Annotated in this window: 56 protein-coding genes and 1 riboswitch (2 of these 57 cut by a window edge); of the genes, 32 read left to right on the top strand and 24 right to left on the bottom strand. The window is 73.7% G+C overall.

Features of this window, described 5'->3' with window-relative positions:
• The 3 genes from eccCa to GA0070622_RS30605 all read left to right on the top strand — a co-directional run.
• A protein-coding gene (eccCa, locus tag GA0070622_RS30615) for a type VII secretion protein EccCa (RefSeq protein WP_091583111.1) crosses the window boundary here: on the top strand, positions 1 to 552 show its final stretch. The gene continues 3,414 nt to the left of window position 1, outside the view; only the last 552 of its 3,966 coding nucleotides appear in the window; its start codon lies off the left edge, out of view; the stop codon is at positions 550 to 552.
• A gap of 200 nt (positions 553 to 752) precedes the next feature.
• Entirely contained in the window at positions 753 to 1,061 is a 309-nt protein-coding gene (locus tag GA0070622_RS30610) for a WXG100 family type VII secretion target (RefSeq protein WP_091583107.1), read from the top strand.
• A gap of 28 nt (positions 1,062 to 1,089) precedes the next feature.
• Positions 1,090 to 1,371 carry a WXG100 family type VII secretion target gene (locus tag GA0070622_RS30605; protein ID WP_091583103.1) on the top strand — a complete coding sequence of 94 codons (282 nt, stop codon included), beginning with the start codon at positions 1,090 to 1,092 and terminating at the stop codon, positions 1,369 to 1,371.
• A gap of 105 nt (positions 1,372 to 1,476) precedes the next feature.
• Here the strand turns inward: GA0070622_RS30605 and mycP are convergent, their stop codons facing one another.
• On the bottom strand, positions 1,477 to 2,631 hold the full coding sequence (mycP, locus tag GA0070622_RS30600; RefSeq protein ID WP_091583098.1) for a type VII secretion-associated serine protease mycosin: 1,155 nt from the start codon (positions 2,629 to 2,631) through the stop codon (positions 1,477 to 1,479).
• A gap of 143 nt (positions 2,632 to 2,774) precedes the next feature.
• Positions 2,775 to 3,113 carry a helix-turn-helix transcriptional regulator gene (locus GA0070622_RS30595; protein WP_091583095.1) on the bottom strand — a complete coding sequence of 113 codons (339 nt, stop codon included), beginning with the start codon at positions 3,111 to 3,113 and terminating at the stop codon, positions 2,775 to 2,777.
• Between the two features lie 170 nt (positions 3,114 to 3,283).
• Here GA0070622_RS30595 and GA0070622_RS30590 point away from each other — a divergent pair, with 170 nt between their 5' ends.
• Complete coding sequence (locus GA0070622_RS30590; RefSeq protein ID WP_091583092.1) at positions 3,284 to 3,937, top strand: carbonic anhydrase; 654 nt, start codon at positions 3,284 to 3,286, stop codon at positions 3,935 to 3,937.
• A gap of 58 nt (positions 3,938 to 3,995) precedes the next feature.
• Here the strand turns inward: GA0070622_RS30590 and GA0070622_RS30585 are convergent, their stop codons facing one another.
• The 4 genes from GA0070622_RS30585 to GA0070622_RS30570 all read right to left on the bottom strand — a co-directional run bounded on the left by GA0070622_RS30585 (position 3,996) and on the right by GA0070622_RS30570 (position 7,379).
• The gene (locus GA0070622_RS30585; RefSeq protein ID WP_091583088.1) at positions 3,996 to 5,021 is read right to left on the bottom strand and encodes a coiled-coil domain-containing protein; all 1,026 of its coding nucleotides are present in this window, start codon (positions 5,019 to 5,021) and stop codon (positions 3,996 to 3,998) included.
• Between the two features lie 4 nt (positions 5,022 to 5,025).
• Positions 5,026 to 5,156: riboswitch (cyclic di-AMP (ydaO/yuaA leader) on the bottom strand.
• Between the two features lie 154 nt (positions 5,157 to 5,310).
• Positions 5,311 to 6,600, bottom strand: coding sequence for a YibE/F family protein (locus GA0070622_RS30580; protein WP_091583084.1), 1,290 nt, complete (start codon positions 6,598 to 6,600; stop codon positions 5,311 to 5,313).
• A gap of 143 nt (positions 6,601 to 6,743) precedes the next feature.
• Complete coding sequence (locus tag GA0070622_RS30575; RefSeq protein ID WP_245666918.1) at positions 6,744 to 6,923, bottom strand: SHOCT domain-containing protein; 180 nt, start codon at positions 6,921 to 6,923, stop codon at positions 6,744 to 6,746.
• 156 nt (positions 6,924 to 7,079) lie between these two features.
• Entirely contained in the window at positions 7,080 to 7,379 is a 300-nt protein-coding gene (locus tag GA0070622_RS30570; protein WP_091583077.1) for a metal-sensitive transcriptional regulator, read from the bottom strand.
• An 81-nt stretch (positions 7,380 to 7,460) separates the two neighbouring features.
• Here GA0070622_RS30570 and GA0070622_RS30565 point away from each other — a divergent pair, with 81 nt between their 5' ends.
• The 4 genes from GA0070622_RS30565 to GA0070622_RS30550 all read left to right on the top strand — a co-directional run bounded on the left by GA0070622_RS30565 (position 7,461) and on the right by GA0070622_RS30550 (position 11,176).
• Complete coding sequence (locus tag GA0070622_RS30565) at positions 7,461 to 7,667, top strand: heavy-metal-associated domain-containing protein (protein ID WP_091583071.1); 207 nt, start codon at positions 7,461 to 7,463, stop codon at positions 7,665 to 7,667.
• 34 nt (positions 7,668 to 7,701) lie between these two features.
• Positions 7,702 to 8,661, top strand: coding sequence for a hypothetical protein (locus GA0070622_RS30560; RefSeq protein WP_091583067.1), 960 nt, complete (start codon positions 7,702 to 7,704; stop codon positions 8,659 to 8,661).
• Between the two features lie 16 nt (positions 8,662 to 8,677).
• On the top strand, positions 8,678 to 10,933 hold the full coding sequence (locus GA0070622_RS30555; protein WP_091583063.1) for a heavy metal translocating P-type ATPase: 2,256 nt from the start codon (positions 8,678 to 8,680) through the stop codon (positions 10,931 to 10,933).
• 69 nt (positions 10,934 to 11,002) lie between these two features.
• Positions 11,003 to 11,176: a CsbD family protein gene (locus GA0070622_RS30550; protein ID WP_013283784.1), complete on the top strand. Its 174-nt coding sequence runs from the start codon at positions 11,003 to 11,005 to the stop codon at positions 11,174 to 11,176.
• Positions 11,177 to 11,234: 58 nt separating this feature from the next.
• On the opposite strand, the gene GA0070622_RS30545 is transcribed toward GA0070622_RS30550, so the two are convergent.
• From GA0070622_RS30545 to GA0070622_RS30530, 4 genes are all read right to left on the bottom strand, one after another.
• Positions 11,235 to 11,870 (bottom strand): dihydrofolate reductase family protein, encoded by a 636-nt coding sequence (locus tag GA0070622_RS30545; RefSeq protein ID WP_091583060.1) that lies wholly within the window; start codon positions 11,868 to 11,870, stop codon positions 11,235 to 11,237.
• A 29-nt stretch (positions 11,871 to 11,899) separates the two neighbouring features.
• The gene (locus GA0070622_RS30540; RefSeq protein ID WP_091583056.1) at positions 11,900 to 13,144 is read right to left on the bottom strand and encodes an RNA polymerase sigma factor; all 1,245 of its coding nucleotides are present in this window, start codon (positions 13,142 to 13,144) and stop codon (positions 11,900 to 11,902) included.
• The gene (locus GA0070622_RS30535; RefSeq protein WP_245667010.1) at positions 13,141 to 13,500 is read right to left on the bottom strand and encodes a YciI family protein; all 360 of its coding nucleotides are present in this window, start codon (positions 13,498 to 13,500) and stop codon (positions 13,141 to 13,143) included. Before GA0070622_RS30535 ends, GA0070622_RS30540 begins: the two co-directional genes overlap by 4 nt.
• 99 nt (positions 13,501 to 13,599) lie before the next feature.
• Complete coding sequence (locus tag GA0070622_RS30530; RefSeq protein ID WP_091583047.1) at positions 13,600 to 14,790, bottom strand: DUF2786 domain-containing protein; 1,191 nt, start codon at positions 14,788 to 14,790, stop codon at positions 13,600 to 13,602.
• A gap of 139 nt (positions 14,791 to 14,929) precedes the next feature.
• Here GA0070622_RS30530 and GA0070622_RS30525 point away from each other — a divergent pair, with 139 nt between their 5' ends.
• Together GA0070622_RS30525 and GA0070622_RS30520 are read left to right on the top strand one after the other, a co-directional pair.
• Positions 14,930 to 15,775 (top strand): DUF3152 domain-containing protein, encoded by an 846-nt coding sequence (locus GA0070622_RS30525; protein ID WP_091583043.1) that lies wholly within the window; start codon positions 14,930 to 14,932, stop codon positions 15,773 to 15,775.
• 46 nt (positions 15,776 to 15,821) lie between these two features.
• Positions 15,822 to 16,799 carry an aldo/keto reductase gene (locus tag GA0070622_RS30520; protein ID WP_091584263.1) on the top strand — a complete coding sequence of 326 codons (978 nt, stop codon included), beginning with the start codon at positions 15,822 to 15,824 and terminating at the stop codon, positions 16,797 to 16,799.
• 82 nt (positions 16,800 to 16,881) lie between these two features.
• Here the strand turns inward: GA0070622_RS30520 and GA0070622_RS30515 are convergent, their stop codons facing one another.
• Together GA0070622_RS30515 and GA0070622_RS30510 are read right to left on the bottom strand one after the other, a co-directional pair.
• Positions 16,882 to 17,307: an ATP-binding protein gene (locus GA0070622_RS30515; protein WP_091583038.1), complete on the bottom strand. Its 426-nt coding sequence runs from the start codon at positions 17,305 to 17,307 to the stop codon at positions 16,882 to 16,884.
• 78 nt (positions 17,308 to 17,385) lie between these two features.
• Positions 17,386 to 18,132: an SAM-dependent methyltransferase gene (locus tag GA0070622_RS30510; protein WP_091583034.1), complete on the bottom strand. Its 747-nt coding sequence runs from the start codon at positions 18,130 to 18,132 to the stop codon at positions 17,386 to 17,388.
• Positions 18,133 to 18,406: 274 nt separating this feature from the next.
• On the opposite strand from GA0070622_RS30510, the gene GA0070622_RS30505 reads away from it, so the two are divergent.
• Together GA0070622_RS30505 and GA0070622_RS30500 are read left to right on the top strand one after the other, a co-directional pair.
• Positions 18,407 to 19,441: an extracellular catalytic domain type 2 short-chain-length polyhydroxyalkanoate depolymerase gene (locus tag GA0070622_RS30505; protein WP_091584258.1), complete on the top strand. Its 1,035-nt coding sequence runs from the start codon at positions 18,407 to 18,409 to the stop codon at positions 19,439 to 19,441.
• A gap of 67 nt (positions 19,442 to 19,508) precedes the next feature.
• Positions 19,509 to 19,727 (top strand): hypothetical protein, encoded by a 219-nt coding sequence (locus GA0070622_RS30500; RefSeq protein ID WP_091584256.1) that lies wholly within the window; start codon positions 19,509 to 19,511, stop codon positions 19,725 to 19,727.
• Positions 19,728 to 19,741: 14 nt separating this feature from the next.
• Here GA0070622_RS30500 and GA0070622_RS30495 read toward each other — a convergent pair whose 3' ends face one another.
• Both GA0070622_RS30495 and GA0070622_RS30490 read right to left on the bottom strand, forming a co-directional pair.
• The gene (locus GA0070622_RS30495) at positions 19,742 to 20,452 is read right to left on the bottom strand and encodes a GAF and ANTAR domain-containing protein (RefSeq protein WP_091583030.1); all 711 of its coding nucleotides are present in this window, start codon (positions 20,450 to 20,452) and stop codon (positions 19,742 to 19,744) included.
• A gap of 159 nt (positions 20,453 to 20,611) precedes the next feature.
• Complete coding sequence (locus tag GA0070622_RS30490; RefSeq protein ID WP_255292513.1) at positions 20,612 to 21,001, bottom strand: STAS domain-containing protein; 390 nt, start codon at positions 20,999 to 21,001, stop codon at positions 20,612 to 20,614.
• A 275-nt stretch (positions 21,002 to 21,276) separates the two neighbouring features.
• Here GA0070622_RS30490 and GA0070622_RS30485 point away from each other — a divergent pair, with 275 nt between their 5' ends.
• From GA0070622_RS30485 to GA0070622_RS30445, 9 genes are all read left to right on the top strand, one after another.
• Positions 21,277 to 21,978: an ANTAR domain-containing protein gene (locus GA0070622_RS30485; protein ID WP_091583022.1), complete on the top strand. Its 702-nt coding sequence runs from the start codon at positions 21,277 to 21,279 to the stop codon at positions 21,976 to 21,978.
• A gap of 97 nt (positions 21,979 to 22,075) precedes the next feature.
• A complete protein-coding gene (locus tag GA0070622_RS30480; protein ID WP_218012371.1) occupies positions 22,076 to 23,245 on the top strand; it encodes an FUSC family protein in 1,170 nt (389 codons plus the stop codon).
• Positions 23,246 to 23,494: 249 nt separating this feature from the next.
• Complete coding sequence (gene kdpF / locus GA0070622_RS30475) at positions 23,495 to 23,584, top strand: K(+)-transporting ATPase subunit F (RefSeq protein WP_036343797.1); 90 nt, start codon at positions 23,495 to 23,497, stop codon at positions 23,582 to 23,584.
• Positions 23,584 to 25,239, top strand: coding sequence for a potassium-transporting ATPase subunit KdpA (gene kdpA / locus GA0070622_RS30470; RefSeq protein ID WP_091583016.1), 1,656 nt, complete (start codon positions 23,584 to 23,586; stop codon positions 25,237 to 25,239). Before kdpF ends, kdpA begins: the two co-directional genes overlap by 1 nt.
• Positions 25,240 to 25,259: 20 nt before the next feature.
• Positions 25,260 to 27,440, top strand: a complete 2,181-nt coding sequence (kdpB, locus tag GA0070622_RS30465) for a potassium-transporting ATPase subunit KdpB (RefSeq protein ID WP_091583013.1) — start codon at positions 25,260 to 25,262, stop codon at positions 27,438 to 27,440.
• Positions 27,440 to 28,321, top strand: coding sequence for a potassium-transporting ATPase subunit C (locus GA0070622_RS30460; RefSeq protein ID WP_091583009.1), 882 nt, complete (start codon positions 27,440 to 27,442; stop codon positions 28,319 to 28,321). The genes kdpB and GA0070622_RS30460 overlap by 1 nt, the downstream gene beginning before the upstream one ends.
• A gap of 84 nt (positions 28,322 to 28,405) precedes the next feature.
• Positions 28,406 to 30,952 (top strand): sensor histidine kinase, encoded by a 2,547-nt coding sequence (locus GA0070622_RS30455; protein WP_091583006.1) that lies wholly within the window; start codon positions 28,406 to 28,408, stop codon positions 30,950 to 30,952.
• The gene (locus tag GA0070622_RS30450) at positions 30,949 to 31,629 is read left to right on the top strand and encodes a response regulator (protein WP_091583003.1); all 681 of its coding nucleotides are present in this window, start codon (positions 30,949 to 30,951) and stop codon (positions 31,627 to 31,629) included. The genes GA0070622_RS30455 and GA0070622_RS30450 overlap by 4 nt, the downstream gene beginning before the upstream one ends.
• 58 nt (positions 31,630 to 31,687) lie before the next feature.
• A complete protein-coding gene (locus tag GA0070622_RS30445) occupies positions 31,688 to 32,794 on the top strand; it encodes a magnesium and cobalt transport protein CorA (protein WP_091583000.1) in 1,107 nt (368 codons plus the stop codon).
• Here the strand turns inward: GA0070622_RS30445 and GA0070622_RS30440 are convergent.
• Positions 32,772 to 33,956 (bottom strand): MFS transporter, encoded by a 1,185-nt coding sequence (locus tag GA0070622_RS30440; RefSeq protein ID WP_091582997.1) that lies wholly within the window; start codon positions 33,954 to 33,956, stop codon positions 32,772 to 32,774. The genes GA0070622_RS30445 and GA0070622_RS30440 overlap by 23 nt on opposite strands.
• A 179-nt stretch (positions 33,957 to 34,135) precedes the next feature.
• Between GA0070622_RS30440 and GA0070622_RS30435 the strand changes: the two genes are divergently transcribed.
• From GA0070622_RS30435 to GA0070622_RS30420, 4 genes are all read left to right on the top strand, one after another.
• Positions 34,136 to 35,083: an ion transporter gene (locus GA0070622_RS30435; protein ID WP_245666914.1), complete on the top strand. Its 948-nt coding sequence runs from the start codon at positions 34,136 to 34,138 to the stop codon at positions 35,081 to 35,083.
• 31 nt (positions 35,084 to 35,114) lie between these two features.
• Positions 35,115 to 35,738, top strand: coding sequence for a heme ABC exporter ATP-binding protein CcmA (gene ccmA, locus GA0070622_RS30430; RefSeq protein ID WP_091582994.1), 624 nt, complete (start codon positions 35,115 to 35,117; stop codon positions 35,736 to 35,738).
• The gene (locus GA0070622_RS30425) at positions 35,735 to 37,153 is read left to right on the top strand and encodes a DUF6297 family protein (protein ID WP_091582991.1); all 1,419 of its coding nucleotides are present in this window, start codon (positions 35,735 to 35,737) and stop codon (positions 37,151 to 37,153) included. The genes ccmA and GA0070622_RS30425 overlap by 4 nt, the downstream gene beginning before the upstream one ends.
• Positions 37,154 to 37,274: 121 nt before the next feature.
• Complete coding sequence (locus GA0070622_RS30420; RefSeq protein ID WP_091582988.1) at positions 37,275 to 37,544, top strand: GlsB/YeaQ/YmgE family stress response membrane protein; 270 nt, start codon at positions 37,275 to 37,277, stop codon at positions 37,542 to 37,544.
• A gap of 59 nt (positions 37,545 to 37,603) precedes the next feature.
• Here the strand turns inward: GA0070622_RS30420 and GA0070622_RS30415 are convergent, their stop codons facing one another.
• Positions 37,604 to 39,190 carry a mucoidy inhibitor MuiA family protein gene (locus GA0070622_RS30415; protein WP_091582985.1) on the bottom strand — a complete coding sequence of 529 codons (1,587 nt, stop codon included), beginning with the start codon at positions 39,188 to 39,190 and terminating at the stop codon, positions 37,604 to 37,606.
• 99 nt (positions 39,191 to 39,289) lie between these two features.
• Here GA0070622_RS30415 and GA0070622_RS30410 point away from each other — a divergent pair, with 99 nt between their 5' ends.
• A complete protein-coding gene (locus GA0070622_RS30410; protein ID WP_091582981.1) occupies positions 39,290 to 40,357 on the top strand; it encodes a DUF2855 family protein in 1,068 nt (355 codons plus the stop codon).
• Between the two features lie 135 nt (positions 40,358 to 40,492).
• Positions 40,493 to 41,884 (top strand): glycoside hydrolase family 6 protein, encoded by a 1,392-nt coding sequence (locus GA0070622_RS30405; protein WP_091582977.1) that lies wholly within the window; start codon positions 40,493 to 40,495, stop codon positions 41,882 to 41,884.
• Positions 41,885 to 41,950: 66 nt separating this feature from the next.
• Here GA0070622_RS30405 and GA0070622_RS30400 read toward each other — a convergent pair whose 3' ends face one another.
• Complete coding sequence (locus GA0070622_RS30400; protein ID WP_091582974.1) at positions 41,951 to 42,715, bottom strand: L,D-transpeptidase family protein; 765 nt, start codon at positions 42,713 to 42,715, stop codon at positions 41,951 to 41,953.
• 224 nt (positions 42,716 to 42,939) lie between these two features.
• Between GA0070622_RS30400 and GA0070622_RS30395 the strand changes: the two genes are divergently transcribed.
• Positions 42,940 to 43,290, top strand: coding sequence for an STAS domain-containing protein (locus GA0070622_RS30395; protein WP_091582970.1), 351 nt, complete (start codon positions 42,940 to 42,942; stop codon positions 43,288 to 43,290).
• Between the two features lie 5 nt (positions 43,291 to 43,295).
• On the opposite strand, the gene GA0070622_RS30390 is transcribed toward GA0070622_RS30395, so the two are convergent.
• Positions 43,296 to 44,543 (bottom strand): PP2C family protein-serine/threonine phosphatase, encoded by a 1,248-nt coding sequence (locus GA0070622_RS30390; protein WP_091582965.1) that lies wholly within the window; start codon positions 44,541 to 44,543, stop codon positions 43,296 to 43,298.
• A 172-nt stretch (positions 44,544 to 44,715) separates the two neighbouring features.
• Here GA0070622_RS30390 and GA0070622_RS30385 point away from each other — a divergent pair, with 172 nt between their 5' ends.
• From GA0070622_RS30385 to GA0070622_RS30375, 3 genes are all read left to right on the top strand, one after another.
• Entirely contained in the window at positions 44,716 to 45,444 is a 729-nt protein-coding gene (locus tag GA0070622_RS30385; RefSeq protein ID WP_091582960.1) for an alpha/beta fold hydrolase, read from the top strand.
• A gap of 164 nt (positions 45,445 to 45,608) precedes the next feature.
• The gene (locus GA0070622_RS30380) at positions 45,609 to 46,418 is read left to right on the top strand and encodes an ABC transporter ATP-binding protein (RefSeq protein WP_091582957.1); all 810 of its coding nucleotides are present in this window, start codon (positions 45,609 to 45,611) and stop codon (positions 46,416 to 46,418) included.
• Entirely contained in the window at positions 46,403 to 48,268 is a 1,866-nt protein-coding gene (locus tag GA0070622_RS30375) for a hypothetical protein (protein ID WP_091582954.1), read from the top strand. The genes GA0070622_RS30380 and GA0070622_RS30375 overlap by 16 nt, the downstream gene beginning before the upstream one ends.
• Before the next feature lie 18 nt (positions 48,269 to 48,286).
• Here the strand turns inward: GA0070622_RS30375 and GA0070622_RS30370 are convergent, their stop codons facing one another.
• From GA0070622_RS30370 to GA0070622_RS30345, 6 genes are all read right to left on the bottom strand, one after another.
• Positions 48,287 to 48,829, bottom strand: coding sequence for an NUDIX hydrolase (locus GA0070622_RS30370; protein ID WP_091582950.1), 543 nt, complete (start codon positions 48,827 to 48,829; stop codon positions 48,287 to 48,289).
• Between the two features lie 28 nt (positions 48,830 to 48,857).
• The gene (locus tag GA0070622_RS30365; RefSeq protein ID WP_091582947.1) at positions 48,858 to 50,282 is read right to left on the bottom strand and encodes a hypothetical protein; all 1,425 of its coding nucleotides are present in this window, start codon (positions 50,280 to 50,282) and stop codon (positions 48,858 to 48,860) included.
• Positions 50,279 to 51,178, bottom strand: a complete 900-nt coding sequence (locus tag GA0070622_RS30360; protein ID WP_091582944.1) for a hypothetical protein — start codon at positions 51,176 to 51,178, stop codon at positions 50,279 to 50,281. The genes GA0070622_RS30365 and GA0070622_RS30360 overlap by 4 nt, the downstream gene beginning before the upstream one ends.
• Positions 51,175 to 52,485, bottom strand: a complete 1,311-nt coding sequence (locus GA0070622_RS30355; RefSeq protein ID WP_091582940.1) for an HAD domain-containing protein — start codon at positions 52,483 to 52,485, stop codon at positions 51,175 to 51,177. The genes GA0070622_RS30360 and GA0070622_RS30355 overlap by 4 nt, the downstream gene beginning before the upstream one ends.
• A complete protein-coding gene (locus GA0070622_RS30350; protein ID WP_091582937.1) occupies positions 52,482 to 53,798 on the bottom strand; it encodes a glycosyltransferase family 4 protein in 1,317 nt (438 codons plus the stop codon). The genes GA0070622_RS30355 and GA0070622_RS30350 overlap by 4 nt, the downstream gene beginning before the upstream one ends.
• 93 nt (positions 53,799 to 53,891) lie before the next feature.
• Complete coding sequence (locus tag GA0070622_RS30345) at positions 53,892 to 54,242, bottom strand: hypothetical protein (protein ID WP_141684649.1); 351 nt, start codon at positions 54,240 to 54,242, stop codon at positions 53,892 to 53,894.
• 368 nt (positions 54,243 to 54,610) lie between these two features.
• Between GA0070622_RS30345 and GA0070622_RS30340 the strand changes: the two genes are divergently transcribed.
• Positions 54,611 to 55,099: the 5' portion of an outer membrane protein assembly factor BamB family protein gene (locus GA0070622_RS30340; RefSeq protein ID WP_141684648.1), read on the top strand. 744 nt of this gene lie beyond the right edge of the window; only the first 489 of its 1,233 coding nucleotides appear in the window; it begins with the start codon at positions 54,611 to 54,613; its stop codon lies off the right edge, out of view.

Here is a 55,099-nt window from a genome sequence, read left to right as displayed (position 1 = left end):
GAGCGCTACACCCCGGCCCAGGCGCGGCTGGTCATCGCCGACTACCGGCGGGGCCTGCTGGGGGCGGTCGAGGGCGACCACCTGCTCGACTACGCGCCGTCCAACCAGGTGTTCAGCCAGGGCCTCGGCTCCATCCGCAGCGCGTTGCAGAACCGGCTGCCCGGCCCGGACGTGACCACCGCCCAGCTGCGCGACCGCAGCTGGTGGAAGGGGCCGGAGCTCTACATCCTGGTGGACGACTACGACCTGGTCGCCTCCGGCGGCAACAACCCGCTCAGCGCGCTGCACGAGCTGCTGCCGCAGGCGCGGGACATCGGCCTGCACCTGATCATCACGCGGCGGGTGGGCGGCGTGGCCCGGGCCCTCTACGAGCCGGTGCTGCAACGCCTGCGCGAACTGGACTCGCCGGGCCTGCTGATGTCGGGCAGCCGGGAGGAGGGTGCGGTGTTCGGCAACCTGCGGCCGACCCCGCAGCCGCCGGGCCGGGGTACCCTGGTCCGCCGCCGCGACGGCCAGCAGCTGATCCAGACCGCCTGGACGGAGCCGGCCTGACCGGGCACCGTCCAACTCGTACGGTCCACGCCGGATCGCGGTGTCCTGTCGGAATTCGACGATGGGAAGGGAGGGCTGCGCGGGTTGGACGTCGTCCGCTACGGTTCGGATGAAGTGTCCGTCGGTGGGGTGTGTTCGCCTTGCCGCGGGGGAGGGGCGCGGCGGAACCGCCGCCACTAGATGACGGAAGGGTGTGAAGCATGGCGTTCGAGGTCAGTGCAGCGACTCTGCACACCGCCGCGAGTGACGTGCGGTCCACGCGCAGCGACGTCGACGGCGAGCTCAAGAAGCTGTGGAACGTGGTCGACGACCTGGCCATGGCCTGGAAGGGCCAGGCTTCCACGGGCTTCCAGGGCCTGATGAACCGCTGGACCGAGGACACGGCGAAGCTGCTCACGGCGATGGACAACATCGCGGACCTGCTCGACAAGTCCGGCACCACGCACCAGGTCAACGACGAAGAGCAGCAGCAGATGCTGGACAAGTTCCACGCTGCGCTCAACCCGTGATCCGCGAAGACAGGCAGAGGAGGAATCGATGAGCATCAAGGTTGACTACGCTGTCCTCGAGAGCAGCAACCAGCAGATGCAGGCCATCTCGCGGACCATCGACGAGAAGCTGGACACGCTGCGGGCGATGCTGAGCAAGCTCGAGTGGGAGGGCCAGGACCGGGCCGCCTACGAGCAGCACCAGGCCCAGTGGGACGCCGCCGTGCGGGACATCAACAAGGTCCTCAACGAGATCGGCGGCGCGGTGGGCATCGCGCGCGAGAACTACATGACCACGGAGATGAGCAACTCCAAGGTCTGGGGCAACTGACCCGACCGGTCCACGACGGCTCCGCTCCGGCTCGCGCCGGGCGGAGCCGCTGCGTTTCCCCGTGCGGCGGGGAGGCGGAGCGCTCCGGGAGGTGACGGGGCCGGGTCAGGCGCCGCGGGGGAGGTCGCGACGGCCGGGGCGCCAGCCGCGTCGTCGCCCGCGTACCAGGATCGGGCGCAGCGTGAGCAGGACGCCGGCCAGCAGCCCGCCGACGACGGCGACCCAGATCGCTACCGTGCGCTGCCAGGCCAGTGGGTCGGCGGCCGGCGCCGGCGGCGGCATCGCGCCCAGCGGGGGGTCGTCGCGGGTGCCCAGCAGGTTCGTCACCGCCCGGTAGGGATTGACCATCCCGTAGCCCACCTCGGCGTTGTGCCCGTCGGGCGGGTTGTCCGCCGTGCGGGTCAACCGGTAGGCCACCTCCTCGGGGCTGATCTCGGGGTGCGCGGCCCGCACCAGCGCGGCCACCCCCGAGACGTACGCGGTGGCGAAGCTCGTCCCGCCCTGCGGCTCGGCGCGGTAGCCCGCACCCTGCGGGGCGGGGCCGACGATGTTCAGGCCCGGGCCGGCGATGTCCACATAGTCCGCGCTGACCGAGCTGCCCACGTGGCCGCCCTGCTCGTCGATGCCGGCCACGGCGATGACCCCCGGGTACGCCGCGGGATAGGCCGGCCGGTCCTCCCGGTTCTCCTGCCGGTTGCCGGCGGAGGCCACCACGATCACGCCCTTGCCCAGGGCGTAGTCCACGGCCGACCGGAGGGCCGGGTCGTCGAGCGTGACCAGGGACAGATTGACCACGTCGGCGTCGTGGTCGACCGCCCAGCGGATCGCCCGGCCGATCTCGCCCGGCACGTCCGGGTCGAAGTTCTCCTTGTTCTCGGCCAGCACGCGCAGCGGCAGGATGCGGGCCTCGGGCGCGACGCCCGTGTACGGCGAGCCGGTGCCCTCCCGGCCGGCGATGATGCCCGCCACCATGGTGCCGTGACCGACCAGGTCGCACTGCCCGCGCAGGTGGACCAACTGGTTGAAGTCCTCGCCGGGCAGCACCCGGCCGCGCAGCAACGGGTGGCTCGGTGAGACGCCGGAGTCGACCACCGCGACCGTGACGCCCTGCCCCTTGCCGACCCGCCAGGCGGCCGCCGGGTCGAGCCGGCTCAACGCCCAGGGCATCTCGGTGGGGGCCGGGCCGCCGGTGGGCCCGCACGCGGGGGCCCCGACCGCCGGCGTCGGCACCGCCAGCGCGCCACCGACCAGGGCGGCCACCGCCGCTCCGGACAGGACGGACCTGATCCGGTGTCCGGCACGGACGCGCCCCGTCGTCCCGTTCGGCCGCAAGCTGTCGCGCACGCGGTGAGATTACCGTCGCGGCCGCGGGCGCGTGGGAACGGGCGGTCGCGCGCGGACGGTCAGCGGTCGGCGGTGTCGCCGGTCGGCTCGGCGCCGAACAGGTCGAGCAGCGCACCCACCTGCTGGTCGGCCTCCGCCGGGTGCCGGAAGCGCCCGTTCGGGTTGACCGTGTATTCGTTGCGCCGGCCCACCCGGGTGCGGCGGAGGTAACCACCGGCCTCCAGATCGGCGACGATGGCCTGGGCCGCCCGCTCGGTGACACCCACCTCGTCGGCCACGTCCCGCAGGCGCGCTGTGGGGTTGCGCGCGATGGCCAGCAGGACGTGCCCGTGATTGGTGAGGAAGGTCCAGTTCTTGCGGCTCCCGTCCTCGGCCGGTGTGGTCGCCATGGTGGTCATCGTAGGACTCCTTCCGTCGGCGCCCCGACCCGGCGCGGTCCGCGACGGTGACGTATGAAATGCGTATCACGAAATCTTGACGTGCCATGGGTCGCGTGTGACGGTGGGTCGCGGGGCCGACACCGCCGCCGGCCGGCCTGACGGCTCCGCGCGAGGACGAGGTGAGCAGCATGATCCCGACCACCCCCGACGAGGCACTCGCCGAACTGCGTGCCGGTAACCACCGGTTCGTCACCGGTGTGCCGCAGCACCCGAACCAGGACGCCGGGCACCGGGCGGCGGTCGCCGACGGTCAGCACCCGTTCGCGGTGATCGTCGGGTGCTCCGACTCGCGACTCGCCGCCGAGATCATCTTCGACCGCGGCCTCGGTGACCTCTTCGTGGTGCGCACCGCCGGCCACACCGCCGGCCCGGAGGTGCTGGGCAGCGTGGAGTACGCGGTCACCGTGCTCGGCACGCCGCTCGTGGTGGTGCTCGGCCACGACTCGTGCGGCGCGGTCCAGGCGGCCCGCGAGGCGGTCCGCACCGGCTCCGCCCCGGCCGGACACCTGGGCGCGGTGGTGGACGCCGTCTCACCCAGCCTGCTCCGGGCCGGCCGCCAGGGCGTCGAGGACCTCGACGGCATCATCGACGTGCACATCGCCCAGACGGTGGAGGCACTGCTGGCCCGCTCCTCGGTGCTCGCCGCGAAGGTGGCCGGCGGGGCCTGCGCGGTGGTCGGCATGTCGTACCGGCTCAGTGGCGGCGAGGTCCGGACGGTGGCGCAGTCCCCGGCCCCGCTGCCGGCACCGGCCGCGTCGGCGGACGCGGCGCTCGCCGGCTGACCGGGAACCGATACGCGAAAGGGGCCGCCCACGGGCGGCCCCTTGTCGTACGCGCGCGTCAGAGCAGCGACATGTGCACGTGGTCGGTGTGGTTGGAGGGCCCGCTGTAGGAACTCCAGCCGGTCGCCGGGAACCAGATCTGCCGGTTCCAGATCACGTAGTAGATGCCCAGCCGGTCGGCGTTGCGGATGAGGAAGGCGGCCACCTCGTTGCCGTACCGGCGGGTGTCGTTGTTGTGCCACGGTGCGAAGCCGCTGTTCTGCAACGACCAGTCGCACGCCTTGCCCTTGGGGTGCTCCCACGGCCCGCCGGGGCGGTAGCAGCCCACGAAGCGGTTGAAGCCGGCGCGCTTGACCTCCTTGTACGCGTGCAGCGTGCGCGGCGTGACGCAGCCCGAGGTGGTCGGGTCGTTCTCGCTGCACGACTCGGACTTCCACCCGCCGTCGGCGGTGCGGCCGGGGCCGATCTTGGCAACCGGCGAGGTGGCCGAGACCAGGCCACCGGTGAAGTCCAGCCCGCCGACCAGCTTCAGCGCCTTCTGCGCCTCGACCTTCTCGCGGGCCATCGCGTTCGCCTGCTTCTCCTGCTCCCGCACCTCGGCGTCGAGCGCGATCTTGGCCCGCTCGGCGCGGCCCTTCACCTCGTTGATGGCGGCGAGGCGCTGCGCGTTGAACAGGTTCAGCTCGTCGAGCGCGCTGGCCCGCTGGACGAACGAGTCGGGGGAGTCGCTCTCCAGCAGCATCGCCATGGCGCCGACGCGACCGGTCCGGTAGGACTGTGCCGCGATCTCGCTCACCTGCGGGCTGAGCGCGTCGAGCTGGCTCTGCGCCGCCTTCACCTCCAGCGCGAGCTGGAGCTGCCGCTTGCGCGACGTGTCCAACTTCGACTTGGCCTGGAGGTAGGCGCGGTTGGCGGCGGTGACGGCCTCGCTGATCAGCGGTGGGTCGTCGTCCTCCGAGTGGCCCGAGGGGTTCGGGGCGGCGGTGCCGGGGGCCGCCGAGGCCGGCGTCGGCCCGGCCAGCACGGCGAGAGCGGCGAGCACGGCCACCACGGGTGTCAGCCAGCGGCGCAGGGGTGCCGTCACAGTGTTCCCTTCCGTCGACCGCCGACCGGGTTAGCTGACGGGTTCGGGACGGAAGCGGCCCCTTCCGCTGGCGCGGATTCACCCCATGTACCTGGTTCCCCGGCTCGCCCGGAGGCGATTGGGCGGCGGCACCGCAGGCGCCGGTGCGCGCCTTCGGCGGTGACCGGCAGCGAGGTTACCCGAGACCACTCCCGGGGATCTACGTCCGGAAGCCGACCAATCGCGAGAATTCGCCACCGCCCAGCGTGACCAGCATCGCGTTTGGAATCGGCCGTTACGCTGCGGAGTGTCACCATGCGGCCTCCGTGCTCCTGCCCCCGCCGGACCGGCCCTCGCCGAGCGCCTCCCACGCGTCCTCCCGGGGCGACGGCGGCCGGGGCGTCGCGGGTCCGGCGGCCCGCCCGGCGCGACCGGCGGTGGTCACGACCGCGGCCAGCGCGGTGGTCAGCGGTACGGCGGCGATCAGGCCGAGCGTGGCCACCGCGCTACGGACGATCTCCTGGGCGAGGAACTCGCTGGTGAGCAGCTGACCCACCGGGCGGGAGTCGGCGACCAGCAGGAGCAGCAGCGGCAGCGAGGCGCCCGCGTAGGCCAGCACGATGGTGTTGACGGTGGACGCGATGTGCGCCCGACCCACCCGGGTGGCCGCCCGGTAGAGCTGCCGTCGGGACAGCCCCGGGTTGGCGTGCGCCAGCTCGGTGACGGTGGCCGCCTGGGTGACGGTGACGTCGTCCAGCACGCCGAGCGAACCGATGATGATGCCGGCCAGCAACAGTCCGTGCAGGTCCACGTCACCCTGGAACATCGACAGCGTGGTGGCGTCCTCGCTGCCGAAGCCGGTCAGGTGGGTGGCGGCGGTGGCCAGCGTGCCCAGCACTCCGGTGATCACCAGGCTGCCGAGCGTGCCCAGCACCGCCACCGACGTCTGCGCGGTGATCCCGTGGGTCAGGTAGAGCACCACGAACATGATCAGTGCGGCGCCGACGATCGCCACCAGCAGCGGCGACTGCCCGGCGCCGATGCCGGGGAGCACGAAGCCGAGCAGGATGGCGAAGCTGGCCACCAGTCCGCCGAGCGCGGCCAGCCCGCGCCAGCGGCCGAACGCCACGATCGCGGCAGCGAAGAGGGCCACCAGCCAGATCAGCGGCGTACCGCGCTGGTGCTCGGCGATGTTGTAGGTCTTCACCGACGGGTCGCCCGGGTCGACCAGCTCGACCAGGACCACCTCGTCGCCGACCGCGACCCGGGGCGCGCCGGGTCCGGTGGGGACCGGCGTCTCGACCTGCCGGCCCGCGTCCGGCCCCTGCTCGGCGGCGACGGTCACGGTGCCGCAGGGGCCGCCGGTGTCGCCCTCGGGCGACTCGGGCGTCGGCGGGCAGGGCTCGGTCACCACCCGGGTCACCGTGCCGTGGTAGCGCGGCACGTCCGCGCCGCCGTCCACCGGGTCGCGGTCCGCCTGGGGCCAGAGCACCAGCGCCGCGATCACGGTGAGCACGAAGAGCGGCACCACGGTGGCGATCAGGAGCCGGCGTACGCCCGGCGGCGCGGCGGCTGCGGGACGGGTGTGATCGGCGCCCACGGCGTCTCTCCCAACGGTCGCGGCGGAACCGGGTCACCGGACCGGTCGGGTCACCGGGGCCGGCGCGGACGCGTGGGGATCACGCCCGGGTCGTCGCCCGGCCATGGTAGCCAGGCCGGCCCGCGCCGCCGGTGGACGCCGGGTCAGGCCAGGCCGGCGCGTCGCCGTCGGTAGTCGTCCTCGTCGATCTCGCCGCGGGCGTACCGCTCGTCGAGAATGCGCCGGGCCGTGCCGGGCGGCGCGCGGTCCGGACCGGGCATCCGCACCACGAACCAGACGAGCCCCGCCAGCACCGCCAGCACCAGCAAAGACCAGATCCACATCCAGCCCATCATCGGGCCCGACCACATCATCCGGCCGCCCTCCGTCCGTCGGCTCCGGGTCGGCGCGGTCGCCGGGCCCGGCCACCTCGACGGTACGTCTCCCGGCCGGTCGCCGGACCGGGTCGGGCGGCCCGTCCCGGGGGACGGAGGTCCCGGTCAGCCGCGCTTCATCAGGCGGCCGACGGCGGCCATCATCTCGGACGCCATCTCGTCGGCCCGGCCCTCGGCGGCCCCCTCGTGCATGCAGTGCCGGGCGTGCCCGTCCAGCAGGCCCAGGCCGACCTTGTCCAGCGCGGCCTGGATGGCCGAGATCTGGGTCAGCACGTCGATGCAGTAGCGGTCGTCCTCGACCATCTTCTCGATCCCCCGGACCTGACCCTCGATGCGGCGGAGCCGGGCGAGGAGCTGGTCCTTGCTGGCGGTGTAGCCCCGGGTCGGGGTGGGCGGCGTGGTCATGAGATCGAGGATAGCGTACCCCTCGGGGGTATGCTAACGTGCGATGAGTACCCCAGGGGGGTATGAGATCGGAGGGACGCGATGGAGACCACCTACCAGGTGCGGGGCATGACCTGCGGGCACTGCGTCACCGCGGTGAGCACCGAGCTGAGCGCGCTGCCGGACGTCACCGACGTCCAGATCGACCTGGCCACCGGCCGGGTCACCGTCACCAGCCGGAGCCCGCTGGACGCGGACGCCGTACGCGCCGCCGTGGACGAGGCCGGTTACGACCTCGTCGGGGCGTGACGGGTTCACGGACCCGACGACACGAGGAGACACCATGAACACGGCGACGAAGCTGAGCGGCTTCGCCCTCGGCCTCGTGGCGGTGTTCGGCGCGGCGTACGGGATCGGTCACGTGGCCGGTCCCGACGCCCCGGCCGCCGACACCCGCCACGACGACACCGACGCCGGCCACGGCGACCAGGGTCACGCCGGGGAGGCGGCCGCCCGCCTGCCCGGCGGGCTGCTCGTCTCCGAGCGCGGCTACACGTTCCAGCCGACGGCCGCGCCCGAGGGGCAGTTCGCGTTCCGGATCACCGGGCCGGACGGCCGGCCGGTCACCCGCTACGACGTGGCCCACGACAAGCGCATGCACCTGATCGTCGCCCGCCGCGACCTCTCCGGCTTCCGGCACGTGCACCCGGAGCTGGCCGACGACGGCACCTGGCGGGTCGCCTCACCGCTCGCCGGGCCGGGCGTGTGGCGGGCGTTCGCCGACTTCACCCCGACCGGCGGCGAGCCGTTGACGCTCGGCGTCGACGTCACCGTCCCCGGCACGCTGGCCGCGCGACCGTTGCCGCCACCGGCCACCAGCACCACGGTCGACGGCTACACCGTCACGCTCACCGGCGCGCCGGAGCCCGGCCGCACCAGCCGGCTCACGCTCTCGGTCAGCCGGGACGGCCGGCCGGTCACCGACCTCCAGCCCTACCTCGGGGCGTACGGCCACCTGGTGGCGCTGCGCCAGGGTGACCTGGCCTACCTGCACGTGCACCCGGAGGGCACGCCCGGCGACGGGCGCACGCCGGCCGGGCCGGCGGTCACGTTCGCGGCGGAGGTGCCGTCGGCCGGCGCGTACCGTCTCTACCTGGACTTCCGGCACGGCGACGCGGTGCACACCGCCGAGTTCACCGTCGTGGCCGGCGACCAGGCCCCGCCGGCGCCCACCGGGCCGGCGACCACCACCGCACCGACCCCGGACGCCGGACACGGCACCCCGGGGCACGGGCACAGTTGACCGGGGAGGTGCCGCGATGACCACCACGGGAAAGACGCTCCCGACCGCGCCGAACCTGATCGAACTCGCGATCGGCGGCATGACCTGCGCGTCGTGCGCCGCCCGGATCGAGAAGAAGCTCAACCGGATGGACGGCGTCGAGGCCACGGTGAACTACGCCACCGAGAAGGCCACCGTCCGGTACGCCGACGAGGTCACGCCGGACGACCTGATCGCCACCGTGGAGAAGACCGGCTACACGGCCGCGGTGCCACCGCCGCCCGCCCGGGCCGACGCGACCATGAGCGCCGAGCCGGTGGACGAGCTGCGCGGGGCGCGTACCCGGTTGTGGGTCTCGGCGGTGCTGACCCTGCCGGTGATCGTGCTGGCCATGGTGCCGGCCTGGCAGTTCGACCACTGGCAGTGGGCCTCGCTCACGCTGGCCGCTCCGGTGGTGGTGTGGGGCGGGCTGCCGTTCCACCGGGCCGCGCTGGTCAACCTGCGCCACGGCGCGGCGACCATGGACACCCTGGTCTCGCTCGGCACGCTGGCCGCGTTCGGCTGGTCGCTCTGGGCGCTCTTCCTCGGCGACGCCGGCATGCCCGGGATGACGCACCCGTTCCGGTTCGACATCACCCGGGGCGACGGCGCCGGCAACATCTACCTGGAGGCCGCCGCCGGGGTGACCGTCTTCATCCTGGCCGGGCGTTACTTCGAGGCCCGTGCCAAGCGCACCGCCGGCTCCGCCCTGCGTGCCCTGCTCGAACTGGGCGCGAAGGACGTGGCGGTGCTGCGCGGCGGGCAGGAGACCCGGGTCCCGGTCGACCAGCTCGCGGTCTCCGACCGGTTCGTGGTCCGGCCCGGGGAGAAGATCGCCACCGACGGGGTGGTCGAGGAGGGCACCTCCGCGGTCGACGCCAGCATGCTCACCGGCGAATCCGTGCCGGTCGAGGTCGGGCCGGGCGACGCCGTGGTGGGCGCGACCGTCAACGCCGGTGGTCGGCTGGTGGTCCGCGCCACCCGGATCGGCGGGGACACCCAGCTCGCCCAGATGGCCCGGCTGGTGGAGCAGGCACAGACCGGCAAGGCGGCCGTGCAGCGGCTGGCCGACCGGATCTCCGGGGTCTTCGTGCCGATCGTGATCGCCCTGGCCGCCGGCACGCTGGGCTGGTGGCTCGGCACCGGCGCCGGTCCGACCGCCGCGTTCACCGCCGCCGTGGCCGTGCTCATCATCGCCTGCCCCTGCGCGCTCGGCCTGGCCACCCCGACCGCGCTGCTGGTCGGCACCGGGCGCGGCGCGCAGCTCGGCGTGCTGATCAAGGGGCCGGAGGTGCTGGAGTCCACCCGACAGGTCGACACCGTGGTGCTGGACAAGACCGGCACCGTCACCACCGGGCGGATGGCGCTGGCCGAGGTGCTGCCCGCCGACGGCGAGGACGCCGGGGAACTGCTCCGGCTGGCCGGCGCGCTGGAGGCGGCCTCCGAGCATCCGATCGCCCGGGCGGTGGCCGAGGCGGCGGTCGACGCCGGGCCGCTGCCGGCGGTCACCGACTTCGCCAACGCCGAAGGGCTCGGCGTGACCGGCACGGTCGACGGCCGCGGCGTGGTGGTCGGTCGGGCACGGCTGCTGGGGGAGCGTGGTCTCGACGTACCCGAGGAGGTCGCGCGGGCGGCGACCGGCGCGGAGGCCGCCGGCCGCACGGCGGTCCTGGCCGGCTGGGACGGCCGGGCCCGGGGGGTGCTCGCGGTGGCCGACGCGGTGAAGCCGACCAGCCGGGCGGCGGTCGACCGGCTGCGCGACCTGGGGCTCACCCCGGTGCTGCTCACCGGCGACAACGCCACCGTGGCGAACGCGGTGGCCGCCGAGGTGGGCATCGACGAGGTGATCGCGGAGGTGCTGCCCGCCGACAAGGTGGCCGTGGTCGAGCGGCTCCAGGGCGAGGGCCGGGTGGTCGCCATGGTCGGCGACGGGGTCAACGACGCCGCCGCGCTGGCCCGGGCCGACCTCGGGCTGGCCATGGGCACCGGCACCGACGTGGCCATCGAGGCCGCCGACCTGACTCTGGTCCGGGGCGACCTGCGGGCCGCGGCGGACGCCATCCGGCTCTCCCGCCGCACCCTGGCGATCATCAAGGGCAACCTGTTCTGGGCGTTCGCCTACAACGTGGCGGCGCTGCCGCTGGCCGCAGCCGGGCTGCTCAACCCGATGCTCGCCGGCGCGGCGATGGCCTTCTCGTCGGTGTTCGTGGTGGCGAACAGCCTGCGTCTGCGGCGGTTCCGCCCGATCGGGTGACAGGTGATTGGGCCGGCGGCCGGCGGGGTAACCAGTTGTCGTCACGCAACTGCTGAGTGGAGGTTCACCATGGGTCTCGACGACAAGATCGACAACGCGTCCCAGGACACCGCGGGCAAGGTCAAGGAGGGCGTCGGCCGGGCGACCGACAACGAGCGCCTCGAGGCCGAGGGCCGCAACGACCAGGCCGGCGCCAAGCTCAAGCAGGCCGGCGAGAAGATCAAGGACGCCTTCAAGAGCTGACGTACGACTCGCACACCCCACCGGGCCGGCCTTCGGGCCGGCCCGGCGTGCGTCCGGGTCAGCGGCGCACCCGGTAGCGGATGTGCGTGACGGTGGGTGCGGCGACCACCCGATCCTGCTCCAGGGCGACGTCCAGCGGCCCGTCGAACAACGGCGTGCCGCCGCCCAGCACGATCGGCACCACGTGCAGCCAGAGCGAGTCGAGCAGGCCCGCCGCCAGGTAGCCGCGTACCGTGCCGCCGCCTCCCGCCACGCAGACGGACCGGTCACCGGCCGCCGCCCGGGCCCGCTCCAGCGCCGCCTCGATCCCGTCGGTGACGAAGTGGAACTCCGTACCGCCCGCCATCGGCAGCGGTTCCCTCCGGTGGTGGGTCAGCACGAAGACCGGGACCCGGAACGGTGGGTCGTCCCCCCACCATCCGGTCCACCCGAGGTCCCACCGGCCCTCGCCGCCGCCGAACATGCGCCGGCCCATCACGTACGCGCCGACGCCCTCGATCATCTCCTCGACCAACTCGGCGTCGACGTCGCGCTCGCCGCCGTTCAGGCCGTGCTCCGCGCGCCAGCTCTCGGTGGCGAAGAGCCACTCGTGCAGCCGCAGGCCGCCACGCCCGAGCGGGTCCTGCAGGCTCTGCCCCGGGGCCGCCACATAGCCGTCCAACGACATCGACAGTTGACTGAAGACCTCTCCCATGACGGGTGGACCTCCCGGGACGCCGGAACTCATCGGTCGGCGGCCAGGCGGGCGGCGCGTACCTCCAGGTAGCGGCGCTCGGGCAGGCTGGTGGTGGCCCGCGCGGCGGCCAGGTAGGCGGCCCGGGCGGCGACGCGGTCGCCGGCCAGCTCGAACAGGTGCGCGCGGACGGCGGCGAGCCGGTGGTGGCCGGCCGTGCGGTCGTCGGCGTCCAGCGGCGCGAGCAGTGCGAGGCCGGCGCGGGGCCCGTCCACCATCGCCACCGCGACCGCCTGGTTCAGCGTGACCATCGGGTTCGGGGCGATCCGGGCCAGCACCCGGTAGAGCGCCACGATCTGCGGCCAGTCCGTGGTGGCGGCGGTGGGCGCCTCCGCGTGCACCGCCGCGATGGCCGCCTGCACCTGGTACGGGCCCGGCGCCGACCAGGTCAACGCCTCGGTCACCAGCGCGATGCCCTCGTCGATCCCGGCCCGGTCCCACCGGGTGCGATCCTGCTCGGACAGCGGTACCAGCTCCCCGTCCGGGGCGGTGCGCGCCGCCCGGTGCGCGTCGGTGAGCAACATCAGGGCCAGCAGCCCGGCCACCTCGCCGTCGGTCGGGAGCAGCCGGTGCAGCTCCCGGGCCAGCCGGATCGCCTCCCCGGTCAGCTCGACCCGGTGCAGCGCGTCGCCGCTGGACGCGGTGTAGCCCTCGTTGAAGATCAGGTAGAGCACGCGCAGCACCGCGCCCAGCCGCTCGTCCCGGTCGGCCGGCGAGGGCAGCGTGAAGCGCGCCCCGCTCGCCTCGATCCGCTGCTTGGCGCGGCGGATCCGCTGACTCATGGTGGCCTCCGGCACCAGGTACGCCCGCGCGATCTCGGCGGTGCTCAGGCCGCCCACCGCGCGCAGCGTGAGCGCCACCTGGGCATTCACCGGCAGTGCCGGGTGGCAGCAGAGGAGCAGCAGCCGCAGCGTGTCGTCGCCGCTCGGCGGCTCCTCGTCGGCGGCCGGCGCGACGGCGGCGTACGCCGGTTGCCGGACCGCCACCGCGACCTCGCGCTCCCGGCGGGCGTGCTCGCTGCGCCACTCGTCGGTGAGCCGGCGGGTGGCCACCGTGACCAGCCAGGACCGGGGATGGTCCGGGACGCCCTGCGCCGGCCACTGGGTGGCGGCGGCGAGCAGCGCCTCCTGGACCGCGTCCTCGCAGGCGTAGAACTGGCCGTGCCGGCGCACGAGCACGCCGAGGACCTGCGGCGCCAGCGTGCGCAGCAGATCCTCGACCGCCCGGTCGGTCACATCTCCGTCCCGGCCTGCTCCATCACCGCGCGCACCTCCAGCACGCCGAAGCCGTGCCGCACGTCCGGCCAGCGGGCGGCGATCTCGGCGGCCCGCTCCGGGGTGTCGCAGTCCACCGTCAGGTAGCCGGCGAACTGCTCCTTGCTCTCCACGAACGGCCCGTCGGTGATCTCGGTGCCGCCGGCCGCCGGCCGCACCGTCCGGGCTTGCGACGGATGGGCCAGCGCCTCCCCGCCGACCAGCTCACCGGACTCGGTCAGCTCCTTCATGATCTCGTCGACCTCGCCGAAGATCGCGGTGCGCTCCGCCTCGGACAGCTCCTCCACGAAGCCGGGCCGGTTCCAGATCAGCAGCATGTACTTCACGTCTCACTCCTCGGATCGGGGCCACCGTCGGTGGCGCCTCGCAGACGGGTCGGAGCCGGGCCGCCCGATCCGACATCATCGCCGAGAAAGTCAGCGGGCCCCGCGAAGCGGCCGGCGCGCGGGGGCAGTCGGGTCGAGGGAGGCGCGGTCGGCGGCGCTGGTGCCGGAGGTCCAGCCGTCCGCGTCGCGGACCTGGAGCCGGTGCCGGGTGGTGCCGGGGAAGAGCTGGTCCAGGCGCTCCCGGACGGCGTCCGAGCGGGCCGCGAGCACCGGCAGCAGACGGTCGTCGTCGCGCTCCTCGGCCGCCGCCGTGCTGGCCGCCCGCAACCGCTCGCCGATCCGCAGCGCGAACGCGTTGAGGAACGACTCGTCGTAGACCTTGGTGCGCCGCCCACCGGCCCGGCCGCGTTCCGCCCGCCCGCGCAGCATCGCGGCGGTGGCCTGCACCAGTAGCGAGGTGTGCAGCAGCTCCACCGCCGCCAGGTCGGCCGGGAAGCCGAGCACGGTGGCGAAGCCCAGGTCGTCGGACCACACCGACTCGCACCGGTTCGCCGCCGCCACCTCCTGGATCAGCAGCGCCTTCGCCGCCGCGTACGGGGCGTCGGTGCCGATGCGTACCCCGCCCGGGCGGTCCGGCCGGTCGGCCGCGGCGTCGAGCAACGCCGCGTCGATGCTGTGCCGGGCCATCAGCTCCTGCGCCTTGGCGGTGAACGCCTCCGCCTCCGCCGGGTAACCGGTCGACTCGGCCTTGGCCAGCAGCGCGCGTACCCGGTCGAGCATCCGGGAACCGGTGGCCGGGACGGCGGCGCGGGAGACGGCGGCCGAGCCGGGCGGCGGGCGCAGCGACGCGATCGGCGGCAGCCCCTCGACCAGGACGAGCGCGTCGACGGCATCGCGCAGGGCGGTGATCCGGTCGCCGTCGGCGCGGCGGTCCAGCCAGCCCGCGTCCGTGTCCCAGCGGGCGCCGAGGTCGGTGACCTGCTCGTCGAACCAGGCCGGGACGGGGCCGGGGAGCGTCCGCCGCTGGGCGGCCACGCCGTCGCGCAGCAGCCGGGCGCCGCGCGGGGTCAACCGGCGTACGGCGAGGCGGTCCAGGTCGACCGGTTGCCAGCCGCGCGGCCAGAGTCGGCCGACGGCCCGGGTGAGTCGGGCCAGCAGGGCCGCGTCGACGTCCGCGCCGGCGCCCACCACCAGCCGGTCGAGGGCCCGCTCGGCGGCGCGTACGTCGGTGCCGCGCGCCGCCGCGAGGGCGTCGTCGAGCAGCTGCTCGGCTGATGACACGGGTGGCTCCCCCTGACTCCGACAGGCGGCAGGTCGCTCACCCCACCACCGACGGTACCCGGCCCGCGGGTTCAACCGTCGGGCCCTGGCATCCGTACTCCTGCCCGGAGCGGGGGCGGCGCGACGGACGGAGATCGACGTGGGCGGGTACGACCGGGGTCTGCACCGACGGCGACGGCGGTCCCGGGCCGGCGTCCCGCTCCTGGTGGCGGCCCTCGTCGCGGCCGGTCTCGCGGCCGGCGGCGGATACACCCTGCGCCGGCACCCGGACCTGCTGGCCTCGGCCGGCGTGGAGCGGACCGTGCCGGCGCAGGTGCCCGGCCCGCGCCCGACGGCGACGGCTGCCCCGGCGTCGCCGGTCCCGGCGGCCGGTCGGGTGCCGCCCCGCATCACCTACCCGCTGCGGGGCGGCGGCGGCTTCCGGACCGCCGACACCACCGGCGCGGTGGCCGGTCGCTCCGGTGAGCTGCTGCGCTACCGGGTCGCGGTCGAGGACGGCATCCGCAACGTGGACGTGGAACGCTTCGCCCGGGAGGTCGCCGCGACGCTGGCCGACCCGCGCGGCTGGACCGGGGACGGCCGGTGGCGGTTGCAGCGGGTGGGCCGGGACGGGCCGGCCGACTTCACCGTGCTGCTCACCACACCGCTGACCCGGGGTGGGCTCTGCGGCGACCCCACCGACCGCTACACCTCCTGCCGCAACGGCGACCGGGTCGTGATCAACGTGGCCCGCTGGGTGTACGGGGTGCCGCACGTGGCCGACCTCGACCTCTACCGGCAGTACCTGCTCAACCACGAGGTGGGCCATCGGCTGGGCCGGGGTCACGAGCGCTGCCCCGCCGCCGGCGGTCCGGCGCCGGTGATGGTGCAGCAGACGCTCGGGCTGCACGGCTGCGCACCCAACGCCTGGCCGCTGGTGGGCGGGGAGGCCCTGGTCGGCCCGTCCGGCCAGTACGACGACCCGATCCCGGCCGAGGACCACTGACCCACGCGGACTGCGGTCGCCGCCCGTCGGTGATGGGATGGACGCCATGGATTACGTCAAGTTCGGGTCCACCGGCCTGGAGGTGTCCCGGCTCTGCCTGGGCTGCATGAGCTACGGCGAGCCGAGCCGGGGCGGCCACCCGTGGTCGCTGCCGGAGGACGCCGCCCGCCCCTTCATCCAGCAGGCGCTGGAGCTGGGCGTCACCTTCTTCGACACCGCGAACGTCTACTCCGACGGCACCAGCGAGGAGATTGTCGGCCGGGCGCTGAAGGACTTCGCCCGCCGCGACGACGTGGTGATCGCGACCAAGGTGCACGGCCGGATGGGGCCGGGTCCGAACCGGGGCGGGTTGTCCCGCAAGCACATCATGAGCGAGATCGACGCGAGCCTGCGCCGGCTCGGCACCGACTACGTGGACCTCTACCAGATCCACCGCCTCGACCCGGGCACGCCGATCGAGGAGACGCTGGAGGCCCTGCACGACCTGGTCCGGGCCGGCAAGGTCCGCTACCTCGGCGCCTCGTCGATGTACGCGTGGCAGTTCGCCAAGGCGCTCTGGCTCGCCGAGCGGCACGGCTGGACCCGGTTCGTCTCGATGCAGAACCACTACAACCTGCTCTACCGGGAGGAGGAGCGGGAGATGCTGCCGCTCTGCCTCGACCAGGGCGTCGCGGTGATCCCGTGGAGCCCGCTGGCCCGGGGGCTGTTGACCCGGGACCCGCAGGAGCGGACCGCGCGGGCGGAGACCGACGAGTTCGGTCGCACGCTCTACGCGCGTACCGAGGAGCACGACCGGGCGGTGATCGACGCGGTGGCCCGGGTGGCCGAGCAGCGGGGTGTGCCGCGGGCGCAGGTGGCGCTGGCCTGGGTGGCCCGCAACCCGGCGGTGACCGCGCCGATCGTGGGCGCCACCAAGCCGCACCACCTGACCGACGCGGTGGCCGCGCTGGACCTGGAGCTGACCGACGAGGAGGTGGCGGCGCTGGAGGCGCCGTACGTCCCGCACCCGGTGGCGGGCTTCTAGTCCGGCGGGTCCGTCGGCGGCTCGGCGTCGGGCGCCGGCGGGCCCACCCACCGCGCCGTCCCGTCGACCGGCCGTGGCCACCTCACCGGGAGAACGACGCCCAGATGTTCTTGGTGGTGGCGGTGGCGTACCAGCCGACGTCGAGCGAGATCGACTGGGCCAGGAACAGCCCTCGCCCACCCGAGTCCAGCGGATGGATGTCGGACAGCTCCGGCACCGAGCTGACGTCGTGGTCGGCCACCTCGAGCAGGAAGCAGTCGTCGGTGGCGCGCAGCGTGACGATGGTGGGCGGTCGGCCGTGCCGGAGGGCGTTGCTGGCCAGCTCGGTGACGACGAGCAGCACCATGTGCGGCACCTCGTCCAGGTCCTCGCCCTGCACCAGTCCGTGCCGGTTCAGCGCGTCGCGCAGCGAGGCGCGGACGTCGCGCAGTTGCTCGGGGGTGTCGAGCACCCACCGCTCCAGCTCGGTGGCCTGCGGCGGCGGCGGCGAGGTGCGCAACTGTCCCATGATCTGGCTTTACCCTCCGTAGCGATCCGCTAAGCCCGGCCGACGCGCGTCGGCGCGTCGACCGGGCGTCGGGCGGCGTCAGCGACGAAGCAGCGCGAAAACTCCCCAACCCAGATGTTCGCGTTGGAACCGGACGTACCGCAGCGGGTCCTCGGTGAGTTCCCGCCGCAGCTCCGCGGCCAGTTCGTCGTCCGGGTTGGCGTCCAGCCAGCGGCGCAGGTTCAGCCAGTGCGCGGCGGCGTACCGGTCCCAGCTGTCCTGGTCGGCGAGGACCATCTCGACCAGGTCCCAGCCGCACGCGCCGAAGAGCGCGACCAGGCCGGGCAGGTCGCGGAACTCGTCCCGGGACCGGGCGTGCGACCCGGCCACCGTCTCCTCGTCGGGCGGGTCGATCCGCCAGTACGGCTCGCCGACCAGCGCCATGCCGCCCGGCCGCAGCGCGCGGTCGAGCAGCTCCAGGGTGCCGGGGACGCCGCCGCCGATCCAGGTGGCGCCGACGCAGCAGGCCACGTCGACCGGATGCTCCGGAACGTACGCGGCGGCGTCGCCGTGCACGAACCGGACCCGGTCGGCGACGCCCAGCTCGGCGGCGCGGTCCCGGGCGGCGGTGGTGAAGACGGTGCTGACGTCGACCCCGGTGCCGGTGATCCCGTGGTCCCGGGCCCAGGTGCAGAGCAGCTCGCCCTTGCCGCTGCACAGGTCGAGCAGCTCGGCATCGGGCACGAGGCCGATCACCCGGCCCAGCGTGGCCAGCTTGGCCTCGTCGATCGGGTTGAGGACGCGAAGGTCACCCTCGCGGATGGTGAAGCTACGTGGCAGGTCCATGGTGGTCGCTCCGAGTGCGGAAGAGGGTTGCGGGCGGGTCGATCCGGTTCGGCGCGGTCGGCACGGGCACCAAAACACCCTCTTCACGGTCTCGAAGTGACGTCGTCCGGGACGCTAGCCCGCGCGACGGCGACGATCCAGGAGTTTTCGGGGTGGTCGGCCCACACCGCCGCCTCGGGCGAGGTGTCGACGGTGCGGATATCTGCTGTGGTCAATGTCACGCTACGGTGCCGGCACGCCGGTCGTCCCACCGGCACTCCGACGGGAGAACACCATGAAGACACCGTGGAAGGCCGTCACCACCCTCGCCGCCGCACTCCTGCTCGTCCTGCCCGGCGGCGTCGCCGCCCGGGCCGCGAGCACCCCCTGGACCAAGACGCCGGTCGCCGGTTCGCTGCGCTCGTACCCGGTCTCGGCCGTCTACGTCGCCGGGGTCTCCTCCGGCGGCTACATGGCCACCCAGCTCCAGGTCGCCTACTCGGCCCGCGTCCGGGGCGCGGCGATCTTCGCGGCCGGGCCCTACTACTGCGCGCAGAACACCATCCCGCAGGCGCTCTACGGCTGCGGCGACAACATCTACCCGACGTACCTGGGCAACCTGGAGACGTACACCCGCGCCTGGGCCGGGTACGGCTGGATCGACGGCACCGGCAACCTCTCCGGTCAGCCGGTGTACGTCTACCACGGCAACAACGACGCCACCGTGAAGAAATCGGTCACCGACGACCTGGTCCGGTACTACCAGGACTTCGGCGTCAGCGTCCGCTACGACTCCGGCAGCGCCGCCGGGCACTCCTGGGTCACGCCCTACGGCACGGTCGGCTGTACCGCCACCGCCTCGCCGTACCTCGCCGACTGCGGCACCGACCCGCAGGGCGCCTTCCTCGGCAAGCTGCTCGGCTCGGTCGCCGCGCCGAACACCGGCCCGCTCGGCGGCACCCTGATCCGCTTCGGCCAGGACAGCTTCGCGGTCAACGGCTGGGCCAACGGCCTGAGCATGGACGGCAACGGCTTCGCGTACGTGCCCAGCTCCTGCGCCGCCGGCACCACCTGCCGACTGCTGGTGGCCCTGCACGGCTGCGCCCAGGGGTACGCCAAGGTCGGCACCGCGTTCGTCGACCGGGCCAACCTCAACCAGTACGCCGACACCAACCGGCTGATCGTGCTCTACCCGCAGGCGACCGCCACCCCGGTCAACCCGAACGGCTGCTGGGACTGGTGGGGATACCTCGGCGCCACGAACTACCCGATCAAGGGCGGTGCCCAGGTCGAGACCATCATGAACATGGTCCGACGGCTGGACGGCTGACCCCGGCGAGGTCCGGCCCGCGGATCTGGTGTGGGCCGGACCATACCGGCTGCGGTACGGTCACGTCATGGTGGTGGAGGAACACTGGTGGAACGGCGTCAGCAACCCGCGTGGTCGGCGCGACGTCTACATCCGCACCGACGGGAGCCAGTGGCAGGTGCAGGCGCAGATCGGCGGCGCCGCCGGCCGGTCCAAGATCCAGCAGTGCCCGAGCCGGGGCTCGGCGAGCATCCTCGCCGGGGCGTGGCGGGCGAGCGGCTCCGGCTGGCGCGCGATGCCGCGCTGACCGGCGACCGCCGCTCAGTCGCGACCGCCGTGCACCGCCCGGTCGACGAGTGACTCGGCGACCTCCCGCAGCTTCCGGTTGGAGTCCTGCGACACCCGGGCCAGGATGGCGAACGCCTCCTCGGCCGAGCACCGGCGCTGACCCATGATGATGCCCTTGGCCTGCTCGATCACGGCCCGGCTCTGCATCGCCTCCTGCATCTGCTGCGCCAGCGTGGCGGTGCTCTCGTAGAGGTGGACGTTGGCCAGCGCGATGGCGGCGTACCCGGCGAGCGTCTGCGCGAGGTCGACCTGCTCGTCGAAGACCCGCGGGGCCGCGCCGTAGATGTTGAGCGCCCCGACCATGGCCTCCTGGATGGGCAGGCCGATCGAGAGGGAACTCGCGGCGCCCGCCCGGTGGGCCCGGACCGCCCACTCCGGCCACCGGCTCTCCGCCGCCATGTCCGGCACCAGCATCGCGGCGCCGGTGGTCGCGGCGTCCAGGCAGGGGCCCCGGCCCTGCTCGTACTGCCACTCGTCCAGGGTCAGGGCCAGCTCGCCGGTGTGCGCGGCGGTGTACGCCGTCGCGCCCTGGACCAGCGTGACCGAGACCTCGGCCGTGCCCGGGATCGCATCCTTGGCGACCTGGGCGATGATCGACAACACCACGTCGACGTCGACCTCGTCGTACTTGATCCGCCCGAGTCTGATCAAGGCTGCGGCGAGGTCGGGGTGGGCCTGCGGCATGAGCTGTGACGTCCTTGTGGGAAGCGACGCCGTCGACCCCGAACCCGGGGGACGGCTGGTGGCGGGACGGCCCGCGACAACGGACCGCTGTCCCGATCCGGGAAGGATCGGGGCCGGCGCCGCTTCTTGACGCTCGTTCGTGACGCCCCGCTCGGGACGTCAGCTACCGGACAACTCTACGACCCCCGCTCGGTCGGGGGCGACCGGACGTGCCGGCCGCTGGTCGACCCCGTCCGGCGGGAGACGGGTGACGATCTCGAAGCCGGGAAGCGTGCCGGTGACGTCGAGCACGCGGCGCACCGCCCGGGAGGGGCGGTGGAGCACCAGTTTTCCGCCCCGCTCGGTCAGCAGCCGCCGGGCCCGCACCAGCGCCTCGGTGCCGTGCGCGCCGAAGAAGGTGACCTCCGCGAGATGGACCACCACCAGCGGGGCCCGCACCCCGGCGACGTTCTCCAGCAGTTCGGCCAGCAGGTGCGCGTTGCTGAGGTCGACCTCGCCGGCGACCGAGACCGTGGTCACGTCCCCGTGGACCTCGCAGCTCAACCACATGATCGGCTCGTCCGGTCGCCACGATCCGGACGCGGTGGGAACGTGATGACGGCCGAAAACCGGCAAATCCTCCAACATGGCACCTCCCACACGACGAACTCGCGCGACGCTCCCGGCCGTGATGCGGCCGTGAGCGGGTGGAGGGCACATGTCTTGACCCGGTCTCCGACGTTACGTCGGTCCGCGCGGCTTCGCACGCCCGGGTTCCCGTGCCGGCGTCCGGCCCGGCGGGTAGCTTGGCGGTGACAGCCGTCCCCGCATCGACAAGGATCGCCATGGCAGCCCCGAGCACGGACCCCGGCGAGGCGCTCGCCGAGCTGAGCCGGATCAGGCTGGACGAAGTGAGCCTGGAGGACGTCCTGCGGCGGGTCGCCGAGCTGGCCAACCAGACCGTCCCGGGCAGCGCCCACGTCACCGTGACGCTGGCTCAGGGCGGCCGGAACTCCAGCGCCGCCTGCACCAGCGACCTGGCCCGGCAACTCGACGAGTGGCAGTACCGCAACGAGCGGGGACCCTGCCTGGACGCCGCCGCCAGCGCGGCCAGCATCTCGCTGCCCGACCTGGCCGTGGAGGAGCGCTGGCCGGAGTGGGCCGCACACGCCCGGGCGGCGGGCATCGGCAGCTCGCTGTCGGTCGGGCTGCCGATCCAGGAGGCGGTCACCGGTGCGCTCAACATGTACGGTGTGGCCCCGCACGCCTTCGACAGCGTGGCCGTCCGCAGCGCCGAGAACTTCGCCGCGTACGCCGCCGTCGCGCTGGCCAACGCCCACCTCTACGACAGCGCCGCCACGCTGGCCCGGCAGATGCAGGAGGCGATGCGCAGCCGGGCGGTGATCGAGCAGGCCAAGGGCATCATCATGGGCGAACGGCGCTGCTCGGCGGACGAGGCGTTCGCGCTGCTGTCGAAGCTGTCCCAGGACGCCAATCGCAAGGTGCGCGAGGTCGCCGAGGCGCTGGTCGCGAACGCCGGCCGCTGAGTGCCCGCTGCGCCCGCCCGGCGTGCCGCAGGATTGCTCCGCCGGGGAGCGGGTACGCGCGGCCGTGGCCGGTGCGGGAACACGGGGAAGCGGTGGGCTGGCCGCCGGTGACCGGCCGCTCTTCCGCCGGCTGCGGTCCGCGCCGGCGCTGCTGGTCGACCGGTTCCGGCGGGTACGCGCGGGCGCCGGGCTGGCCGCCCAGGCCGGGCTCGCGGCCGGCCTCTCCTGGTGGGTCGCGGACTCGCTGCTGGACATCACGCAACCCGTCTTCGCCCCGATCTCGGCGGTGGTGGCGCTCGCCGCCTCGGTCGGCCAGCGGGTGCGCCGCACCGTCGAACTGATCATCGGCGTGGCGGTCGGCATCCTGATCGGAAACCTGCTGATCAGCGTGGTCGGGGTCGGCGCCTGGCAGCTCGGTCTGATCGTCGCGCTGGCCGTGGTGGTGGCGGCGTTCGTCGGACGCAGCCCGGCGCTGGTGGTCCAGGCCGGGGCGACGGCGGTGCTGATCGGCACGCTGACGCCGACGGTGCCGGACCTGGAGGCGCCCCGGGTGCTCGACGCGCTCATCGGTGGCGGGGCCACCCTCCTGGTGACCGCGGTGCTGCTGCCGCTCAATCCGTTGCGGATCATCAACCGGGCCGCCGGCCCCGCCCTGGACCTGCTCGCCGAGCAGCTGGACCGCACCGCCGACGCGCTGCGCGAGCGGGACGCGGAGGCGGCGCGCGCCGCCCGGGACCGGTTGCGGGACAACAAGAAGGAGATGGGCTCCTTCGGCGAGGCGGCGCAGGGCGCACGGGAGGCCGCCACACTCTCGCCGGTCTACTGGACCTCCCGGGAGGGGCCGCTCGGCCGGTACGCCAAGGCGGTCGAGCCGGTGGACCGGGCGATGCGCAACAGCGGCACGCTGATCCGGCGGGCGGTCACGTTGATCGCGGACGGCGAGCGGGTGCCGGAGCCCATGCCGGACGCGGTGTCCGCGCTGGCCGACGCGGCCCGCACGCTGCGCAAGGAATTCGCCCGGGGCACGCCGGAGCCGACCCGGTGCCGGGAGTCCGCGTTGCGGGCGGTCGCCGAGGCCGGTCACGCCTACCGCGCCGGCGTCGACTTCTCCGGGGCGGTGGTGGTCGCCCAGGTGCGGACGGCGGCCAGTGATCTCCTGGTCGCCACCGACGTCGACCAGGAGGAGGCGAACCGCCTGGTCCGTTCGGCGTTCGGCCCGCTCGACCCGCCCGGGACGGGCGATCGCACGTCGCGTGCCGGCGGGTGACCGCCTCCACCCCCGCCCACACGGGTGGCGTGAAAAGCGCGTCAAGAATCCCCCGGCCGGCGTGATGGTCGCGTTATAGCCCCTGTCCGTACGCCCGACCTGGCGTTTTGATTGCCCGGCGCGACCGGGAGGCGGTCGCGAGGACATCGCCCGCTAGGAGAGGTCAGCCGTGTCTGACGTGCTGTTCGTGTTGCTGACGGTGGGGCTGTTCGCGGCTCTCGCCCTCGTGGTGAGGGGTGTGGAGAAGCTGTGAGCGCCGTCAACGCCGTCGGCCTGGTGCTGGCGATCGGACTGGGCGTGTTCCTGGTCGTCGCCCTGCTGTTCCCGGAGCGCTTCTGATGAGCATGACAACAGCCGGGGTGCTCTTCGTGCTCTCGCTGGTGGTGGCGCTGGTCGCCGTCTACCGGCCGTTCGGCGACCACATGTACCGGGTGGTCTCCGGCACCCGGTCCGCCCGGGTTGAGCGGGGCATCTACCGCCTGGTCGGGGTCAACCCGGCCGCCGAGCAGACCTGGGGCGTGTACGCCCGCAGCGTGCTCGCCTTCTCGGCCGTCTCGATCCTGTTCCTGTACGCGTTCCAGCGGCTGCAGAACCATCTCTGGCTCTCGCTGGGCCTCGACCCGGTGGTCACCCACGGCGCCTGGAACACCGCGGTGTCGTTCGTGACCAACACCAACTGGCAGTGGTACTCGGGTGAGTCGACCATGGGTCACCTGGTGCAGATGGCCGGCCTGGCGGTGCAGAACTTCGTCTCCGCCGCGGTGGGCATCGCCGTCGCGGTGGCGCTGGTCCGGGGCTTCGCCCGCAGCCGCACCGGCGAGCTGGGCAACTTCTGGGTCGACCTGACCCGGATCACGCTGCGGATCCTGCTGCCGATCGCGGTGCTCGGCGCGCTCGCCCTGATGATCGGCGGCGCGGTGCAGAACCTCTCCGGCGGCACCGACGTGACCACGCTGACCGGCGGCACCCAGACGGTCACCGGCGGGCCGGTGGCCAGCCAGGAGGTCATCAAGGAGCTGGGCACCAACGGCGGTGGCTTCTACAACGTCAACAGCGCCCACCCGTTCGAGAACCCGACCACCTGGACGAACTGGATCGAGATCTTCCTGATCCTGCTCATCCCGTTCAGCCTGCCCCGGGTCTTCGGTCGGATGGTCGGGCAGAACCGGCAGGGCTACGCGATCGCCGCGGTGATGGCGATCCTCGCGCTGGCCAGCATCACCCTGACCAACGTGTTCGAGCTGACCGGTCACGGCACGGTGCCGCAGGCGGTCGGCGCGGCGCTGGAGGGCAAGGAGGTGCGGTTCGACGTGTCGAACTCGGCCACCTTCGCCGCCGCCACCACGCTCACCTCGACCGGCGCGGTCAACTCGTTCCACGACTCGTACACCGCGCTGGGCGGGATGATGACGCTGGGCAACATGATGCTCGGCGAGGTCGCCCCCGGCGGTGTCGGCGCCGGCCTGTACGGGCTGCTGATCCTCGCGGTGATCACGGTGTTCGTCGCCGGCCTGATGGTCGGCCGCACACCGGAGTACCTGGGCAAGAAGATCGGCTCCCGCGAGATCAAGTTCGCCTCGATGTACTTCCTGATCACCCCGGCGCTGGTGCTCACCGGCACCGCCGCCGCGTTCGCCACCGGCAACAACTCGACCGCGCTCAACGTCGGCCCGCACGGGCTCTCCGAGGTGCTCTACGCGTTCACGTCGGCGAGCAACAACAACGGCTCGGCATTCGCCGGCATCACCGTGAGCACGCCCTGGTGGAACACCGCGCTGGGCCTGTGCATGCTGCTCGGCCGGTTCCTGCCGATCATCTTCGCGCTGGCGCTCGCCGGTTCGCTGGCCCGCCAGCAGCCCACACCCGCGTCCGAGGGCACCCTGCCGACCCACAAGCCGCTCTTCGTCGGCATGGTCGTCGGCGTCACGGTGATCCTCGTCGCGCTCACCTTCCTGCCCGCGCTCGCGCTCGGCCCGCTGGCCGAAGGGCTGTGACCACCATGAGAGACAAGGACATGACGGCACCTTCCGACACCGCCGACGCGCCGACCCCCGGCACGCCGGCCACCCAGGGCGACCGGGTCGGTGGTGGCCTGCTCGACCCGAGGCAGCTGTTCCGCTCGCTGCCGGACGCGCTGCGCAAGCTCGACCCGCGGACCCTGTGGCGCAACCCGGTGATGCTGATCGTCGAGATCGGCGCGCTGTTCACCACCGTCCTCGCGATCGCCGATCCCTCGGTGTTCGCCTGGGCCATCACGATCTGGCTCTGGCTGACCGTGGTCTTCGCCAACCTGGCCGAGGCGGTCGCCGAGGGCCGGGGCAAGGCCCAGGCCGACACGCTGCGGCGAGCCAAGCAGGACACCATCGCCACCCGCCTGCTCGGGTGGTCCCCGGGCGCGGCGGCCAACGGCTACCGCGACGAGGCGGTGCCCGCACCGCAGCTCAAGCAGGGCGACATCGTCCTGGTCGAGGCCGGACAGATCATCCCGGGCGACGGCGACGTCGTCGAGGGCATCGCCAGCGTCGACGAGTCGGCGATCACCGGCGAGTCCGCTCCGGTGATCCGGGAGTCCGGCGGCGACCGCAGCGCGGTCACCGGCGGCACCCGGGTGCTCTCCGACCGGATCGTCGTGAAGATCACCCAGAAGCCGGGGGAGAGCTTCATCGACCGGATGATCGCCCTCGTCGAGGGCGCCAACCGGCAGAAGACCCCGAACGAGATCGCGCTCAACATCCTGCTGGCCGCGCTGACGATCATCTTCCTGCTCGCGGTCGTCACGCTCCAGCCGCTGGCGATCTTCGCCAAGGGTTACCAGGCCGCCGCGCCGGACACCCAGGCGATCACCGACTCCGGTGTCACCGGCATCGTGCTGGTCTCGCTGCTGGTCTGCCTCATCCCGACCACCATCGGCGCGCTGCTGTCCGCCATCGGTATCGCCGGCATGGACCGCCTCGTCCAGCGCAACGTGCTCGCCATGAGCGGGCGGGCGGTCGAGGCGGCCGGCGACGTCAACACGCTGCTGTTGGACAAGACCGGCACGATCACCCTGGGCAACCGGCAGGCCGCCGAGTTTCTGCCGGTGGCCGGCGTGGACGCGGCCACGGTCGCCGATGCGGCGCAGCTGTCCAGCCTGGCCGACGAGACCCCCGAGGGGCGCTCGGTGGTGGTGCTGGCCAAGAACGAGTTCGGGCTGCGTGAGCGCGAGCCCGGCCTGATCCCGCACGCCACCTTCGTGCCGTTCACCGCGCAGACCCGGATGAGCGGCGTCGACCTGGCCGGTGACGGCGGCGTCGGCGACCGGCAGATCCGCAAGGGCGCCGCCGCCGCGGTGATGAAGTGGGTACGCGAGAACGGCGGCCACCCGACCGAGCAGGTCGGTGAACTGGTCGACGCGATCAGCGGCACCGGCGGCACCCCGCTCGTGGTCGCCGAGCACACCGCCGGCGGACCGGCCCGGGCGCTCGGCGTCATCCACCTCAAGGACGTCGTCAAGGCCGGCATGCGGGAGCGTTTCGACGAGATGCGCCGGATGGGCATCCGGACCGTGATGATCACCGGTGACAATCCGCGGACCGCGAAGGCGATCGCCGACGAGGCCGGCGTGGACGACTTCCTCGCCGAGGCCACGCCGGAGGACAAGCTCGCCCTGATCAAGAAGGAGCAGGAGGGTGGCCGGCTGGTCGCCATGACCGGTGACGGCACCAACGACGCGCCGGCGCTGGCCCAGGCGGACGTCGGCGTCGCGATGAACACCGGCACGTCGGCCGCGAAGGAGGCCGGCAACATGGTCGACCTCGACTCCGACCCGACCAAGCTGATCGAGATCGTGGAGATCGGCAAGCAGTTGCTGATCACCCGGGGCGCGCTGACGACGTTCAGCATCGCCAACGACATCGCGAAGTACTTCGCGATCATCCCGGCCATGTTCGCCGGCATCTACCCCGCGCTGGACACGCTGAACGTGATGCGGCTGGCCAGCCCGGCGTCGGCGATCCTCTCCGCGGTCATCTTCAACGCGATCGTCATCGTCGCGCTGATCCCGCTGGCCCTGCGGGGCGTCCGCTACCGCCCGGCCAGCGCGTCGGCGCTGCTCAGCCGCAACCTGCTGCTCTACGGCCTCGGCGGCATCGTGGTGCCGTTCGTCGGCATCAAGCTCATCGACCTGCTCGTCCAGTTCATTCCGGGGATCTCGTGATGCGCCTTCCCAGTTGGCTCTCCCAGCACCTGGCCGCCCTGCGCGCCGTGCTCGTCTTCACCGTGCTGCTCGGTCTGGTCTACCCGCTCGCCCTGGTCGCCGTCGGTCGGATCCCCGGCCTCGACGGCAAGGCGGACGGGTCCCTGATCGAGGTCGGCGGCAGGACCGTCGGCAGCTCGCTGATCGGTCAGTCGTTCACCGACGCGGACGGCAACCCCGTGCCGCGCTACTTCCAGTCCCGCCCGTCCGCCGCCGGCGACGGCTACGACCCGACCTCCACCTCGGCCAGCAACCTCGGCCCGGAGAGCGTGGTGGACACCATCACCGGTGACGAGGAGACCTCGGCGCAGAGCCTGCTCACCCAGGTCTGCGCCCGCAGCAAGGCGGTCGGCGAGCTGGACGGCGTGGACGGGCGGCGCCCGTACTGCACGCCGGACGGGGTGGGCGCGGTGCTGGCCGTGTTCCGCGCCGACGGCCTGACCGGCAGGATCACCCGCGTGGTCAGCGTCAACCAGGTCGCGCCGGCGACCCCGTTCGTGTCGACGTGGCAGGGCGTACCGGTCGAGCTGGCCCGGCCCGGTCAGGACTACGTGGCCGAGGGCGGGGTGGTCACCCCGGTCCGGGGGGACGCCCCGGCGGAGCCGGCCGTGCCGGCCGACGCGGTCACCGCCAGCGGCAGCGGCCTCGACCCGCACATCTCCCCGGCGTACGCGGAGATCCAGGTGGCCCGGGTGGCGCGCGAGCGCGGCGCGGACCCGGCGGCGATCCGCCGGCTGGTCGAGGAGCACACCACCGGCCGGTCGCTCGGCTTCATGGGCGAGCCCGGGGTGAACGTGCTGGAACTCAACCTCGCGCTGGACGGGGCGTTCCCGGCGCGCTGACGCCGGCAGCTGTTAAGAAGGGCCCCCGCCTCTACCGCAGGCGTTAAGCGGGGGCCCTTCCTTTCACTCAGGGAGGATGGGGGCGTGGGCAGAGGCGAGCTGCGGATCTACCTGGGCGCCGCCCCCGGGGTCGGCAAGACGTACGCCATGCTCGAGGAGGCCCAGCGTCGGGCCGAGCGCGGCACCGACGTGGTGGTCGGCCTGGTCGAGACGCACGGCCGGCCGCACACCGCGGCGATGGTCGGCGACCTGGAGGTGGTGCCGCGCCGGGCGATGACCTACCGGGGCGTCGACCTCACCGAGATGGACCTCGACGCGGTGCTGGCCCGCCGTCCCGAGGTGGTGGTGGTCGACGAGTTGGCGCACACCAACGTGCCGGGCTCCCGCCACGACAAGCGCTGGCAGGACGTCCAGGAGCTGCTGGACGCCGGGATCAGCGTGCTCTCCACGGTCAACGTCCAACACCTGGAGTCGCTCACCGACGTCGTCGCGCAGATCACCGGCACGATTCAGCGGGAGACCGTGCCGGACCAGGTGGTCCGCGCCGCGGAGCAGGTCGAGCTGGTGGACATGACGCCGGAGGCGCTGCGCCGCCGGATGGCGCACGGCAACATCTACCGGCCCGACAAGATCGACGCCGCGTTGGGCAACTACTTCCGGGTCGGCAACCTCACCGCGCTGCGCGAGCTGGCGCTGCTCTGGCTGGCCGACAAGGTCGACGAACAGCTCGACGCGTACCGGGCCCAGCAGGGCATCTCCGACACCTGGGAGGCGCGGGAGCGGGTGGTCGTCGCGCTCACCGGCGGCCCCGAGGGCGAGACGTTGATCCGCCGGGCCGCCCGGATCGCCGCCCGCAGCAAGGGCGCCGACCTGCTCGCCGTGCACGTGGCCCGCAGCGACGGGTTGGCCGACGCGGACCCGGTCCAACTGGCCCGGCAGCGGGTGCTGGTGGAGAGCCTCGGCGGCACCTACCACCAGGTGCTCGGCACCGACATCCCGGCCGCGCTGCTCGACTTCGCCCGGGGGGTCAACGCCACCCAGCTCGTGCTCGGCGCGAGCCGGCGGGGGCGGTTCGCGCAGATCCTCTCCCGGGGCGTCGGCGTGACCACCACCGCGCTCTCCGGCGCCATCGACGTGCACCTGGTGACCCACCCCGAGGCGGGGCGCGGGCGGCGCGGGGCCGGGGTGCCCGCCGCGCTGTCCCGCCGTCGCCGGCTGCTCGGGTACGCGCTGGCCGTGCTCGGCATGCCGCTGCTGACGCTGCTGCTGGAAGCGCTGCCCGACCTCACCCTGACCAACGACATCCTGCTCTTCCTGGCCGGCGTGGTCGGGGTGGCGCTGGTCGGCGGGCTGTGGCCGGCGCTGGTCGCCGCGCTCGGCGGATCGTTGCTGCTCAACTGGTTCTTCACCCCGCCGTACCGCACGCTGACCATCGCCGAGGCGGACAACCTGCTCGCGCTCGGCGTGTTCGTCGGCGTCGCCGTCGCGGTGAGCTGGGTGGTGGACGTGGCGGCCCGGCGTACCCGGGAGGCGGCCCGCGCCTCCGCCGACGCGCAGACGCTGGCCACCGTCGCCGGCAGCGTGCTGCGCGGCGAGCGGCCGCTGCCCGCCCTGCTGGACCGGCTCCGGGAGACGTTCGGGCTGCGCGCGGTGAGCGTCCTGGAGCTGACCGCCGAGGCGGAGGGGCGGCCGGCCCGGTCCCGGGCGGAGGGCGCCTGGCGGGTGGTGGCCGGCGTCGGCGACGCCCCGCCGGGCAGTCCGAGCGCCGGGGAGACCGTGGTGCCGGTGGACGACCGGCTCAGCGTGGTGCTCGCCGGACGGCGGCTGGAGGCGGCCGACCGCCGGGTGGTCGAGGCGTTCGCCGCCCAGGCCGCGCTCGCGCTGCGCCAGGAACGCCTGGCCGAGGAGGCGGCCACCGCCCGCCCGCTGGCCGCCGCCGACCGGATGCGGACCGCGCTGCTCGCCGCGGTCAGCCACGACCTGCGGACGCCGCTGGCCTCGGCCAAGGCCGCGGTGAGCAGCCTGCGCAGCCACGACGTGGAGTTCGACGCGGACGACCGGGAGGAGCTGCTGGCCACCGCCGACGAGTCGCTGGACCGGCTGGGCCGCCTGGTGGCGAACCTGCTCGACATGAGCCGGTTGCAGGCCGGCGCGCTGGGCGTCACCGCCACCGCGGTCGGGCTGGAGGACGTCGTACCCCGGGCTCTGGACGAGCTGGGTGCGGCGGCGGCCGAGGTGACCACGGACATCGCGCCGGACCTGCCGGCGGCGCTGGCCGACCCCGGCCTGCTGGAGCGGGTGCTGGTCAACATCGTGGCCAACGCGCTGCGGCACAGCCCGCCGGGGCAACCGCCGACGATCACCGGCAGCGCGCACGCCGGCCAGGTCGAGCTGCGGGTGATCGACACCGGGCCGGGCATCCCCGAGGACCAGTGGGAGCACGTGTTCCTGCCGTTCCAGCGCCTCGGCGACCGGGACAACCAGACCGGGGTGGGGCTGGGCCTGGCGCTGTCCCGTGGTCTCGCCGAGGCGATGGGTGGCAGCATCACCCCGGAGACCACGCCGGGCGGCGGTCTCACCATGGTGCTGCGGCTGCCGGCCGCCACCGAGCCGGAGGGGCCGCAGGAATGACCCGCATCCTGGTCGTCGACGACGAGCCGCAGATCCTGCGCGCCCTGCGGATCAACCTGCGCGCCCGGGGCTACGACGTCGAGGTGGCCGACACCGGCGCCGCCGCGCTGAAGGCCGCCGCCGCCCACCCGCCGGACCTGGTGGTGCTCGACCTCGGCCTGCCCGACCTGGACGGCACCGAGGTGATCCGGGGCCTGCGCGGCTGGACCGGGGTGCCGATCATCGTGCTCTCCGGCCGGGCCGGCAGCGAGGACAAGGTGGCGGCGCTCGACGCGGGCGCCGACGACTACGTCACCAAGCCGTTCGGGGTGGACGAGCTGCTCGCCCGGATCCGCGCGGTGACCCGGCGGCTCGCCCCGGCCACCCCGGCCGTGCCGGCGCTGCGGATCGGCCGCAACGCCGTCGACCTGGCCGACCGCACCGTCACCCGGGACGACGGCGCCGAGGTCAAGCTCACCCCCACCCAGTGGGCGATGCTGGAGAAGCTGCTGCGCAACCCCGGCAAGCTGGTCAGCCAGCGGCAACTGCTGCACGACGTGTGGGGGCCGGAATACCAGCAGGAGACCAACTACCTCCGGCAGTACATGGCCCAGTTGCGCCGCAAGCTGGAGGACGACCCGGCCCGGCCCCGGCACCTGATCACCGAGCCGGGGATGGGCTACCGCTACCGGCCCTGACGTTTGCGCCGGCCCCGGCGGGGGACTCGGCGAGCCGGCCGAGCAGCGGGGGAGGGGCATGGCGGACAACCGGTCCTCGGAGGGGTTCGGCCGGCAGCTGGACGAGCACGCCATCGACGCCGGCGCGGCCGAGCCGGAGCGGCCCGCCGGGCTGGTCGACAGCGGGGTCTACGTCGACGGGGTCCGGCGGGCGTCGCCGGTCAGCCTCGCCGACACGTTCCGCTGCCTCCAGCAGCTCGACGCCGCGATGGCCTGGATCGGGCTGCGCCGGCCGAGCCGGGAGCAGGTCGCCTCGCTGGCCGCCGAGTTCCAGCTCCCCGAGCTGGCCGTCGAGGACGCCATCAACGCCCACCAGCGGCCGAAGCTGGAACGCTACGGCGACACCCTGTTCGTGGTGCTGCGCGCCGCCCGCTACCTGGACGCCCGGGAGGCGGTCGAGTTCGCCGAGCTGCACCTCTTCCTCGGGCCCGGCTTCGTGATCACCGTCCGGCACGGCGGCACGCCCGACCTCGTGGCCGTCCGCCGGCGGTTGGAGGCGGAGCCGGGCGTGCTGGCGCTCGGCCCCGAGGCGGTCCTCTACGCCGTGCTCGACCGGGTGGTCGACGGCTACGCGCCGGTGGTGGCCGGGCTGGAGAACGACATCGACGAGATCGAGACCGAGGTGTTCGGCGGCGACCCGAACGCCAGCCGCCGCATCTACGAGCTGAGCCGCGAGGTGATCCAGTTCCAGCGGGCGACCCGGCCGCTGCTGAAGGTCGTCGACGCGCTCACCCACGGCTTCGACCGCTACGGCACCGACGAGGAACTGCGCCGGCGACTGCGCGACGTGGCCGACCACCTCACCCAGGTGGTGGAGCGGATCGACGGGTTCCGGCACCTGCTGCAGAACATCCTCACCGTCAACGCCACCCTGGTCTCGCAGGCGCAGAACGAGGAGATGCGCAGCCTGACCGCGGCCAGCTTCGAGCAGAACGAGGAGATCAAGCGGGTCTCCGCCTGGGCGGCGATCCTGTTCGCGCCCACCCTGATCGGCACCGTCTACGGGATGAACTTCACCCACATGCCGGAGCTGGGCTGGCGGTACGGCTATCTCTTCGCGGTCGTGCTGATGCTCGCCGTCTGCGGCGCGCTCTATCTGCTGTTCAAGCGTCGTGGCTGGCTGTGAGCGACGCCGTCGTCCGGTCCCGCAGCGCGATCGCACCCAGCGCGGCCGTGCCGAGCAGCGCGGCGACGGGCGCGACCAGCAGCCCGTACCGGACGCCGGCCGACGCGCCGGCGAGCGCCGACCCGGCGGCGCTGCCCACCACGAACGCCGTGCTCACCCACGCGAACGCCTCGGCCACCGTGCCCGGTCGGGCCAACCGCTCGGCGGTGAGGAAGACGGCGGTCAGCACCGGGGGCAGCGCCAGCCCGCTCACCGCGAGCAGCGCGGCCATCGGGGCCGGCGCGGGCGCCAGCAGCAGTGGCAGGAACCCGGCGGTGAGCGCGGCGGCCAGCAACGGCAGGCGGCCCGGTCCGCCCGGACGGACCCGGGTCCAGAGCAGGCCACCGACGAGCGCGCCGCCCGCCTGCGCCGCGAGCAGCCAGCCGCTGAGCCGCCGGTCGCCGGCCGCCTCGGCGTAACCGGTCACGGCCACCGCGATGCTGCCGACCGCCGCGCCGACGCCGACCACGCCGAGCAGCATCACCCCGAACCCCGGTACGCGCAGCGGCCCGGCCCAGTGCCGGACCGCGGCCACCCCGCGCCAGGCCCGGGCGGCCGGGCTGAGCGCGTACAGGGCGGTGCCGGCGAGCTGCGCCACGGCGGCGGCGAGCAGACCGGCGGTCGGCCCGCCGACCGTCACCGCGAGCAGGGTGACCAGCGGCCCCACCACGAAGATCACCTCCTGGAGGGCGATGTCCAGGGTGTACGCGGTGGGCACCGTCGCCGGCGGCAGCAGGGCCGGCCAGAGCGTCCGCAGGCACGCCTCCAGCGGCGGCGTGCCGAACCCGGCGACCGCCGCGCCGGTGATCGCGCCGGCCAGGTGCCCGCCGGTGAGCGCCACCGCGCCGAAGCCGAGGCCGGAGACGGCGGCGGCCGCCCACAGCACGGGCGGCTGCCGCCAGCGGTCCACCGCCCGGGCGAGCAGCGGCGTGCCGGCCGCCATCCCGGCCGTGTACGCGGCGACGAGCAGGCCGGCGGCGGCCAGGCTGAGCGACTGGCGGGCGAAGAGCAGCAGCGCGAGCGGGCCGCTGGCGGTGGGCAGCCGGCCGATCTGGCTGCCGAGGAGCACCCGGGCGACCTGCGGCGCGCGCAGCACCGCCCGGATCGAGGTGTCGACGGACATGGGGCATCGCTCCCGGAGAAGGGGTCGGGTGAGAGAGGCGTGGCATCGGGGCACGCGTCTCAGGGAGCGAAGTCGGCCCGCTCGTGGTCGTCGCCGTAGAGCGGGAGAGCAGGGGTGATCCACTGCGCGTACGTCTCGGCCCGGATCACCCGCCGACGGTAACCCAATAGGGTGTCGGGATGGTCGACCGGCGAACCGACGTGCCGACCCAGCGGGGTGTACGCCGCCCGGGCGGCGCGGAACGGGGGCCGGCGGCCCGGTGCGCCCGGATCGTCGCGTCCCGGCCGTTCGAGATCGCGATCGTCGTGCTGATCATGGCCAACGGGGTGGTGCTGGGCATCGAGACGTACCCGCACGCGGGCACCACCGCGTCGGTGCTGCGCTGGACCGAGTGGATGTTCCGGCTGGTCTTCGTCGTGGAGATCACCATCCGGGTGCTCGCGTACGGCCGCCGGCCGCAGGACTTCCTCCGGCACGGCTGGAACGTGTTCGACCTGCTGGTCACCGTCGCGATCTTCATTCCGTGGCTGCACGGCGACCCGGCCGTGCTGCGGTTCGTCCGGGTGGCCCGGGTGCTGCGCCTGGTCCGCTTCTCACCCGGCCTGCGCACCATCGTCACCGCGCTGTGGCGCAGCCTGCCCGGCGTGGCGGCGTTTCTCGCGCTCGCCGGCGTCACGCTCTACGTCTACGGCATGGCCGGCTGGCTGATCTTCGGTGACCGCTATCCCGAGCAGTACGGCGACATCGGCCGCTCGCTGGTCACGCTCTTCGTGCTGCTGTCCCTGGAGACGCTTCCCGACCTGCTGGAACAGGGCCTCGAGGTGTCGCCGTGGACGCTGCTCTACTACGTCAGCTTCGTCATGATCGCGGTCAACCTGCTGCTGAACATCCTCATCGCCGTCATCGTCAACTCGATGGAGGAGGCGCGCCGGCTGGAGATGACCGAGGGGCTGTCGCCGGACTACGACTCCGACGGCGACGGCGTGCCGGACGAGGTGGACCGGATCGCGATCAGCCAGCGCCTGGACGACCTGCGTACGGTCATCGCCGAGTTGGAGCGGGAACTGCGGATCGACCGCGAGGACACCCCCGGCGCGACCCGCCGCCGGCACCTCACCGAGCGCTGAGGGCTGCGCCGCTGTGCCACAGTGGCGAGTTGTGGACCTCCTCAGCGTGCGCGGCCTGACCCGGCGGTTCGGACAGTTGGTCGTGCTGGAGGACGTGTCCTTCGACCTCGCCGCCGGGCGGCTCGCCGTGGTGGTCGGGCCGAACGGCAGCGGGAAGACCACGCTGCTGCGCTGCGTGGTCGGCGCGGACCGCCCCGACGCGGGTGAGGTGCTGGTGGACGGACGCCGGTGCTACGAGACCGATCCCGAGATGCGCGCGCTGCTCGCCGCCGCGCTCGACGACATCGACTTCTTTCCGGACCTGTCCGTGGCGGAGCACCTCGAACTCGTCGCGTACGCCCACGGCGGCTCCGGTCGGGCGGTGGCCGAGGTGGTCACGGAGCTGGGGCTGGACCGGGCCCGCGACCAGCTCCCGTCGACGCTGTCCAGCGGGCAGCGCCGCCGGCTGGCGTTGGCCTCGTGCTTCGTGCGCCCCCGCCGCCTGCTCGTGCTGGACGAACCGGAGCAGCGCCTCGACGCCCGGGGCCGGGAGTGGCTGGCCGATCGGCTGTTGCGCGAGAAGGCCGAGGGCACGGCCGTGCTGATGGCGACGCACGACGCCGAGCTGGCGGCGACGGTCGCGGACGACCGGCTCGAGATCGGCGTCGGTGCGTGACCACCGAGCTGCGGATCCGGGTTGGTGACCGGCCCGACGCCCGCCGGCTGCGGAGCTGGTTGCGGCGCACCCGGCGGCGCCACCGGGAGAGCTCGCTCGGTGACCTGTTCACCGACGCGTACGTCCTCGTGCTCTTCTGCGGCATGTACGGCTGGGCGCTGTTCGACGGGGTCCGCGACTACCTCGGCTCGCCGTCGGGACGCCAGGGCGACCCGGGGGACCGGTACTGGATCGGCGTCGCCGCCGCGCTGACCGTCGTCGGGCTGGCCTGGCGGGGCCTGCGGGCGGTGGGTCCGCTGGTGGTGGCGCCGGCCGCGCAGTCCTGGGTGGTCAGCTCGCCGGTCGACCGCCGGGCGTGGCTGCTGCCCCGATTCGTCGGGCTTCTGGTCGCGGCGTTCGCCGGTGGCGGCCTGCTCGGGCTGGCCTCGGCGGCGGCGACCGGTGGCGGCGGGGCGCACCGGCTCGCCGGTTCGGCGACGGCCGGCGCCGCCTGCGCGACCGCGGCCGTGGCCCTGGCCGTCGTCGCCCAGGCCAGCCCGCGTACCTCGGGGTGGGTCCGGGTTCTCGACCGGGCGCTGTTCGGCGTCGGCGCGGCGGTGGCGGCGATGGTGGTCGCGGGTCACCTGGCCGGTTGGTCCGTACCGCCGCCGGCCGGCTCCGTCATCGGGGTGGTCGCGCTGGTGGCGTGGCCGCCGACCGTGACGGTGGTGGTCCTGGCCTACCGGGCGCTGCCGTTCGTGGACCGCGCCTCGCTCGCCTCGGGCGCGCAGGCGGCGGGCGCGGCGGCGGGCGCCACGGTGATGCTCGACCCCTCGATCCTCACCGACCTGGTGGAGAGCCGCCGCTGGCGGTCGATCGGCCGGGTGGCGAGCCGCCGGTTCCGTCCCCTCGGCCGGTTCGGCGTGCTCGTGCAGGCCGAGCTGTGGCGTCCGGTACGCCATCCCAGCGCGCTCGTGGTGTGGGCGGCGCTGCTGCTGACGACGTACGCGGTCGCGGTGGCGCTGCCGGCGTCGGCCGGCCCGGCGCAGGTGGTCCTCGGGTTCCTGGCGGCCGGCCGGCTGACCGGCGGGTTGCGTGCCGTCAACCGGTCCGCCGGGCTGCGGCGTGCGCTGGGCGGCGGCGACACCCTGGTGACCCTGGCCCATCTCGTGGTGCCGGCCGTCGCCGTGGTGGTCTGGTACGCGGCGACGCTGCCGGCGGTGCGGTCCGGCGTCGGCGTCGGCGTCATCGACGGCGTGCTCGTGCTCGGCACCGTGGCGGCGGCCTACCGGGCGGGCACCCGGCCACCCATGACGTACGGCGGCGCCGCGGCCGACACGCCCTTCGGGATGATCCCGGTCGATCTGGTGCGGCAGGTGGTACGCGGCCCGGACGTGGTCGGCGCGCTGGTCGTCGCGCAGATGCTCTGGGGCTGAGGTCCGCGCCGACCCGCCGCCCATGACAGTTCCGTGAAGAATCGGCTCTCGCGTTTCGTGCGGTGGTTGATCGGGGCAACCACCTTGGTGCCAACACATCCGAGGGAAAAGGACGGCTCTCGTGGAAGTCACGGGTTTCTTCACCGCGATCGTCATCGGCCTCGTCATCGGCGCGCTCGGCCGCCTGGTGGTGCCGGGCAAGCAGAACATCCCGATCTGGCTCACCCTGCTCATCGGTGTGGTCGCCGCGATCCTGGGCACGTTCGTCGCCGGCGCGTTCAACGTCGACGACACCGCCGGCATCGACTGGATCGAGCTGGCGCTCCAGGTCGTCTTCGCCGCGATCGGTGTCGCCATCGCCGCGGGGGCCTACGGCCGCCGCCGCGTCTGAGGTGTAAGGAAGGGGCCCTTCTTAACGCATTCTGCATAAGAAGGGCCCCCTCCTAACGTCTACTCCCGCCAGCCGGTCAGCTCGACCCCCTTGGCCAGCTCCACCCGGAAGCCCAGGGCGATCTCGCCGCTCTCGCCCGGCGCGAGCGACAACCGCCAGGTCAGTTCCCCCAACTCGGTCCGCTCGGCCGGCGACGGCGTCACCGTCGTCTCCCGGACCACCACCGCCTCGTCGCGGGACACCGGCACCTGGTCCCGTACCTCCACCGTCGCCGGCCGGGGCGTGTGGTTGGCGACGGTGATCCGGTAGTCCACCTCCCGCCGCCGCGTCGACCCCAGCGCGGCCCTGGTCTCCGACCGCCGGCGCAGTTTCCGCTCCACCCGCAGCCGGTCGTCCACCCCCAGCGCCAGCTCCGTCTCCTCGCCCGGCGCCCAGGTCGGCAGTCGGGTGGCCGCCACGAAGTCCGCCCCGTGGAACACCGCCGCCGCGCCGGGGAGCAGCGTGTGGTCCGACGTGTTGCGTACCGTCGCCCGCAGGTGCGCCTCGGCGGCGCGCACCGGAACGGTCACGTGGTCCAGCCGGGCCGGCAGCTCCAGCACGGCGATGGTGGCCCGGTGCTCGCTGCCGTCCGCCGGCACCGCCACCGCCCGGGCCGGGCGGTAGGTGGCCGCGGCGACGCCCTGCTCGACCTCGGCGACGCTCTCCCGCATCCGCGGGCGGGGGGCCGCGGACCGGGCCGCCCCGCCGCCACCGGCCGGCGCCGCTCCCGGCGCCGGCGGCGGCATCCCGACCGGCATGGGCGCCGCCGCGGCCCGGGGTGTCGCGGGCCGGAACCGATCGAGATACCAGGGCGACAGCTCGGGTACGCCGACGGTCGCCGCCGGCCGCGCGGTCGAGAGCGCCAGCTCGCACTCCGGCCAGTCCTCCCCGGTGCTCTGGCTGACCAGCCCGAACCAGGTGACGGTCACTGTGTCGTCGACGAGCCGCAGGTCGTAGGAGGACTGCCAGCGGGCGCCGTCCACCAGGTAGGTCAGCTCCAGCTCCACCTCCGCGTCGGCGGCCTCCACCGCGACGGTCACGTCGGCGGCCAACCGGTCCGGGGCGCGCTTGCCGTGCGCCGCGTCGAGGTCGCGCTCGACCGCCGCCATCTCCTCCGCCAGCTCGTCGCGTCGTCGGGCCAGGCCGCGCCGCCGGCGGCGTGACTCGGCGAGCTGACCGGCCACCGAGTCGGTGAAGGCCGCGACGTCGGCCGGCGTCAGGTCGCCGGCGGCCAGCGCGCGGGCGTACGTCCCGCCGGCGCGCTCGGCCAGCCGGGTGAGGAAGTCCCCGCGCTGGTCCTCGATGCCGTCGGCGTCCTCGATCTCGACCAGCTCGTCGGCCAGCTCGCGCCGCCGCCGCTCCAGGCCGACCACCTGGGCGTCGGTGCTGCGGGGCTGCCGCCAGGCGCTGACGTCGACGCCGAGCACGGTGGCCGCGCCCCGCCCGCCGACCCGGATCGAGTCGCGGCGCAGGCCGAGGGGGAGGGGGGCGACGCGTACCCGGTGTTCGCCGGCGGTCAGCCGGATGCTGCCGCGACGGGTGACCCGGGCGCGGTCCGGATAGACGGTGACGCCGACAACGGGGGCATCGATCTCCGTGGTGTCCACGCCGGCGAGGGTAGTTCAGACGCGCTCAGGTGCGGGCCCACCGGATTTTGCACTCGCAGTGCACTTGTCTCCGGTCTCGCGGCTGCCTACCGTCGGACCATGGCTGAGTCGTGGACGTTCGCCGTGGCCCGTGACGACCGCGCCCGTACCACGCTCGCCGACGGTCCGGTGCCGGCCCTCGTCGACGGGGAGGCGTTGCTGCGCGTGGACCGCGTCGGGCTCACCGCCAACAACGTGACCTACGCGGTGCTCGGCGAATCGATGCGGTACTGGGAGTTCTTCCCGCCCGAGCGGCGCGGGCTCGACCGGCAATGGGGGCTCCCGCCACTGTGGGGCTTCGCCGAGGTGGCCGCGTCCGCCGTGGCCGGCGTCGAGCCGGGTCAGCGCGTCTACGGCTACCTCCCGCCCGCCGGCCACCTGGTGGTACGCCCGGAGCGGGTGGACGCTTCGGGCTTCCGCGACGCCAGCCCGCACCGGGCCGACCTGCCCTCGCCGTACAACGCCTACCGGTCGACCATCGGCGACCCCGCCTACCGGCCCGAGCAGGAGGACCTGCTGATCCTGTTCCGGCCGCTGTTCTTCACCTCCTTCATGCTCGCCGATCAGGTCGTCGACAACGACTGGTACGGAGCACGGTCGCTGGTGCTGTCGTCGGCGTCGAGCAAGACCGCGTACGCCGCCGCGTTCGAGCTGCACGGCCGCGGCCCACGCCTGGTCGGGCTCACCTCGCCGGACAACCTCGGGTTCACCCGGTCGCTGGGCTGCTACGACGAGGTCCTGCCCTACGGCGACGTCGCGGCGCTCGACGCCGTCCCCACGGTCTACCTCGACCTGTCCGGCGCACCCGCACACCGGGCCGCCCTGCGCGCCCACCTCGGCGACCGGCTCGTCCGGGACATCGCGGTCGGTCTGACCCGGCAGACGCCGAACGCCGACGCCGCCGAGGAGGTCTTCTTCGCGCCGGTGCAGATGCGCAAGCGCGGCCGGGACTGGGGCCGTGACGGCCTCGACCACCGGTTCGCCGACGCCTGGCAGCGGTTCTCGCGGGTGGTGAGCGGGTGGCTCGACGTGCGGGTCGGCCACGGCCCCGAGGCGCTGCGGGACGCGTGGCTCGACGTCCTCACGGGCCGTACGCCGCCCCGGGTGGGTCACGTCATCCAGCTCTGACGCGCCCGCCGTCGGCGGCCCGGTCGCCGACGCAGTGACAACTTTGCATATTGGCAGCGGCCCACGCCTCCGCTACCGTCTTGGGAACGCTCCCATGAAGACAGACACATCTATGTGATCAGGAGGAAACACGTCGTGGCTATCCTCTCCCCCCGGCGCCGCCGGTCGGCGGCGGTCAGCGTGGCGGCCGTCGCGGTCACCGCCGCGGCCGGCGTCGCCTTCGCCGTCGGCGGCGCGTCCGCCGGCACGGTCTCCGGCACGCTCTACCGCGATCCGAGTTCGGCCGTCGTCCGCTGGGTCGCGGCCAACCCCGGCGACTCGCGTGCCGCCGTCATCCGCGACAAGATCGCGAGCCAGCCGCAGGCCCGCTGGTTCGCCAACTTCAACCCGTCGACGGTGCAGTCCGAGGTCTCCGGGTTCGTCGGCGCCGCCAACGCGGCGCAGCAGATCCCGGTGCTCTCGGTCTACGAGATCACCAACCGGGACTGCGGCGGGGCCAGCGCCGGCGGGGCCCCGGACCTCAACCAGTACCAGACCTGGGTGTCCAACTTCGCCCGAGGACTCGGCAACCAGACCGTCCTGATCATCCTGGAGACCGACTCGCTCGCCCTCCAGACCTGCCTGAGCGGCGCCGAGCTGAACGCGCGCAACCAGGCGCTCACCACGGCCACGCAGACCATCAAGTCGGCCAACCCCAACGCCAAGGTCTACCTCGACGGCGGCCACTCCACCTGGAACAGCGCGAGTGACACGGCCAACCGGCTCCGCGCCGCCGGCGTGCAGTACGCCGACGGCTTCTTCACCAACGTGTCGAACTTCAACCCCACCTCCAGCGAGGCGAACTTCGGCCGGGCGGTCATCTCCGCCCTCAACGGCATGGGCATCTCCGGCAAGCGCCAGGTCATCGACACCAGCCGCAACGGCGGCGCCAGCGGGGACTGGTGCGCCGACGACAACACCGACCGGCGGATCGGGCAGTACCCGACGACGAACACCGGTGACAGCAACATCGACGCGTACCTCTGGGTGAAGCCGCCGGGTGAGGCGGACGGCTGCCGCTACGCGGCCGGCTCGTTCCAGCCGGACCTGGCCTACAGCCTGGCCAACGGCGCGCCCAACCCGCCCACCACCGCGCCGCCGACGACCACCCCGCCGACCACGACGCCGCCGACGACGACGCCGCCGACCGCCACCCCACCGACGACCACCCCGCCCACCACGACTCCGCCGACGGGCAACGGCTGCTCGGCGTCGGTGTCGCTCAACCAGTGGGCCGGTGGCTTCACCGCGAGCGTGAACGTCACCGCCGGCTCCGCGGCCATCAACGGCTGGACCGTGACCATCACGCTGCCCGGCGGCGCCGCGATCACCGGCGCCTGGAACGCGCAGGCCAGCGGCACCAGCGGGACCGTCCGGTTCACCAACGTGAGCTACAACGGGCGCGTCGGCGCCGGCCAGACGACCAACTTCGGCTTCCAGGGCACCGGCACCGGCCCCGGTGCGACGGCCAGCTGCACGGCCAGCTGACCCGGCCCCCGGCCCGGCGCGGAGATCGACACTTCGCGCCGGGCCCGGGCGCGCCCGGCCGGCGCGTCAGTAGCGGCCGAGGCTGTCCAACGGGGACAGCACGATGCGCGGCTGGGCCGCCGGGTCGAGCCAGCGGAGCACGCCGACCAGGTCGGCGTGGGACAGGCTGACGCAGCCGGCGGTGGGCCCCGACGGCGTCCGGCTGAACTCGTGCAGGAAGATGCCGCTGCCCGCGTTCGGCACCGGCTTCGGCACGTTCGGCGGCATGTTGTAGGTGATCACCGCGAAGTGCGTGTAGGCCGGTTTCTCCTTCCACAGCGCCTCGCTCAGGCCGCCGGGACTGGTGGCCGTGTGCTGGAAGGTGTTGTAGCCGGCCGAGTTCGGGTTCTCGTTCCACCAGTCGTCGGTGACGATCCGGTGGTAGGGGTGCTTGACACCCGGGTTCGCGGCGATGCCGTAGATCGTCGGACCGAACGAGTAGACGCCCGTCGGCGTGGTCGGCACCCCCTCGACGTGGTGGTCGCTGAAGAACTGGGAACCGATCCGCGCGGACAGCGCCGTGGAGACCGGGACCCAGCGACCGTCGGTCCTCGTGAACGTCTCCAGCGTGGCGTAGCTCGTGCTCCAGCTCGCCGCCGTCACGATCACGACCTGACGGGTGGCCGTCGGCAGGGTGGTGAGGCCGTCGGCCTTGTTGGCCGGCGTCCAGGTGCGCGGCCGGGGGCGCGGCGGGTCGGTGCCGACGCCGGGTGCCGCCGCCGCCGCGCCGGAGGCCACGACGGGCGCGGCGACGCCCGCCGCCGCGCCGATGAGCAGGGATCTCCGTCGCATGGACAGATCCTCCCACCCGGCGCACCGCAGCGGTGCCCCGCTGCGACGCACGCTCAGCCGGGCCGGCCCGCCACCGACGCGCTCACGCCGTCGCGCACGGCCGCGGCCCGATCGGCTCGGACCCGGGGCCGGCCCGTCACTGAGCGGGAGGGCTCGGATTCTGGCACCGTGGACCGGTACGCGCAGTGGCGGAACCACGCGGCATGTCGCGGGAGGGAGGTCGGATGGACCTGGTGCTGTCGACCCGGCAGGGAAGTGTCGGCACCGTGATCGAGGTCGCCGGTGACCTGGACATGAGCACCACGTCGCGGTTGCGCGACCGGTTGGACGAGGTCGTGCGGGGCGGCGCCCGGGCGGTCGTGGTCGATCTGGCCGGCGTGGGTTTCATGGACTCCAGCGGCCTGGGCGCGCTCGTGGTCGCGCACAAGGACCTGCGAGCGCGGGACGGCTGGATCGCGCTGGCCGGCGTCGGCGGATCGGTCCGGCGGGTGCTGTCGGTCACCTCGGTCGACCGGGTCATCGGCGTCTTCGACACCGTGCGGGACGCCGAGGAGGCGTCGCCGGTGGTCTCGTGACGCCGTCACCGCTGTCCGGTGCTCGCGCGTGCGGTGTCCGCGCCGCCGGTGCTGCGTCGCCGCCCGGGCGTGCCGTACCAGTCGATGACGAGCAGGGTGGCGTCGTCGGCCAGCGTCGGCCCGGTCGCGGCCAGCAGCGCGTCGGACAGGGCACGCACCGCCTCGCGGGGATGCAGGCCGGTGATGCCGAGCAGGGCGGCGGACAGGTCGAGGTCGGCCGCGTTGCGTTCGCGCATGCCGTCGGTGACGACGACCAGCCGGTCGCCGGGTCGGAGGGTGATCTCGCCGGCGCGGCAGGGCTCCTCGGGGAACATGCCCAGCGGGAAGTTGGCCGGGAGATCCACCTCGGTCACCCGGCCGTCGCGGACCAGTAGCGGCGGGATGTGCCCGGCGTTGAGCAGCTCGCAGCGTCCGGTGCCCAGGTCGACCCGGCCGAGCACGGCGGTCACGTAGGCCCCGCGTACGTTGGCGTGCTCGGCGACGGCCCGGTTCGCCTCCTCGGCCTGCACGACCAGGGTGTGACCCCGGCGTCGGGTGTTGCGCAGGCTGCCGACGCCGAGGGTGGCGGTCAGCGCGCTGGCCACGCCGTGGCCCATGGCGTCGGTGACGCTGAAGTGCAGCAGGTCCCGGGCCAGGCTGTAGTCGAAGGTGTCCCCGCCGACGCTCGCGGCGGGCTCCAGCCAGCCGGAGAGGGTGAACGCACCGGATTCGCAGGTGAAGGCGGCGGGCAGCAGGCGGCGTTGGATCTCGGCGGAGAGCGTGAACGGGATGCTGCGCTGCCCCCACTCGAACAGGTCCGTGTGTCGGCGGTTGGCGATCACCACGAACGCCAGCGCGTGCGCGGCCTGGGCGATCTGGGCGACCACTGTGGCATCCGGCTCGGCGGGCAGATCGATCTCCAGGAGCCCCATGGCCTCACCGCGTTCGGTGACCGGAGCGAGCACCGTCCATCGTCCGTCAGCCGGGAGTACCTGGCTGGTCTGATGGCGCAGGGCCTGCTCGTAGGGCCCGCCGTCGAACGGCAGGATCTCGGCGGCCTCCTCACCGTGACGCCGGTCCGGCCCGTCGGCCGCCGGGTGGTGGGTCAGCCGGACCAGCGCCCGTCCGCTGAGGTCGGCGACCAGCAGCGAGACGGCGAGCGCGTCCAACGCGGTGGCGAGCACGCCGGTGACGGCCTCGACGGCCTCGACCGGGGCGAAGTCCTCGGCCGACTGCAGCATTCCGGCCAGCACGGCCTGCTCGCTGTGCTCCACCCGACGAGCATAGGCATCCCGCCCGACGAAGGCCTCGCAGGCCGGTGCCGGGTGGTCGGTCAGCACCGCCGGCGGAAGACGGACGTTTCACCGTCGCACGGTGGGTAAGCAGCCGGCCCGGTACAGGTCGAGCGGACGCACACGGCTCCGCCGAAGCCAAGGAGCGGATGTCGTGCCAGATCAGGAACTGACCCTCGTCCTCGTACACGGCGCGTTCGCCGAGTCGGCCAGCTGGAACGGCGTGATCGAACGGCTCGGTGCCGACCGGGCCGTCGTGGCCGCCGCCAACCCGCTGCGCGGCGTGGCCGGCGACGCCGCGTACGTGCGGGACGTGGTGCGCGGGATCGGCGGCCCGGTGATCCTCGTCGGTCATTCGTACGGCGGCATGGTGATCACGGAGGCGGCGGCGGGGGAGTCCTCGGTGCGTGCCCTGGTCTACGTCAACGCGTTCTGCCCGGACACCGGCGAGTCGGCGCTGGCGCTGTCCGGGCAGTTCCCCGGCAGCACGCTGGCCGACACGCTGGTCTCCTACCCGGTCGCGACCGGCGGCAAGGAGACGGCGATCCGGCAGGACGCCTTCCACGCGCAGTTCGCCGCCGACGTGTCCGACGACCTCGCGGCCCTGATGGCGCGGACGCAGCGGCCGGTGACCGAGCAGGCGCTCGGCGACGGTCTCGCGGCGACCACCCCACCGTGGCGGTCGCTGCCCACGTGGTTCGTCTTCGGTGACGCCGACCGGAACATCCCGGTCGCCGCGCACCGCTTCATGGCCGAGCGGGCCGGCGCCCGTGGGGTCCGGGAGGTCGCCGGCGCCTCCCACGCGATGGCGGTGTCCCGGCCCGACGAGGTCGCCCAGTCCGTCGTCGAGGCGGTGCGGGGCGTCGGATCCGGGCCGTCCTGAGGCGTCGGCGGGCCACTCCCGGCGTTCCCGGTCGCTAGACTCAGCCCGCACGCCCTCTCCGCCGGGTGAGCGCGGTGGACCAACCCTCTTCGTCGGCGCATGCGCAGGCAGCGCAGGTCGGGGCAGACCAGGCCCGGCGCCACCCAGCGACGTCGAGGGGAACCATGGAGTCAGCGACCACCCGGCCCGCCGCAGCGGACGATCCCGACGCGGGCGGCCCGCCCGCGGCACTGCGACTGTCCGGCCTGCACAAGACGTTCGGCGCGAACACAGCCGTCGACCACGTCGATCTCGTGGTGCCGCAGGGTTCCTTCTTCGGGCTGGTCGGCCCCAACGGCGCGGGCAAGACGACCTCGTTGTCCATGGCGGTCGGGCTGCTACGCCCGGACGAGGGCACCTCGCAGGTGTTCGGCGTGGACGTGTGGTCCGACCCGGTCGAGGCCAAGGCGCTGATCGGCGTGCTGCCCGACGGGCTGTCCATGCCGGAGCGGCTGACCGGACGCGAACTGCTGACGTACATCGGGCAGTTGCGCGGCATCGAGGCCGGCGTGCTGGCCGGCCGGGTGCAGGAGCTGCTCGACGTGATGGAGCTCGGCGCGGCCGAGCGCACCCTGGTGGTCGACTACTCGACCGGCATGCGCAAGAAGATCGGGCTGGCGACCGCGCTGTTGCACGGGCCCCGGCTGCTCGTGCTGGACGAGCCGTTCGAGGCGGTCGACCCGGTGTCCGCGGCGGCCCTCAAGGCGATCCTGACCGGTTTCGTGGCGAGTGGCGGCTCGGTGGTGCTGTCCAGCCACGTGATGCCGCTGGTCGAGCAGCTGTGCGACACCGTGGCCGTGATGGCCGGGGGGCGGGTCGTGGCGGCCGGTCCGCTCGCCGAGGTCCGCGGCGGCGGCACGCTGGAGCAGACGTTCGTCCGGCTGGTCGGCGGCGACGAGCAGGGGCGGAGAGGGCTGTCGTGGCTGGCGTCCTGATCCGGATGAAGCTGACGGTCGTCAAGAACTCGATGACCGGTGGCCGGGCCGCGTGGATGCTGGTCGGCGCGGTTCTCGGTCTGATGTTCGCGGCCGCCACCATCTGGCTCTCCCTGGTCGAGCTGCCCAACCCCGTGGTGCTCGGCGACCTGCTCGCGGGCGTGTTCCTGATGTGGACGCTCGGCTGGCTGGCCGGCCCGCTGTTCGGCGGCTCGGCGGTGCTGCGCGCCGACCACTTCACGCTGCTGCCGGTGCCGCGCCGCCGGCTCGCGCTGGGGCTGCTCGGCGCGGCCTTCGTCGGGATCACCGCGGCGGTCACCGCGCTGGGCTTCGTCGGCCTGATCACGTACGGCGCCCGGCAGGGGCTCGCCCCGGCGCTGCTGGCGGTGCCGGTCGCGGCGCTGCAACTGGTCTTCGTGGTGCTGCTGTCCCGGGTGGCCTACGCGCTGTTCGGCGTCGTCGCGGCGTCCCGGGCGGGCGCCGCGGTCACCGGCGTGCTGTTCGCGGCGATGCTCGTGCTCACCCAGTCCGGCTGGATGATCGTCGTGGCCGTCATGTACTCCGACATCCTCGAGACCGGGTTCTCCCACCCGACCACCGTCGCACTGCGGTCGATCCCGTCGAGCTGGGGCGTGGTGGCGGTGGACGCCGCCGGCCGGGGGGACTGGCCGCTCGCGATCGCCGCGCCGGCCGGGCTGGCCGCGCTCTGCGTCCTGCTGCTGCTCGTCTGGTCGGTCGAGCTGGGCACTCCGCGCCGGGCCCGGGCCACCATCCGGGGCAGCGCCGACCGCCCCCCGGTGAGCGGCGGCCCGCTCGGCGGCACGACCGGCGCGGTCGTCCGCAAGGAGCTGCGCACCTGGTGGCGCGATCCGTTGCGGACCACCACGGCGGTGGTGCCGATCGTCTGGGCGCTGGGCACCGTGCTGCTGCCGCTGACCTTCGACGCCCGTCTCCTGCTGCCCTGGGCCGGCCCGGCGCTCGCGCTCTTCGCGATCACCTCGGCCTGCAACCTCTACAGCCAGGACGGCACCGCGCTCTGGCAGACCCTGACGATCGGCTCCCAGCGCGCCGACGTGCGCGGCCGGCAGTGGGCGTACCTGATCGTCTTCACGCCGCCGGCGATCGTCCTGAGCATCACCCTCACCTGGTGGAGCGGCTCCACGTGGACGTGGCCGTGGGTCGCCGCGGCGGTGCCCGCCCTGCTCGGCGGCGGCGCCGGCTTGATCGTCCACTCGTCGGTGTACGGCCTGGTCCCCGGCCCCGACGCGCACAAGCGGCCGAGCAACCCGCTGGAGCGCGCAGACACCACCGGCCGGTCCAACGTGCTGTTCTGGATCGGGCTGGTGCCGCCGGCGCCCGCGCTCGCCGTGGTCTACCTCGGCACGCGCCTGGACCAGCCGTGGGTGAGCTGGGCCGGGCTGCCGGTCGGCGTGCTGACCGGCGTCGCCGTCGCCTGGGTGCTGGGCGGCCTGGCGATCCGGAAGCTCACCGAGGACGGACCCGACCTGCTGCACACCATGCGCACCGGTCGGCCCACCGTGGTCCGGGCCGCCGACGGCGCCGTGGCCAGGACGGGCGGGACGGTCGAGGGACTGAGCTGGGCCCTCGGCTCGATCCTGCTCATCCCCCAGGGGATCGTTCCGCTGGTCTTCATCCTGTCCGACATCGACGTCAGGTCCTGGTTCCTGGCGATGTACGTGCGGCCCCTGCTCGGAGTGCCGATCGCCGTGGTCAGCATCCTGGCCGGCGTCACGCTGTATGCCCGGGCCGTCATGACCAGGGTCGACAACCGGGCCGGACGGGCCGTCGCTCCCTCGCCGACCGAGGATCGCGAGCTGGAGTCGGTCTGACCGGCGAGGCCGGCGCGATCATCCCCGCCCGCGTGTCCGCACGGCCAGCATGAGCAGGTCGGGGAGCCAGGGCTGATCGGTGAGCAGAAGCACGGCGGCCTCGGCGACCGGCACCGCCCGGACCTCGACGATCTGTTCCGCGTCCGCCGGCATCGTGGGCGCCTGGACGATCGCGGCGTCGGCGGCACACCACAGCCAGGCCTTCTCCGGATGCGGCTGGTGCGGCCGGTACGGCAGCGGGCGGTCGGTGACGCAGTGGTGCGCGCCGACCACGGTCAGCGGGCCGGTGAGCACCGCACCCGCCTCCTCCAGCAGCTCCCGCCGGGCGCAGTCCTCGACGCTCTCACCGGGCTCGCGCGTGCCTCCGGGCAGGAACCACACGTCGCGGTCGTCGCGGCACAGGATGACCTGGTCGCCGCTGAACCCCACGAGGTGCACGTTGGTGACCAGCTCGTCCGGTGGCGCTCCGGTGCTGAACTGGGCGTCGAGCCCGCCCCACTCCCATCGCTGCGGGGCGAACAGCCGGGGGTACGCGGCTTCGAGGCCGGATTCGGTCGGCATGGGCTGAAATCCCCTTCTGGCCGGTGGGTCAGCGACTCGGCGCGTCAGGTCGCCGCGGACGCCCGGGGTGCGACGCGCCGGCGGGGGCCCGCGGAGGAGCGCCGCCGGGCGTCCGCTGGGCAGGCGGCCGGGCCACCGCGCCACCGGCCGCGGGCGTGATGCCCCGCAGCCACGGCTGACCGTCCTCGGCCCGGCGGTGCGAGGCGTCGACCTCCCCACGCGGCGTGCCCGCGCCGTCCGGGGCCTGCTGCGTCGCGTTCCGGAACCGCTCGATGAAGTCCTTCTTGTCGTCGAGCGAGGACACCTTGTCGAACGTCGTCCAGAACTGGGATCTGGTGTCCTCGGGAAGGCGCGCCTCGTGCATGAGATCGTCCAGGCGGCGAACGAGGCGGTGGTCGTCCCGGTGGACGAAACTGTCCAGGATGCGGTTCAACCGCGGGTCCACGTCGGTACCGCGGTTGATCCAGGAACGCACCTGCGCGGTGAACTGCTTGCGCACCGTCGCGGTGTCGAGCGGGGCGCCGTCGCGTACGTCGACCGCGCTGTCGTGCACGGCGAGCAACGCGGCCACCTTGCTGGCCTCGCGCACGGCGGGATCGCGGTAGGGCTCGGCGATCAGCACGGGATTGCAGCCCCACGTCCGGTCCGGAGTGTCGATCAACCGGGTCTGGTCCGGCGCGTCGTCCCGGATCCTCTTCGGACTGCTCAACGGGCCCTGCAACGCGTTCTCGATGACGCGGATAGCCGGAATGCTGCCGAAGGTCAGATCCGGATCGTCCGGCAGCGTCTTCAGGCCCCCGCCGAGGGCGCCCTCGCGGTGCAGGGCATAGCCCTTCTTGCTCCCGGGATGCGGATCGCCCTCGATGCCGTAGTAGAACATGTAGCGGCCGGTGAACTCGCTCTTGGGATAGATCGCGGCGCACAGTTCCTGGATGGTGCCCTTCAGGCAACTGTCGACGAAGGTGATGCGGCTGCCTTCCCGGCCCACCGGGATCCCGTTGCCCCGCAGGTAGCGGGTGAGCCGCTGGTAGGCGCCGTCGATGTCCCGGTCGTCGACCGACCCGGAGATCTCCCGGTAGGGCTGGAGCTGGGGATACTCGGCCCCGCTGTTGCGCTCCTTGTCCTGCACGGCGGCCTCGGCGAGCGCCCGGGAGAGCACCACGTTGTGACAGTGCGCGTCGAAGAAGTCGGGGTCCATCGCGCGGACGGCCACGCCGAGGCTGAACCCGTCCCGTCCGACGAAGACGATCCGCTCGTTCGGGTCGGCGTCGACGGAGGCCCGCAGGTCGTCCAGCATCTCCGCGGCGATGGAGGTGACATAGGGCCCGTGGTGCTCACGGAAGACGTCGTACGCCTCCGCGACCGCGGCGCGGTCGCTCGCAGTCTCCAGCCCGTACGCCTCGTAGATCGCCTCGAGCCCGGTGAACTCCTCGGTGGCCGACACCCGGGTCACGCCCCCCGGTCCGGCCGCGACGGCTCGATGACCCGGCTGAGCCAGCGGACCAACGGGTCATGGTCCTCGATCGTCCCCCACCACAGGGGCACCCCGTCGTGGCCGCGCCGGAAGACGCCCTCGCCGTCGACCGCCGTGCCGGCCTGCTCCACGTCGACGAAGGGCAGCATCACGGCGGCGCTCAGGACGACGGAGCCGCCGAGCACGGCAGCCGCGGCCGACGTGTCCACGGTGTCGTCCAGCGCCTCGACCAGCACCATGGCCTGCCGGCGGCTGTGGTCGACCGACGGCTCGTCGTCGCCCGGCCCGGTGACCACCAGGTCGAGCCCGGCGATCCGTCCCTCCCGCGCCGCGTCCAGCACCGTTCGCGCGGCGTCGGCGCTCGCCGACCGCTCGCTGCCGGCGGCCGACTGCGTGACGCGCAACCGGCCGGCGAGGTCCGGAGCGTGCTGGATCACCTGCGCCAGGTGACGAGGCTCGCCGAGGCTCGCCCAGCGGATCGGCTGCCCGTCGGCGCCGCAGGCGGACCGCACGGCCGACGGCACCTCGGCGGGCCGGTACGCGACACCGACCTCGGGGCGGCCCACGCGGTCCAGGAGGCGGCGTGCGGCCGATCCGGCCGTCTCGTCGCCCACGACCACCAGGGCGAGCCGCGGTACGCCGCGCGCGGCGGCCGCCACCGCGAGGACGGTGCCCGGGCCCCAGGCCGAGCCGGCGTCGACGACGAGCGGGGCGTCGCGCAGGTTCTCCGGCCAGTCGCCACCCCGTCCGAGTTGCCGGCTGCTCTCCGCCAGTGCGGTGCCCGGGAACAGCTCGCCGACCGCGCGCAGAGCGTCGTAGTCCTGTCGCGCCTCGTCGATGGCCTTGCCCTCGTGCGTCGGACTCTCCGATGTCATCGTCTGCCCCTCGATGGCTGTGGTGACGTCGGCGGACGGACCGCCGCCGTCGTCGGCTGGTACGGCTGCTGCTGGTGCCGGCGCGCGGCGGGCCCCGGCAGGTAGGCGACGGCGGCCGGCCGTCGCTCGTGCAGCTCCGCCACGGACCTGCTCACCCGCGTGACCCGCTCGTACAGGGCGTCCGGGCCGTCGCGTAGCAACTGATCGTAGGGGACCCGCTCGGCCTGTCCGTCGTGACCGAAGGCGACGGTCAGGTCGCTGGACGTGTCGCGGCGGTCGGCGCGGACGGAGACCTGCACCAGCGGGCCGGACGGGCCCAGCTGGATCGAGCGGTGGGTGCGTTGGATGTCCGGGCTGATGCCGAGGTCGGCCACCGCGGAGTCGACGAGCAGTTGGATCCGCGGGCCGGCGTCGCGGTCGGGTGTCTCCCCGAGGACGAGGCGGTACGAGTCCTTGGCGTGCGCGACGTCGCCGCGCTCGGGCCGGGCGGCGCGCAGGGCGGCCCGGTCGGCCCAGACCGTCGCCGCCGCGCCGTCGCCCCGGAGGAACCGGCGGAAGGACTGGCGGACGAACTCGTCGGTGGGACGCACCCCCGACCCGCCCCCGTGCTCGGCGGTGACCGCGGTCGCGCAGCGGTCCCACAGCGAGACGGTCAGGTCCCTCCGGTCGAGACCGGCGGCCCGGTCGGGCAGAGCGTTGCAGGTGCGCGCGAACCAGTCCGCCCGCTCCCGCGCCACCGGGTCCGCCGACAGGTGCGGGGTACGCCGCAGCAGCTCCCCACCGGTGAGGACACCGGGGCCGCTGGTGCTCCGCGCCCACGAGCGCACCTGGTCGAGGTGGTCGGGAAGCAACCCGACCGCCGGGTCGACCGGCACGAGCAGCGTGGGGACCCCGTTGTCGAGGACACGCGCCTCGGCCCACCGCCGGTCGGCGTCGGTGAGGAAGTCGTCCAGCCAGGCGAAGGGCACGCCGTCGGCCTCGGCCAGCACGCTCGCGGCCTTCCAGTTGACGCCGAACGGCACCGGACCGGCCAGCGCCCGGTCGATGACCAGGACGGGCAGCGGACCGGTCAGGCCGACGGCGGGCGCGACGTAGGCGTTCGCGGCGTGGTTCCAGGTCGTCGCCCACCGCAGGTCGACCAGTCCCTCACGGTCGAGCTCGTTCAGCATCCGCCCGTGCTCGCGGCTGAGCTGCACCCGGTAGCCGTGCAGGTGGTGCGCGGTGAAGCCACGGTCGGCATGGTCGCCGGTGGGGTTGAGGACCCCGTCGATGTCGAGCAGCAGCCACGGCTTCGCGGTCCCGCTCACCGGCCGCGCCCCGGCGGCCGGAGGCCCTCCTGCCAGGCCTGCGGCCGGCGGGGCGGCACGGCCGGGGGACGGGTCTGCTGGTGCGCGGCCTGCAACGCGGCCGTCGCGGCGGTGGTGCCGCGCGTGGATGGCGCCAGGGCCCGGATGTGCTCCGCCACCCCTTCGGCGGCGTGCCGCCAGGTGTGGTTCTGCCCGAGGTGCTCGCGCAGCTCCGTGGCCCGACGCCGGGTCTCCGGCAGATCCTTCAGGACGGCCTCGGCGTGGTCGGCCCACACGGTGGGCAGCGTCGCCTCCGAGCGCCCCCTGGTGTTCACCACCGACGGTGCGCCCAGAGCCGCCGGCACCCGGTTCGGGTCGCCGAGGAACATCCCGACCCCGGTGTGGTTCCCGACCAGGACCGGCACGCCGTAGCCGGCGGCCTCCAGCGGGGCCAGGCCGAAGTCCTCGTGCCGGGCCGCGTGGATCACCAGGTCCGCCCCCCGGAGTTCGGCGGCCATGACGCCCGGGTCGGAGGTGTAGCCCCGCACCCGCACCGGGAAGCCGGCGATGTCGGACAGCACGCGTTCCTGTTCCGCGACGTCGGACTTGTGCGCCCCCAGCATCGTCAGCCGTACGTCCAGGCCGCGGTTGTGCAGTTCGCCCACCGCGGCGGCGGCGATGTCGGCTCCCTTGAGGCGGTCGTCAGTGCGCGTGAACACCAGCAGGTTCAGCCGGGTCTGCTCGGGGTCGTACCGGGGCGGCGTCTCCAGGACCACGCCAGGCGTCATCTCCACCACCGGGGGCGGCTTCTCGCACATCCGGGCCAGGCGGCGGCCCTCGGCGGTCAGCAGCGGGCCCACGCCGACCACCAGGTCGGCCCGGGACACCAGGGCGCGCTCGGTCTCGGTGTGCTGGTTCGACTCCAGCGGCTCACCCCGGCCGCGGTCCATCTCGTCCGCCGTCACGTGGACGAAGTGCACCACCTTCGCGTGCGGATAGAAGTTGTCGCGCAGGTAGGAGGCGGCTCCACCGGAGAACCGACCGTGACCCATGATGACGTCGACGTCAGCCGGAAGCCCGTCCGCCCGGAGCAGTTGCGCCCGGGTGTCCGACACCCCCGGGACCGGGTCGAGCACCTGGACGTCGACCAGGGGATGCGACGGCGACGGCACACTCACCCGGGTGGTCACCCGGTGCCCGAGCTCGGCGAGCGCCACGGAGATCTCCCGGTTGACGGCGATCGGGCCGCCGCCGATCCACTTGTCGCACAGCGTGAGCACGTTCAACGGCCGGGCCTGCGCCTCCGCCCGGGCCGGCGGCAAGGGCACTGTCATCTCTGCTGCCTTCTTCTGGTGTCGCTGCGGATACCTGGTCGGCGGTCAGGGCGCCGGAACCGTCCGGCGCTCGGCCACGCCGGGTCGACGGCGTCAGCCACGCATGCCCGTCGCCGAGTAGAGCCGGCCGACGAGATCGTCGGTCACGTCGGCCAGCTCCGCGGCGTCCGGACTCACCGCCCCGGTGCTGACGCCGTGGCGGAGCCGGGCCGACAGCTCCCGGAGCAGGGACGCGGCCACGAGCGCCTCGGTGCTGGCGATCTCGACGGTGCGCGGCGGCTCGGCCTCACCCGCACCGGCCAGCGTGCTCCGGGACGTGGCGGCCTGGTCGGCGAAGGTGACGTTCTGCCGTACCGGTTCCTCCCGCTCGTCCCACCGGTAGCGGTGGGTGCTGAGCATGCATCCCCAGGAATCCGACACCTTCGTCACGTCTGTCATCTCCATGTGCACATCCTGACGGCAGCGGAATCGTCACGGACTCGTGAGTCACGGGGCGCCGAGGCGCGCGACGAGCGGGGGGAGGCCGGGGGCACGGCGACACCGGCGACGGCTCCGGCGGCCCGGACGTCCACGCACGGCGAACTCATGCAGTGCCCTCCCCCGAACGCACGACTGCATCGGCACGCCCGAGCGGCGGGCAGACGCCGATGCCGCTCACGATGCGTACCGGGAGCAGCATAGATCGCGCTGTCCACTGAGAACAGACCGGTTGGTCCACCGCGACACGCGCCGGTCACCGACGGTCGCCCGCCCGATCGATGCCCGTTGCTACGCTACGGGGCCGGACGGTCGCGGAAACGGGGGATCCAGTGGTGCGAGCGCGGCTCCAGGCGGCGGCGGTCATCGTTGCGCTCGCGGCGACGGTCGCCGGATGTGGGGACGACGACCCGCCGTCAGCGCCGGCCTCCGCTGCCGCACCGTCACCCGCCGCCACCCCGTCGGCGCCGGCGTTCGACCCGCCGACCCGGTTCGGGCCCACCGGCACGGCTCTCGGCGAGGCCCGCCCCGGGGACGTCCTCCTGCGCGGGACGACCGCATTCGTGGCCGGCGACGCCCGGACCACGGTGGTGGACGTGGCCGGCGGACGCCAGCTGTCCGTGCTCACCCCGAAGCAGGCACCGATCACCCGCAACCCGGCCGCGGCCGGGCACCGACCGGTGCTGATCGACCCCTCCGGTCGGCCCACCGTGGTGGTGCCGTACGCGGTGGAGATCCCCGCCTCCGGCACCGTCGCGTCCCGGCAGGCCGTCGAGCTGCTCGTGATCGACGCGACCGACGGCCGGCTGACGACGACCGTGACC

This window comes from Micromonospora sediminicola (genome assembly GCF_900089585.1).
Taxonomy (GTDB): Bacteria; Actinomycetota; Actinomycetes; order Mycobacteriales; family Micromonosporaceae; genus Micromonospora; species Micromonospora sediminicola.
This window is presented reverse-complemented; position numbering and strand designations above follow the sequence as displayed.

Excerpts from the sequence above, each read along its gene's own strand:
- GA0070622_RS30590 (WP_091583092.1), top strand. The coding sequence starts at position 3,284 with ATGATCCCGACCACCCCCGACGAGGCACTCGCCGAACTGCGTGCCGGT.
- kdpB (WP_091583013.1), top strand. The coding sequence starts at position 25,260 with ATGACGGCACCTTCCGACACCGCCGACGCGCCGACCCCCGGCACGCCG.
- GA0070622_RS30495 (WP_091583030.1), bottom strand. The coding sequence starts at position 20,452 with ATGCCGCAGGCCCACCCCGACCTCGCCGCAGCCTTGATCAGACTCGGG.
- GA0070622_RS30520 (WP_091584263.1), top strand. The coding sequence starts at position 15,822 with ATGGATTACGTCAAGTTCGGGTCCACCGGCCTGGAGGTGTCCCGGCTC.
- GA0070622_RS30380 (WP_091582957.1), top strand. The coding sequence starts at position 45,609 with ATGGAGTCAGCGACCACCCGGCCCGCCGCAGCGGACGATCCCGACGCG.
- GA0070622_RS30450 (WP_091583003.1), top strand. The coding sequence starts at position 30,949 with ATGACCCGCATCCTGGTCGTCGACGACGAGCCGCAGATCCTGCGCGCC.
- kdpA (WP_091583016.1), top strand. The coding sequence starts at position 23,584 with ATGAGCATGACAACAGCCGGGGTGCTCTTCGTGCTCTCGCTGGTGGTG.
- GA0070622_RS30510 (WP_091583034.1), bottom strand. The coding sequence starts at position 18,132 with ATGGACCTGCCACGTAGCTTCACCATCCGCGAGGGTGACCTTCGCGTC.
- GA0070622_RS30460 (WP_091583009.1), top strand. The coding sequence starts at position 27,440 with ATGCGCCTTCCCAGTTGGCTCTCCCAGCACCTGGCCGCCCTGCGCGCC.
- GA0070622_RS30515 (WP_091583038.1), bottom strand. The coding sequence starts at position 17,307 with ATGGGACAGTTGCGCACCTCGCCGCCGCCGCCGCAGGCCACCGAGCTG.
- GA0070622_RS30555 (WP_091583063.1), top strand. The coding sequence starts at position 8,678 with ATGACCACCACGGGAAAGACGCTCCCGACCGCGCCGAACCTGATCGAA.
- GA0070622_RS30435 (WP_245666914.1), top strand. The coding sequence starts at position 34,136 with ATGGTCGACCGGCGAACCGACGTGCCGACCCAGCGGGGTGTACGCCGC.
- GA0070622_RS30360 (WP_091582944.1), bottom strand. The coding sequence starts at position 51,178 with ATGACATCGGAGAGTCCGACGCACGAGGGCAAGGCCATCGACGAGGCG.
- GA0070622_RS30595 (WP_091583095.1), bottom strand. The coding sequence starts at position 3,113 with ATGACCACCATGGCGACCACACCGGCCGAGGACGGGAGCCGCAAGAAC.
- GA0070622_RS30440 (WP_091582997.1), bottom strand. The coding sequence starts at position 33,956 with ATGTCCGTCGACACCTCGATCCGGGCGGTGCTGCGCGCGCCGCAGGTC.
- GA0070622_RS30610 (WP_091583107.1), top strand. The coding sequence starts at position 753 with ATGGCGTTCGAGGTCAGTGCAGCGACTCTGCACACCGCCGCGAGTGAC.
- GA0070622_RS30570 (WP_091583077.1), bottom strand. The coding sequence starts at position 7,379 with ATGACCACGCCGCCCACCCCGACCCGGGGCTACACCGCCAGCAAGGAC.
- GA0070622_RS30370 (WP_091582950.1), bottom strand. The coding sequence starts at position 48,829 with ATGCCGACCGAATCCGGCCTCGAAGCCGCGTACCCCCGGCTGTTCGCC.
- GA0070622_RS30350 (WP_091582937.1), bottom strand. The coding sequence starts at position 53,798 with ATGACAGTGCCCTTGCCGCCGGCCCGGGCGGAGGCGCAGGCCCGGCCG.
- GA0070622_RS30490 (WP_255292513.1), bottom strand. The coding sequence starts at position 21,001 with ATGTGGTTGAGCTGCGAGGTCCACGGGGACGTGACCACGGTCTCGGTC.
- GA0070622_RS30545 (WP_091583060.1), bottom strand. The coding sequence starts at position 11,870 with ATGGGAGAGGTCTTCAGTCAACTGTCGATGTCGTTGGACGGCTATGTG.
- GA0070622_RS30400 (WP_091582974.1), bottom strand. The coding sequence starts at position 42,715 with ATGCGACGGAGATCCCTGCTCATCGGCGCGGCGGCGGGCGTCGCCGCG.
- GA0070622_RS30500 (WP_091584256.1), top strand. The coding sequence starts at position 19,509 with ATGGTGGTGGAGGAACACTGGTGGAACGGCGTCAGCAACCCGCGTGGT.
- GA0070622_RS30605 (WP_091583103.1), top strand. The coding sequence starts at position 1,090 with ATGAGCATCAAGGTTGACTACGCTGTCCTCGAGAGCAGCAACCAGCAG.
- GA0070622_RS30345 (WP_141684649.1), bottom strand. The coding sequence starts at position 54,242 with ATGGAGATGACAGACGTGACGAAGGTGTCGGATTCCTGGGGATGCATG.
- GA0070622_RS30485 (WP_091583022.1), top strand. The coding sequence starts at position 21,277 with ATGGCAGCCCCGAGCACGGACCCCGGCGAGGCGCTCGCCGAGCTGAGC.
- GA0070622_RS30445 (WP_091583000.1), top strand. The coding sequence starts at position 31,688 with ATGGCGGACAACCGGTCCTCGGAGGGGTTCGGCCGGCAGCTGGACGAG.
- GA0070622_RS30535 (WP_245667010.1), bottom strand. The coding sequence starts at position 13,500 with ATGCTGCTGATCTGGAACCGGCCCGGCTTCGTGGAGGAGCTGTCCGAG.
- GA0070622_RS30410 (WP_091582981.1), top strand. The coding sequence starts at position 39,290 with ATGGCTGAGTCGTGGACGTTCGCCGTGGCCCGTGACGACCGCGCCCGT.
- GA0070622_RS30575 (WP_245666918.1), bottom strand. The coding sequence starts at position 6,923 with ATGTGGATCTGGTCTTTGCTGGTGCTGGCGGTGCTGGCGGGGCTCGTC.
- GA0070622_RS30565 (WP_091583071.1), top strand. The coding sequence starts at position 7,461 with ATGGAGACCACCTACCAGGTGCGGGGCATGACCTGCGGGCACTGCGTC.
- GA0070622_RS30550 (WP_013283784.1), top strand. The coding sequence starts at position 11,003 with ATGGGTCTCGACGACAAGATCGACAACGCGTCCCAGGACACCGCGGGC.
- GA0070622_RS30560 (WP_091583067.1), top strand. The coding sequence starts at position 7,702 with ATGAACACGGCGACGAAGCTGAGCGGCTTCGCCCTCGGCCTCGTGGCG.
- GA0070622_RS30505 (WP_091584258.1), top strand. The coding sequence starts at position 18,407 with ATGAAGACACCGTGGAAGGCCGTCACCACCCTCGCCGCCGCACTCCTG.
- GA0070622_RS30395 (WP_091582970.1), top strand. The coding sequence starts at position 42,940 with ATGGACCTGGTGCTGTCGACCCGGCAGGGAAGTGTCGGCACCGTGATC.